At 51.2% G+C, this 55967-nt stretch carries 57 protein-coding genes, 2 tRNA genes and 1 pseudogene (2 of these 60 only partly in view); 25 read left to right on the top strand and 35 right to left on the bottom strand.

Annotated elements, in window-relative coordinates:
* The 8 genes from Q9J79_RS01255 to metF all read right to left on the bottom strand — a co-directional run.
* A protein-coding gene (locus Q9J79_RS01255) for a succinate dehydrogenase iron-sulfur subunit (RefSeq protein WP_301911348.1) crosses the window boundary here: on the bottom strand, window positions 1–612 show its 5' portion. It extends 96 nt beyond the left edge of the window; 612 of the gene's 708 nt are visible here — the first part of the coding sequence; its start codon is at window positions 610–612; the stop codon falls past the left edge of the window.
* A 119-nt stretch (window positions 613–731) separates the two neighbouring features.
* Window positions 732–2495, bottom strand: coding sequence for a succinate dehydrogenase flavoprotein subunit (sdhA, locus tag Q9J79_RS01250; RefSeq protein ID WP_301911349.1), 1764 nt, complete (start codon window positions 2493–2495; stop codon window positions 732–734).
* Between the two features lie 2 nt (window positions 2496–2497).
* The gene (gene sdhD, locus Q9J79_RS01245; RefSeq protein WP_301911350.1) at window positions 2498–2839 is read right to left on the bottom strand and encodes a succinate dehydrogenase, hydrophobic membrane anchor protein; all 342 of its coding nucleotides are present in this window, start codon (window positions 2837–2839) and stop codon (window positions 2498–2500) included.
* The gene (gene sdhC / locus Q9J79_RS01240; protein ID WP_301911351.1) at window positions 2833–3210 is read right to left on the bottom strand and encodes a succinate dehydrogenase, cytochrome b556 subunit; all 378 of its coding nucleotides are present in this window, start codon (window positions 3208–3210) and stop codon (window positions 2833–2835) included. The genes sdhD and sdhC overlap by 7 nt, the downstream gene beginning before the upstream one ends.
* A 285-nt stretch (window positions 3211–3495) precedes the next feature.
* Window positions 3496–4899: a dihydrolipoyl dehydrogenase gene (locus Q9J79_RS01235; protein ID WP_301911352.1), complete on the bottom strand. Its 1404-nt coding sequence runs from the start codon at window positions 4897–4899 to the stop codon at window positions 3496–3498.
* A gap of 251 nt (window positions 4900–5150) precedes the next feature.
* Window positions 5151–5888 carry a redoxin family protein gene (locus tag Q9J79_RS01230; protein ID WP_002221128.1) on the bottom strand — a complete coding sequence of 246 codons (738 nt, stop codon included), beginning with the start codon at window positions 5886–5888 and terminating at the stop codon, window positions 5151–5153.
* Between the two features lie 277 nt (window positions 5889–6165).
* The gene (gene metE / locus Q9J79_RS01225; RefSeq protein ID WP_301911354.1) at window positions 6166–8442 is read right to left on the bottom strand and encodes a 5-methyltetrahydropteroyltriglutamate--homocysteine S-methyltransferase; all 2277 of its coding nucleotides are present in this window, start codon (window positions 8440–8442) and stop codon (window positions 6166–6168) included.
* Window positions 8443–8577: 135 nt separating this feature from the next.
* Window positions 8578–9456, bottom strand: coding sequence for a methylenetetrahydrofolate reductase (gene metF / locus Q9J79_RS01220; protein ID WP_002217399.1), 879 nt, complete (start codon window positions 9454–9456; stop codon window positions 8578–8580).
* A 198-nt stretch (window positions 9457–9654) separates the two neighbouring features.
* Here metF and Q9J79_RS01215 point away from each other — a divergent pair, with 198 nt between their 5' ends.
* Complete coding sequence (locus Q9J79_RS01215; protein WP_002217400.1) at window positions 9655–9930, top strand: type B 50S ribosomal protein L31; 276 nt, start codon at window positions 9655–9657, stop codon at window positions 9928–9930.
* Window positions 9930–10055, top strand: coding sequence for a type B 50S ribosomal protein L36 (ykgO, locus tag Q9J79_RS01210; RefSeq protein ID WP_002213788.1), 126 nt, complete (start codon window positions 9930–9932; stop codon window positions 10053–10055). Before Q9J79_RS01215 ends, ykgO begins: the two co-directional genes overlap by 1 nt.
* A 105-nt stretch (window positions 10056–10160) precedes the next feature.
* Here ykgO and Q9J79_RS01205 read toward each other — a convergent pair whose 3' ends face one another.
* Window positions 10161–10361: a protein MIGRI gene (locus Q9J79_RS01205; protein WP_301911356.1), complete on the bottom strand. Its 201-nt coding sequence runs from the start codon at window positions 10359–10361 to the stop codon at window positions 10161–10163.
* Window positions 10362–10495: 134 nt separating this feature from the next.
* Between Q9J79_RS01205 and metX the strand changes: the two genes are divergently transcribed.
* The 3 genes from metX to Q9J79_RS01190 all read left to right on the top strand — a co-directional run bounded on the left by metX (window position 10496) and on the right by Q9J79_RS01190 (window position 13166).
* Entirely contained in the window at window positions 10496–11635 is a 1140-nt protein-coding gene (gene metX / locus Q9J79_RS01200; RefSeq protein ID WP_301911359.1) for a homoserine O-succinyltransferase MetX, read from the top strand.
* Window positions 11632–12213 carry a methionine biosynthesis protein MetW gene (gene metW / locus Q9J79_RS01195; RefSeq protein ID WP_301911360.1) on the top strand — a complete coding sequence of 194 codons (582 nt, stop codon included), beginning with the start codon at window positions 11632–11634 and terminating at the stop codon, window positions 12211–12213. The genes metX and metW overlap by 4 nt, the downstream gene beginning before the upstream one ends.
* A gap of 116 nt (window positions 12214–12329) precedes the next feature.
* Window positions 12330–13166: an NMB0938 family lipoprotein gene (locus Q9J79_RS01190; protein WP_301911361.1), complete on the top strand. Its 837-nt coding sequence runs from the start codon at window positions 12330–12332 to the stop codon at window positions 13164–13166.
* Window positions 13167–13213: 47 nt separating this feature from the next.
* On the opposite strand, the gene efp is transcribed toward Q9J79_RS01190, so the two are convergent.
* Genes efp through Q9J79_RS01175 form a run of 3 tightly spaced genes read right to left on the bottom strand, consistent with a single transcriptional unit; the run spans window position 13214 to window position 15262 of the window.
* Window positions 13214–13774, bottom strand: coding sequence for an elongation factor P (efp, locus tag Q9J79_RS01185; protein ID WP_002219406.1), 561 nt, complete (start codon window positions 13772–13774; stop codon window positions 13214–13216).
* A 42-nt stretch (window positions 13775–13816) separates the two neighbouring features.
* Entirely contained in the window at window positions 13817–14965 is a 1149-nt protein-coding gene (earP, locus tag Q9J79_RS01180; RefSeq protein ID WP_301911362.1) for an elongation factor P maturation arginine rhamnosyltransferase EarP, read from the bottom strand.
* Window positions 14966–14983: 18 nt separating this feature from the next.
* The gene (locus Q9J79_RS01175) at window positions 14984–15262 is read right to left on the bottom strand and encodes a hypothetical protein (RefSeq protein WP_301911363.1); all 279 of its coding nucleotides are present in this window, start codon (window positions 15260–15262) and stop codon (window positions 14984–14986) included.
* Between the two features lie 455 nt (window positions 15263–15717).
* Here Q9J79_RS01175 and miaA point away from each other — a divergent pair, with 455 nt between their 5' ends.
* From miaA to rlmB, 4 genes are all read left to right on the top strand, one after another.
* Entirely contained in the window at window positions 15718–16659 is a 942-nt protein-coding gene (miaA, locus tag Q9J79_RS01170; protein WP_301911364.1) for a tRNA (adenosine(37)-N6)-dimethylallyltransferase MiaA, read from the top strand.
* A 3-nt stretch (window positions 16660–16662) separates the two neighbouring features.
* Window positions 16663–17382: a tRNA adenosine(34) deaminase TadA gene (tadA, locus tag Q9J79_RS01165; protein ID WP_301911365.1), complete on the top strand. Its 720-nt coding sequence runs from the start codon at window positions 16663–16665 to the stop codon at window positions 17380–17382.
* 4 nt (window positions 17383–17386) lie between these two features.
* Complete coding sequence (locus Q9J79_RS01160; RefSeq protein ID WP_301911366.1) at window positions 17387–17875, top strand: DUF456 domain-containing protein; 489 nt, start codon at window positions 17387–17389, stop codon at window positions 17873–17875.
* A gap of 65 nt (window positions 17876–17940) precedes the next feature.
* Window positions 17941–18693, top strand: coding sequence for a 23S rRNA (guanosine(2251)-2'-O)-methyltransferase RlmB (gene rlmB, locus Q9J79_RS01155; RefSeq protein WP_127254298.1), 753 nt, complete (start codon window positions 17941–17943; stop codon window positions 18691–18693).
* Window positions 18694–18754: 61 nt separating this feature from the next.
* Here rlmB and Q9J79_RS01150 read toward each other — a convergent pair whose 3' ends face one another.
* A complete protein-coding gene (locus Q9J79_RS01150) occupies window positions 18755–20146 on the bottom strand; it encodes a nucleobase:cation symporter-2 family protein (RefSeq protein ID WP_301911367.1) in 1392 nt (463 codons plus the stop codon).
* Window positions 20147–20453: 307 nt separating this feature from the next.
* Here Q9J79_RS01150 and dapA point away from each other — a divergent pair, with 307 nt between their 5' ends.
* Together dapA and Q9J79_RS01140 are read left to right on the top strand one after the other, a co-directional pair.
* Window positions 20454–21329, top strand: a complete 876-nt coding sequence (dapA, locus tag Q9J79_RS01145) for a 4-hydroxy-tetrahydrodipicolinate synthase (protein ID WP_301911368.1) — start codon at window positions 20454–20456, stop codon at window positions 21327–21329.
* 8 nt (window positions 21330–21337) lie between these two features.
* Window positions 21338–22534 carry an NlpB/DapX family lipoprotein gene (locus tag Q9J79_RS01140; protein ID WP_301911369.1) on the top strand — a complete coding sequence of 399 codons (1197 nt, stop codon included), beginning with the start codon at window positions 21338–21340 and terminating at the stop codon, window positions 22532–22534.
* A 56-nt stretch (window positions 22535–22590) separates the two neighbouring features.
* Here the strand turns inward: Q9J79_RS01140 and pip are convergent, their stop codons facing one another.
* A complete protein-coding gene (pip, locus tag Q9J79_RS01135; RefSeq protein ID WP_301911370.1) occupies window positions 22591–23523 on the bottom strand; it encodes a prolyl aminopeptidase in 933 nt (310 codons plus the stop codon).
* Between the two features lie 1090 nt (window positions 23524–24613).
* Between pip and Q9J79_RS01130 the strand changes: the two genes are divergently transcribed.
* A complete protein-coding gene (locus Q9J79_RS01130; protein ID WP_439787027.1) occupies window positions 24614–25252 on the top strand; it encodes an opacity family porin in 639 nt (212 codons plus the stop codon).
* 13 nt (window positions 25253–25265) lie between these two features.
* Window positions 25266–25397: a hypothetical protein gene (locus Q9J79_RS01125; RefSeq protein ID WP_304717616.1), complete on the top strand. Its 132-nt coding sequence runs from the start codon at window positions 25266–25268 to the stop codon at window positions 25395–25397.
* Window positions 25398–25547: 150 nt separating this feature from the next.
* Here Q9J79_RS01125 and Q9J79_RS01120 read toward each other — a convergent pair whose 3' ends face one another.
* Window positions 25548–25781, bottom strand: a complete 234-nt coding sequence (locus Q9J79_RS01120) for a hypothetical protein (RefSeq protein WP_301911442.1) — start codon at window positions 25779–25781, stop codon at window positions 25548–25550.
* A gap of 326 nt (window positions 25782–26107) precedes the next feature.
* Here Q9J79_RS01120 and yciA point away from each other — a divergent pair, with 326 nt between their 5' ends.
* Window positions 26108–26554 (top strand): acyl-CoA thioester hydrolase YciA, encoded by a 447-nt coding sequence (gene yciA / locus Q9J79_RS01115; protein WP_002213811.1) that lies wholly within the window; start codon window positions 26108–26110, stop codon window positions 26552–26554.
* Between the two features lie 50 nt (window positions 26555–26604).
* On the opposite strand, the gene Q9J79_RS01110 is transcribed toward yciA, so the two are convergent.
* Window positions 26605–27426 carry an SDR family oxidoreductase gene (locus tag Q9J79_RS01110; RefSeq protein WP_219296497.1) on the bottom strand — a complete coding sequence of 274 codons (822 nt, stop codon included), beginning with the start codon at window positions 27424–27426 and terminating at the stop codon, window positions 26605–26607.
* Between the two features lie 253 nt (window positions 27427–27679).
* On the opposite strand from Q9J79_RS01110, the gene Q9J79_RS01105 reads away from it, so the two are divergent.
* Window positions 27680–28138 (top strand): c-type cytochrome, encoded by a 459-nt coding sequence (locus Q9J79_RS01105; protein WP_301911443.1) that lies wholly within the window; start codon window positions 27680–27682, stop codon window positions 28136–28138.
* A gap of 163 nt (window positions 28139–28301) precedes the next feature.
* On the opposite strand, the gene lst is transcribed toward Q9J79_RS01105, so the two are convergent.
* Window positions 28302–29417 (bottom strand): N-acetyllactosaminide alpha-2,3-sialyltransferase, encoded by a 1116-nt coding sequence (gene lst / locus Q9J79_RS01100; protein ID WP_301911444.1) that lies wholly within the window; start codon window positions 29415–29417, stop codon window positions 28302–28304.
* Between the two features lie 328 nt (window positions 29418–29745).
* Here lst and Q9J79_RS01095 point away from each other — a divergent pair, with 328 nt between their 5' ends.
* Window positions 29746–31971 carry an NADP-dependent isocitrate dehydrogenase gene (locus tag Q9J79_RS01095; protein ID WP_301911445.1) on the top strand — a complete coding sequence of 742 codons (2226 nt, stop codon included), beginning with the start codon at window positions 29746–29748 and terminating at the stop codon, window positions 31969–31971.
* Window positions 31972–32113: 142 nt separating this feature from the next.
* Window positions 32114–32416, top strand: a complete 303-nt coding sequence (locus Q9J79_RS01090; protein ID WP_300905648.1) for a hypothetical protein — start codon at window positions 32114–32116, stop codon at window positions 32414–32416.
* A 329-nt stretch (window positions 32417–32745) separates the two neighbouring features.
* On the opposite strand, the gene Q9J79_RS01085 is transcribed toward Q9J79_RS01090, so the two are convergent.
* From Q9J79_RS01085 to dut, 5 genes are all read right to left on the bottom strand, one after another.
* Window positions 32746–32835: transfer RNA gene (locus tag Q9J79_RS01085), tRNA-Ser, on the bottom strand.
* Between the two features lie 77 nt (window positions 32836–32912).
* Window positions 32913–33003: transfer RNA gene (locus Q9J79_RS01080), tRNA-Ser, on the bottom strand.
* 82 nt (window positions 33004–33085) lie between these two features.
* Window positions 33086–33865: a peroxide stress protein YaaA gene (gene yaaA / locus Q9J79_RS01075; protein ID WP_118778201.1), complete on the bottom strand. Its 780-nt coding sequence runs from the start codon at window positions 33863–33865 to the stop codon at window positions 33086–33088.
* 163 nt (window positions 33866–34028) lie between these two features.
* Window positions 34029–35216 (bottom strand): succinyldiaminopimelate transaminase, encoded by a 1188-nt coding sequence (gene dapC / locus Q9J79_RS01070; protein ID WP_301911446.1) that lies wholly within the window; start codon window positions 35214–35216, stop codon window positions 34029–34031.
* Window positions 35217–35292: 76 nt separating this feature from the next.
* Entirely contained in the window at window positions 35293–35745 is a 453-nt protein-coding gene (gene dut / locus Q9J79_RS01065; RefSeq protein WP_301911447.1) for a dUTP diphosphatase, read from the bottom strand.
* Window positions 35746–35887: 142 nt separating this feature from the next.
* On the opposite strand from dut, the gene Q9J79_RS01060 reads away from it, so the two are divergent.
* Together Q9J79_RS01060 and Q9J79_RS01055 are read left to right on the top strand one after the other, a co-directional pair.
* Window positions 35888–36598, top strand: a complete 711-nt coding sequence (locus Q9J79_RS01060) for an AzlC family ABC transporter permease (RefSeq protein WP_301911448.1) — start codon at window positions 35888–35890, stop codon at window positions 36596–36598.
* A complete protein-coding gene (locus tag Q9J79_RS01055; RefSeq protein ID WP_003707454.1) occupies window positions 36595–36903 on the top strand; it encodes an AzlD family protein in 309 nt (102 codons plus the stop codon). Before Q9J79_RS01060 ends, Q9J79_RS01055 begins: the two co-directional genes overlap by 4 nt.
* A 69-nt stretch (window positions 36904–36972) precedes the next feature.
* On the opposite strand, the gene Q9J79_RS01050 is transcribed toward Q9J79_RS01055, so the two are convergent.
* From Q9J79_RS01050 to dnaB, 6 genes are all read right to left on the bottom strand, one after another.
* A complete protein-coding gene (locus Q9J79_RS01050) occupies window positions 36973–37446 on the bottom strand; it encodes a PilX family type IV pilin (protein WP_025457170.1) in 474 nt (157 codons plus the stop codon).
* Between the two features lies 1 nt (window position 37447).
* Window positions 37448–38044 (bottom strand): pilus assembly PilX family protein, encoded by a 597-nt coding sequence (locus tag Q9J79_RS01045; protein WP_301911450.1) that lies wholly within the window; start codon window positions 38042–38044, stop codon window positions 37448–37450.
* Entirely contained in the window at window positions 38023–38964 is a 942-nt protein-coding gene (locus Q9J79_RS01040) for a PilW family protein (RefSeq protein ID WP_301911452.1), read from the bottom strand. Before Q9J79_RS01040 ends, Q9J79_RS01045 begins: the two co-directional genes overlap by 22 nt.
* Complete coding sequence (gene pilV, locus Q9J79_RS01035) at window positions 38961–39572, bottom strand: type IV pilus modification protein PilV (protein ID WP_301911453.1); 612 nt, start codon at window positions 39570–39572, stop codon at window positions 38961–38963. The genes Q9J79_RS01040 and pilV overlap by 4 nt, the downstream gene beginning before the upstream one ends.
* A gap of 28 nt (window positions 39573–39600) precedes the next feature.
* Window positions 39601–40266, bottom strand: a complete 666-nt coding sequence (locus Q9J79_RS01030; protein ID WP_301911454.1) for a GspH/FimT family pseudopilin — start codon at window positions 40264–40266, stop codon at window positions 39601–39603.
* Window positions 40267–40420: 154 nt separating this feature from the next.
* Window positions 40421–41827 (bottom strand): replicative DNA helicase, encoded by a 1407-nt coding sequence (dnaB, locus tag Q9J79_RS01025; protein WP_301673644.1) that lies wholly within the window; start codon window positions 41825–41827, stop codon window positions 40421–40423.
* Between the two features lie 162 nt (window positions 41828–41989).
* Here dnaB and Q9J79_RS01020 point away from each other — a divergent pair, with 162 nt between their 5' ends.
* On the top strand, window positions 41990–42571 hold the full coding sequence (locus Q9J79_RS01020) for a superoxide dismutase (protein WP_301667832.1): 582 nt from the start codon (window positions 41990–41992) through the stop codon (window positions 42569–42571).
* 64 nt (window positions 42572–42635) lie between these two features.
* Here the strand turns inward: Q9J79_RS01020 and Q9J79_RS01015 are convergent, their stop codons facing one another.
* Window positions 42636–42968 carry a general secretion pathway protein GspG gene (locus Q9J79_RS01015; protein ID WP_301673643.1) on the bottom strand — a complete coding sequence of 111 codons (333 nt, stop codon included), beginning with the start codon at window positions 42966–42968 and terminating at the stop codon, window positions 42636–42638.
* 337 nt (window positions 42969–43305) lie between these two features.
* On the opposite strand from Q9J79_RS01015, the gene cysT reads away from it, so the two are divergent.
* The 3 genes from cysT to Q9J79_RS01000 all read left to right on the top strand — a co-directional run bounded on the left by cysT (window position 43306) and on the right by Q9J79_RS01000 (window position 46459).
* The gene (cysT, locus tag Q9J79_RS01010; RefSeq protein ID WP_301911455.1) at window positions 43306–44142 is read left to right on the top strand and encodes a sulfate ABC transporter permease subunit CysT; all 837 of its coding nucleotides are present in this window, start codon (window positions 43306–43308) and stop codon (window positions 44140–44142) included.
* Between the two features lie 386 nt (window positions 44143–44528).
* On the top strand, window positions 44529–45389 hold the full coding sequence (gene cysW / locus Q9J79_RS01005; protein WP_301911458.1) for a sulfate ABC transporter permease subunit CysW: 861 nt from the start codon (window positions 44529–44531) through the stop codon (window positions 45387–45389).
* Window positions 45386–46459, top strand: a complete 1074-nt coding sequence (locus Q9J79_RS01000; protein ID WP_301911459.1) for a sulfate/molybdate ABC transporter ATP-binding protein — start codon at window positions 45386–45388, stop codon at window positions 46457–46459. The genes cysW and Q9J79_RS01000 overlap by 4 nt, the downstream gene beginning before the upstream one ends.
* 55 nt (window positions 46460–46514) lie before the next feature.
* On the opposite strand, the gene ilvA is transcribed toward Q9J79_RS01000, so the two are convergent.
* Entirely contained in the window at window positions 46515–48041 is a 1527-nt protein-coding gene (gene ilvA / locus Q9J79_RS00995) for a threonine ammonia-lyase, biosynthetic (protein WP_118837799.1), read from the bottom strand.
* Between the two features lie 147 nt (window positions 48042–48188).
* Here ilvA and Q9J79_RS00990 point away from each other — a divergent pair, with 147 nt between their 5' ends.
* Window positions 48189–49358 (top strand): D-alanyl-D-alanine carboxypeptidase family protein, encoded by a 1170-nt coding sequence (locus tag Q9J79_RS00990; protein WP_301911462.1) that lies wholly within the window; start codon window positions 48189–48191, stop codon window positions 49356–49358.
* Between the two features lie 124 nt (window positions 49359–49482).
* On the opposite strand, the gene Q9J79_RS00985 is transcribed toward Q9J79_RS00990, so the two are convergent.
* A complete protein-coding gene (locus Q9J79_RS00985) occupies window positions 49483–52134 on the bottom strand; it encodes a restriction endonuclease (protein WP_304685250.1) in 2652 nt (883 codons plus the stop codon).
* Between the two features lie 241 nt (window positions 52135–52375).
* The gene (locus Q9J79_RS00980; protein ID WP_301911464.1) at window positions 52376–54025 is read right to left on the bottom strand and encodes a site-specific DNA-methyltransferase; all 1650 of its coding nucleotides are present in this window, start codon (window positions 54023–54025) and stop codon (window positions 52376–52378) included.
* Window positions 54026–54091: 66 nt separating this feature from the next.
* Here Q9J79_RS00980 and Q9J79_RS00975 point away from each other — a divergent pair, with 66 nt between their 5' ends.
* Entirely contained in the window at window positions 54092–54247 is a 156-nt protein-coding gene (locus tag Q9J79_RS00975; protein WP_199904117.1) for a hypothetical protein, read from the top strand.
* 200 nt (window positions 54248–54447) lie between these two features.
* Here the strand turns inward: Q9J79_RS00975 and Q9J79_RS10365 are convergent.
* From Q9J79_RS10365 to Q9J79_RS00965, 3 genes and pseudogenes are all read right to left on the bottom strand, one after another.
* Window positions 54448–54543: pseudogene (locus Q9J79_RS10365) on the bottom strand (phosphatidylinositol kinase); the annotation flags it as partial.
* Window positions 54544–54669: 126 nt separating this feature from the next.
* Entirely contained in the window at window positions 54670–55242 is a 573-nt protein-coding gene (locus tag Q9J79_RS00970; protein WP_002217483.1) for a 50S ribosomal protein L25/general stress protein Ctc, read from the bottom strand.
* 66 nt (window positions 55243–55308) lie between these two features.
* Window positions 55309–55967, bottom strand: partial view of a ribose-phosphate pyrophosphokinase gene (locus tag Q9J79_RS00965; protein ID WP_013449165.1) — the 3' portion only. 325 nt of this gene lie beyond the right edge of the window; 659 of the gene's 984 nt are visible here — the last part of the coding sequence; the start codon falls outside the window, past its right edge — the gene reads right to left on this strand; the stop codon is at window positions 55309–55311.

The following is a 55967-nucleotide window of genomic DNA, read 5'->3' as shown; positions in this document are numbered from 1 at the left end:
GTGGCAGCGGAACAAACGGTACGGATCGTTCAAATTGTCCAAACGCTCATTAGTGATGGTATCTCGGCTGTCCGCAATGAAGCGGTAGGCGTTCAGCAAGCCGGACGGACCGACGAATTTGTCGGGATTCCACCAAAACGACGGGCAGGCGGTCGAACAGCAGGCACACAAAATACATTCGTACAAGCCGTCCAACTCTTTGCGCTCTTCCTGAGTTTGCAGACGCTCTTTGTCCGCATCAATCGGATTGTCGTTAACGACATACGGTTTGATGGAATGGTATTGTTTGAAGAACTGGGTCATATCCACAATCAGGTCGCGGATGACAGGCAGACCGGGCAACGGGCGGATCTTGACAGGCTGTTTCAGGCTGCGTAAATCGGTCAGACACGCCAAGCCGTTTTTGCCGTTGATGTTCATACCGTCCGAACCGCAAATACCTTCGCGGCAGGAACGGCGGAAAGACAGGGTATCGTCTTGCGCTTTCAGGCGCACCAGTGCGTCCAAAAGTTTCACGTCGGTCGATTCCAATTCCAACTCGTAACGCTGCATATAAGGCTTGGCATCAACATCCGGGTTGTAACGGTAAATTTCAAAACTCATTTTTTCCATGAGAAGTGTTCCTTTTCTCATCAACTGCCCAATGATTTTGTATTATGGATTCAAGCAGTTCAATGTGGGTATGGTTAGGTTTCAGACGGCCTTTGAGGCGAAGGCCGTCTGAAAACGCATCAATAAACGCGCTTGGCCGGTTTGATGTATTCCACGCTCAAAGGCTTGGTGTGTACCGGTTTGTAAGACAAGGTGTTGGTATTTGAATGATACAGGGTGTGTTTCATCCAATTTTCGTCATCGCGCTCAGGATGGTCGTCTGAAGCGTGCGCGCCACGGGATTCCTTACGCGCTTCGGCAGACACCAAAGTCGCTTTCGCCACTTCAATCAGGTTGTCCAATTCCAAAGCCTCGATACGCGCGGTATTCCACACTTTGCTCTTGTCTTTGATTTCGGTACGTTTCACGCGCTCGGCAATCGCCATCACCTGTTTCACACCTTCCGCCAAAATCGCATCGGTACGGAACACGCCGGCGTGCAGTTGGACGGAGCGTTGCAGTTCGCGGCGCAGCGCATCGACGTTTTCGCCGCCGGTTTGGTTATCCAAGCGTTCAATACGTTGGCGGGTCAGCTCGCCCGCATTTGCAGGCAGGGGTTTCCAGCCGTTTTGTTCTTTGATGAATTTAATCATACTGTCGCCGGCGGCTTTACCGAACACCACCAAGTCCAGCAGGGAGTTCGTACCCAAACGGTTCGCACCGTGTACGGAAGCACAGGCGCACTCACCTGCGGCATACAAACCTTTTACAGGCACTTCGTACTCGCCGCCTTGCGGCACAACGACTTCGCCGTGGTAATTGGTCGGAATGCCGCCCATCATATAGTGGGTAGTCGGCACAACCGGAATCGGGTCTTTAATCGGATCGATACCGGCAAACTGAATGGAAATCTCGCGGATGCCCGGCAGTTTTTCCATAATTTTTTCTGCGCCGATATGGTCGATTTTCAGCAAGACGTGGTCTTTGTTTTTACCGCAGCCGCGACCTTCATAGATTTCCATTGCCATCGCGCGTGAAACCACGTCGCGAGAAGCCAAGTCTTTCACCGTCGGCGCATAACGTTCCATAAAACGCTCGCCGTCAGCGTTCAACAGAATACCGCCCTCGCCGCGTACGCCTTCGGTAATCAATACGCCCGCACCCGCCACGCCGGTCGGGTGGAATTGCCAGAATTCCATATCTTCCAACGGAATGCCCGCACGGGCACAAATGCCCAAACCGTCACCGGTATTCATATAGGCATTGGTAGAAGAAGCATAAATACGACCGCCACCGCCGGTAGCAAACATCACAGCTTTAGCGTGGAAAATATAAACTTCACCGGTTTCCATTTCCATGGCAGTCACACCGACGACGTCGCCGTTTTCATCACGAATCAAATCTTGCGCCGTCCATTCCACAAAGAATTGTGTATTGGCACGGACGTTTTGTTGGTACAAAGTATGCAACATCGCATGACCGGTACGGTCGGCAACCGCACATGCACGTTCTACCGCACGTTTACCGTGTTCAGCAGTATGACCGCCGAAAGGACGCTGATAAATTTTGCCGCTTTCCACGCGGTCAAAAGGCATGCCCATGTGTTCCAACTCAATCACCGCTTCAGGTGCAGCGCGACACATAAACTCAATCGCATCTTGGTCGCCCAGCCAGTCGGAACCTTTCACGGTATCGTACATATGCCAGTCCCAACGGTCTTCCTGCACATTACCCAGCGAAGCGGAAATACCGCCCTGCGCCGCTACGGTATGCGAACGGGTCGGGAACACTTTAGACAAAACGGCACAATTCAGACCGGATTTGGATAATTGGAGGGCTGCGCGTAAACCTGCACCACCACCGCCGACAATCACGGCATCAAACTTGCGAACAGGAAAACCCATACTTACCCCCAGATTACTTTAACTGAATATACCAAGCAGCCGACCAACCAAACTATGGTGGCAACTTGTAAAAACAAACGCACGCCGAAAGGCTTAATGTAGTCCATCCACAAATCGCGGATACCTACCCATGCATGCAGGAATACGGCCAAAAAGCTCACTTGGGTAAACACTTTCACCCAAGTTTGATTGAAAAACGCCTGCCATGCCGAATATTCTTTAGGCAGGGAAAATAGAACCACTAAAAGTGCAACGGTATAAATCAACATAATAACCGCAGTCGCACGTTGCATTGCCCAATCGCGCAAACCGTAATGGGCACCGGTCAATTTACGTTCTACCATAACAACGCTCCCAAAACGACAGTCAAAACCAATGCAGAAGCAAATACGGCTTTAGCGGTATTGCGCGCAGTATTCAGCTCAAGGCCTTTGTGTGCATCCAAAAATAAAAAGCGGATACCGGCAAGGGAATGGTGCAGATAAGCCCACAATACGCCGATTAAAACCAGCTTGACCAAAGGATGGGAAATAATGGCACGGTAAGTTTCAAATGCAGATTCTTGACTTAGGGTGCCGGACAGGAAATACAGCAGGAAAGGCAGCATAATAAACAGCCCGACCCCGCTGATGCGGTGAAAGATGGAAACTATCCCGGGTATCGGCAGACGGATGTTCGGCAAATCCAGATAAACAGGACGCGGTTTGACAGACATAGTCAATTCCTCTGTAGTTATATATCGACTCAAAAACCGTAAACCCATTGCTACACTGGGTTACATAAACGTTAATTTACCTGTTTTATCTCATTTTGAACAGTGTATTTTAAAAACAAACTGATAGATTTTGACAAACACGCGTGGAAACAGCAGATTAAAAGAAAGATTTTTAGTTTTGCCGCTCCCTTCCCGACACGGTATCAGCATCCGACCTCCAACCCCATCCCCAAAAATAAAATGCCGTCTGAAAAAATTTCAGACGGCATTGTTTTGCCATATCGGTCAGGCTTTCAATTTCGCATCGGCATCGCGCAACGCGGTACGCAGACCTTCCTCGATAACAGGATGGTAGAACGGCATATCCAGCATTTGCGGAACGGTCATCTCCATTTGATGTGCCCAAGCCAACAGGTGCGCCAAATGTTCGGCGGCAGGGCCTACGATTTCCGCACCGATGAAGCGGCCGGTTGCTTTTTCGGCATACAGACGCATATGGCCTTTGTTTACCAGCATCACGCGGCTGCGACCTTGGTTTTTGAACGACACTTCGCCGATGACAAATTCGTCTGGCTGATATTGCGCGGCAACCTGCGCGTATTTCAAACCGACGAAGCCGATTTGCGGACTGGTGAACACCACGCCGATGGTGCTGCGGCGCAAACCGCCGCCGATATTCGGATAGTGGCCCGCGTTGTCGCCGGCAATCTTGCCTTGGTCGGCGGCTTCGTGCAGCAGGGGCAGTTGGTTGGACGCGTCGCCCGCAATAAAGATATGCGGAATGCTGGTTTGCATGGTCAGCGGGTCGGCAACGGGTACGCCGCGCGCATCTTTTTCGATATTGATATTTTCCAAACCGATATTGTCAACGTTCGGACGGCGGCCTACGGCTGCCAGCATATATTCGGCAACAAATACGCCTTTTTCGCCATCCTGCTCCCAATGGACTTCTACATTGCCGTCTGCGTCGAGTTTGACCTCGGTTTTAGCATCCAAATGCAGTTTCAATTCTTCGCCGAACACGGCTTTCGCCTCGTCTGAAACGACGGGGTCGGAAATGCCGCCGATGATGCCGCCCAAGCCGAAAATCTCGACTTTCACGCCCAAACGGTGCAATGCCTGACCCAGTTCCAAACCGATAACGCCCGGCCCGAACACGGCAACGCGCTTAGGCAGCGTATCCCATGAGAAAACGTCGTCGTTGATAATCAAACGGTCGCCCAAAGACTGCCACTGCGGCAGGATGATGGGACGCGAACCGGTAGCAATCACGAAACTTTTTGCCGTGATTTGGGTATGGTCGTCGATTTGGACGGTATGCTCGTCGATAAATTTAGCCGAACCCATGATGCGTTTGTCGGCAGGCCATTCTTCCACATCGGCAACGACAAAGCCGACAAAACGATCGCGCTCGGATTTGACGCGCTGCATGACTTCTTTGCCGTTGACGACGATGCTGTCTTTGTCCAAATGCACGCCGAACGGGTCGGTATGCAGTGCGTGATGGCGCGCCTCTGCGGCGGCAATCAAGAGTTTGGAAGGCATACAGCCCACGCGCGCGCATGTTGTGCCGAACACGTTGTTTTCAATCAGATAAACATTGTCCGAATGTAAACGGGCATTGCGAAACGCACCCATACCGGCAGTACCGCCGCCGATTACGACGACATCTGCTTGAATTTTTTTCATAATCTTTGTCCTTCTTTATTAAGCGTCCGAAGCAGCATCAGCGTGATGCGTATCAGGTTTTCAGACGGCTTTTAATAAACTATCGACAATATAAAACCAATAGCCATTTTAAAAGTTTCGATTTAAAACAATAATCTCAAATTCTACTTGTAAATATAGAGTTATTCAGAACGACCATGTAGCGTATCGTCTGAATAACTCTATTTTTCTGTTCAGACAGCTTCGTTCAAACCGTCTTAAGCATCAGGCAATTAGTTTTTAGCCAAGTAAGCTTCCAAATCTTCGCTGCCGCCGATGTATTTGCCGCCGATGAAAACTTGAGGGGCAGTCATCTTGCCGGTAATGGCGCGAACGGAAGTAACGGTTGCATCTTTGCCCAATACGATTTCTTCGTAAGACAAACCTTTGTCTTGCAAAGCTTGTTTGGCTTTAGCACAGAATTGGCAGCCGGGTTTGGTAAAGATAGCAACAGACTCTTGAGCCTTCCAATCGGGAGCAACGAATTTCAGCATAGTATCTGCATCGGATACTTTGAACGGATCGCCCGGTTCTTCCGGCTCGATGAACATTTTTTCAACCACGCCGTCGTTAACCAGCATGGAGTAACGCCAAGAGCGTTTGCCGAAGCCCAAGTCTTCTTTACCGACCAACATACCCATACCTTCGGTGAATTCGCCGTTACCGTCAGGAATCATGTAGATGTTGTCTGATTCTTCTTCGGCAGCCCAAGCGTTCATCACGAAAGTATCGTTTACAGATACGCAGTAGATTGCGTCAACGCCGTTTTCTTTGAACGCGCCGAACAATTCGTTGTAACGCGGCAGGTGGGAAGAAGAACAAGTCGGGGTAAATGCGCCGGGCAGAGAGAATACGACTACTTTTTTGCCTTTGAACAAATCATCGGTAGACACATCTTTCCAAGTGTCGCCGACGCGGGTACGGAATACTACGGAAGGTACTTTTTGACCGGTACGATCTTGCAAAGCCATTTTGAGCTCCTTAATAGATAGGTTTGAGAAATAATTGTGAATCGCTGGGCATTCTACCCCAAGCAAAATGATTTGTATAATTTATAGTTCAAATAATATAAATTATTTAAAACTATCGAATACAACTCTGGTTTGCTGTTTCCAATATATAAAGTCAAATTGGAGGAATACAAGCTGCAATGAGAAAATTTCCCGGCAACTGCACCCTTGCGCCGCAACTCAGGGCAAAATGCCGTCTGAAGGGCTTTCAGACGGCATTTGTTCATACGGTTCCGGCTTATTTCGCCAATTCGGCACGCAGTTTGCGGGTTACGTTCATCATCACTTGGAGTTGCTCCAGGGTTTCTTTCCAGCCGCGTGTTTTCAGGCCGCAGTCAGGATTCACCCACAGACGCTCAACCGGCACAACTTCGATGGCTTTGCGCAACAGGTGCTCAACTTCGGCTTCAGTCGGTACGCGCGGGCTGTGGATGTCGTAAACGCCCGGGCCGATGTCGTTCGGGTATTTGAACTTGCCGAACGCGGTCAGGAGTTCCATATCGGAACGTGAAGTTTCGATGGTAATCACGTCGGCATCCATAGCTGCGATGGCCGGCAGGATGTCGTTGAACTCGGAGTAGCACATATGGGTGTGGATCTGAGTGCTGTCTTCACAACCGGCAGAGGACAGGCGGAAAGATTCGCCGGCCCAGTTCAGGTAGGCATCCCAATCAGCACGTTTCAAAGGCAGGCCTTCACGGATGGCAGGTTCGTCGATTTGGATGACTTTGATGCCGGCTTTTTCCAGATCCAATACTTCGTCGTTCAGGGCCAGTGCGATTTGTTTGCACACGGTAGAGCGAGGAATGTCGTTGCGGACGAAAGACCATTGCAGAATAGTTACAGGGCCGGTCAACATGCCTTTCATCGGGCGTTTGGTCAGGCTTTGCGCATAAGTGGACCAGGCCACGGTCATGGCTTCAGGACGGCTTACGTCACCGAAGATGATAGGTGGTTTAACGCAGCGTGAGCCGTAGCTTTGTACCCAGCCGTATTGGGTGAATGCAAAACCGCTCAACAGTTCGCCGAAGTATTCGACCATGTCATTACGCTCGGCTTCGCCGTGTACCAGTACGTCCAAGTCCAGTTTTTCCTGCTCTTCAACCACCAAGGCAATTTCTTTTTTCATCGCGGCTTCGTAATCGGCGGCAGACAGTTCGCCTTTTTTGAAGGCTGCGCGTGCTTGACGGATTTCGGTAGTTTGCGGGAAAGAACCGATATTGGTCGTCGGCAGCAGGGGCAGGTTCAACCATGCTTGTTGCGCTTTGATGCGGTCGGCAAACGGTGATTTGCGTTGGTCTGCGTTGGCAGGCAGGTCGGCAAGGCGTTTGGCAACGTCTGCACGGTGGATTTCGCTGCTGTTGGCACGGGAGTCGGCGGCAGCTTGGCTGGCGGCCAGTTCTTCGGCAACAGAATCACGGCCTTCGTTCAATGCGGCTTTCAGAACGCGCAATTCTTGGGTTTTTTGCAGGGTGAATGCCAACCAAGAGTACAGGTCGGGTTTGTTGGCTTTCAGTTTTTCTTCAACTGACAAGTCAAACGGGGTGTGCAGCAGCGAGCAAGAGCTGGAAATCCACAAACGCTCGCCCAGTTTGGCTTGCAGCGGCTCAACGGTTTCCAAAACTTTGTTCAGGTTGGCGCGCCAAATGTTGCGGCCGTCGATAACACCGGCAGACAGGACTTTGTCGTAATCGGCAAATGCGTCCAGTTGCTCGGGCGCGCGTACCAAGTCGATGTGCAGGCCGTCAACAGGCAGGGCTTTCAGCAATGCGGCGTGTTCAGCAACAGAACCGAAGTAAGTGCTCAACAAGATTTTGGCGTTGACTTTGCTCAAAGTAGCGTAAACGTCTTTGTAGGCTTCCACCCATTCTTTAGGCAAATCGACAGTCAAAGCAGGTTCGTCGATTTGAATCCATTCGGCACCGGCTTCAACCAAAGCGTTCAGGATTTCAACGTAAACGGGCAGCAGTTTTTGCAACAGGCTCAGGCGGTTAAATTCGACTGCGCCTTTTTCTTTACCTACCCACAGGAAAGTCAATGGGCCGACGATGGTCGGTTTGGCTTTCAGGCCCAAAGCTTGGGCTTCTTGCAGCTGTTGAACGTAGTGTTTGGCGTTGGCTTTGAATTCGGTATCGGCGTGGAATTCAGGCACCAAGTAGTGGTAGTTGGTGTCGAACCATTTGGTCATTTCGATAGCAAATTGGTCTTTGTTACCACGCGCCAGTTGGAAGAATTGTTCCAAAGACAGGTTTTGGCTGTCGAAGCCGAAACGGGCAGGGATGGCACCGGTGGCAACTTGCAGGTCGAGGATGTGGTCGTAGAAAGTGAAATCGCCTACAGCAACGTAATCAGCGTTGGCAGCAGCTTGGTGTTTCCAGTTTTTCTCGCGCAAGTCTTTAGCAACAGCCAGCAATTCTTGCTCGCTGATTTCTTTGCGCCAGTATTTTTCTTGTGCGAATTTCAATTCGCGGAAGGCACCGACGCGTGGGAAGCCTGAAAAATGTAATGTTGTCATGTTGAACTCTCCAGTTGGATTTTGTAAGGACCGGTTCGATCCGAATCGGCCGGTATTGTAAATCAGAATGGCTAGGATGGGGCGGCGTTTTGCTTTTCAGACGGCCTCGGATGCCGTCTGAAGCCGTTTTCAGCTTTAAGGGCGCACGCCCAAAATATGGCAGATGGCGTAAGTCAGCTCGCTGCGGTTAAGCGTGTAAAAGTGGAAATCTTTCACGCCTTCGCGGGACAGGACTTTGACCATATCGATGGCGATACTGGCGGCGACGAGGTTGCGCGTGCCTTGGTCGTCGTCCAAACCTTCATACATTTGCGACAGCCAGCTTGGGATTTTGACGTTGGTTACTTGCGCCATTTTACCGAGCTGCTTGAAGTTGGTAACAGGCAAAATACCGGGGACGATTTCCACATCGATACCCAACATCACGCAGCGGTCGCGGAAGCGCAGGTAGCGTTCCACATCAAAGAAAAATTGGGTGATGACGTGGTTCGCGCCCGCATCGATTTTGCGTTTCAGATTAATCAGGTCGGCTTGTGCGGATTTGGCTTCGGGATGCACTTCGGGATATGCTGCCACAGAGATGTCGAAGTCGGCGACGGAGCGCAGGAGTTTGACCAAGTCTTCGGCATAAAACGGTTTTTTCTCATAACCGGGCGGCTCGTCGCCGCGCAGGGCGACAATGCGGCGGATACCGCTGTCCCAATAATCTTTGGCGATTTGGCGCAATTCGTCGGGGGATGCGTCGATGCCGGTCAGGTGCGGGGCTGCTTCCAAGCCGGTTTCCTGTTTGATGCGTTTGACGATGCCGTGCGTGCGGTCGCGTTCGCCGGAATTTGCGCCGTAGGTTACGGATACGAACTTGGGATGCAGGGTTTGCAGACGGTGGATGGAATCCCACAGCATCGTTTCCATTTGTTCGTTTTTCGGCGGGAAAAATTCAAACGAAACGTTGATGTCGCCTTTCAAGTCGGAAAGACTGTTGTTTAACGCATTGATTTCTTTTGCGTAATTCATATCTGCATACCTTCGTTATCTTTTATATGATGTTTCAGGCGGTATGATAAGGTTGCACCGAATATGAGTCAATTTCAAAATTTTCAGGTTTATGATGAAAATTTTTAATATTTAGCAAAAACCATACGCTTTCCTTGTGCAAGCCTTCTAAATTATGGTAGAGTTTGTTATGTTATAACAATCCAACTAAGGCAATATATGAAACCGAATATCCATCCCGACAATTACCGAACCGTCCTTTTTTTCGACAGCAGCGCCAATGAAGGCTGGCTGATTCGTTCTTGCGCTGAAACACACGGAAAAACGATGGTTTGGACAGACGGCAAAGAATATCCGCTGTTTTCGCTGGATACTTCTTCCGCATCCCATCCCGTCTATACCGGCAAGCAGCGCAACGTCAACACCGAAGGACGCGCCAGCAAGTTCAACCAACGTTTCCAATCCGTAATGTCATCGTTTAGAAAGGACAAATAATGCAGGTTCTGTCTTCGCTCAAAACCGCCAAACAACGCCACCGCGACTGCCAAATCGTCAGGCGCAGGGGCAAAGTGTACGTCATCTGCAAAAGCAATCCGCGTTTTAAAGCGCGCCAACGCTGACCCCCTGCCCTTCCTGCTTCGGTTGTAAAGCCCCTCCTACCGAAAGCCCTTTTCAAATATGCCGTCTGAAACATAAAAATAGCGTTTCAGACGGCATTTTTTCCGTCAATACGAATCCGGAATGTGTTTGAAATACAGCATAAACAGATACCAAAACAGCGTTGCGGCGGCCGCACCGAGCAGTACCCATGCGCTGATTTTGGCGACTTCGCGCAGGGCGCGTTTCTGCCTGCGGCTGAAGAGGCGGTTGATAATCAGCGCGGCAAGTGCGAAAAAGAAAAAAATACGGAAAAGTCTGCCTATCATATCGGGAAGCGGAAAGTATGGTTCGGGCGCGGCGGTTGGGGGGTCGACGCGTCGGGCCGCCTGCCCGACCGTGTCAAAAAGTCATGCCGTTTGCGATATAATAACGCTTTTCGCCGCATTTGTTGGAACAGGATATGAGTCAAAATGCCTCGGTGGGCATTGTAACGCCCCAAAAAATTCCGTTTGAGGTGCCGCTGGTTTTGGAAAACGGTAAAACTTTGCCGCGTTTCGATCTGATGATTGAAACCTACGGCGAGCTGAATGCCGAAAAAAACAATACGGTTTTAATCTGCCACGCGCTGTCGGGCAACCATCATGTTGCAGGCAGGTATTCGGCAGAGGATAAATATACGGGCTGGTGGGACAATATGGTCGGACCCGGCAAACCGATTGATACGGAACGTTTTTTCGTGGTCGGGTTGAACAATCTGGGTGGCTGCGACGGCAGCAGCGGGCCTTTGTCGATTAATCCTGAAACGGGCAGGGAATACGGCGCGGATTTTCCGGTGGTTACGGTGAAGGACTGGGTAAAATCACAAGCCGCGCTTGCCGATTATCTCGGCATCGGGCAATGGGCGGCGGTTGTCGGCGGCAGCTTGGGCGGTATGCAGGCTTTGCAGTGGGCGATTTCCTATCCCGAACGCGTGCGCCACGCCTTGGTGATTGCCTCCGCGCCGAAACTGTCCACGCAAAATATCGCGTTTAATGATGTAGCACGTCAGGCGATTTTGACCGATCCCGATTTCAACGAAGGACATTACCGCAGCCACAATACCGTTCCTGCACGGGGCTTGCGGATTGCCCGCATGATGGGACACATCACTTATCTTGCCGAAGACGGTTTGGGCAAAAAATTCGGACGCGATTTGCGTTCCAACGGCTATCAATACGGTTATGGCGTTGAATTTGAAGTAGAATCCTATCTGCGCTATCAGGGCGACAAATTCGTCGGGCGGTTTGATGCCAACACCTATTTGCTGATGACCAAAGCTTTGGACTATTTCGATCCTGCGGCGGATTTCGGCAACAGCCTGACCCGCGCCGTGCAGGATGTTCAGGCAAAATTCTTTGTCGCCAGCTTCAGCACCGACTGGCGTTTCGCGCCCGAACGTTCGCACGAACTGGTCAAGGCACTGATTGCCGCCCAAAAATCCGTGCAGTATATCGAAGTCAAATCCGCACACGGGCACGATGCCTTTTTAATGGAAGACGAAGCCTATATGCGTGCGGTCGCCGCCTATATGAACAACGTTTATAAGGAATGTCAGCAATGAACCTGCGCGATGATTTGCAACTGATTTATGACCGGATACCCGAAGGCAGCCGCGTCTTGGACTTGGGCTGCGGCGACGGCGAACTGCTTGCCGCCTTGGTCGAACACAAAAAATGCAGCGGCTACGGCATCGAAATCGACACCGACAGCGTGATTGCCGCGATGTCGCGCGGCGTAAATGTTATCCAAGCCGATTTGGAAGAGGGTTTGACCGCATTCAACGATCAGAGTTTTGATGTGATTGTGTTGAGCCAGACCATCCAAGCGATGCAGAATACCGAAAAAATCCTGCGCTGCCTGATGCGCGTTGCCAAACAGGCGATTGTCAGCTTCCCGAATTTCGGCTACTGGCGCAACCGCGTCCAAATCGCACTCGGTGGACATATGCCGGTTTCCGAACGTATGCCCTACCATTGGTATGACACGCCCAATATCCATTGGTGCACGCTCAAAGACTTTGATTTGTTGTGCGCCAAAAACAACATCCGCGTGCTTGAGCGCGCCGTCATGGCGGGCAACAGACAGGTCAAACATTTCCCCAACCTTTTGGGCAGCCTTGCATTTTACCGCGTCGGGTAAGACAGGTTGAGAACCTTGTCGGCAATAACGGGTTCTTCGGTTCTATTAACAACAGGCCGTCTGAAAAATGAAACGTCAGGTTTTCAGACGGCCTTTTTAATACTGGAAACAATAGAATGAAAAACAAAACCTCATCACTTCTCTTATGGCTTGCCGCAATCATGCTGGTCGCGTGTTCCCCGAGCAAAGAAGATAAAACGAAAGAAACCGGCGCATCCGCCGCTTCGTCCTCCGCGTCATCAGCTCCTTCCCAAACCGATTTGCAACCGACCGCATCCGCCCCTGATAACGTCAAGCAGGCAGAAAGCGCGCTGCCGTCAAATTGCACCGGCCTGCACCCCGCCTCCGGCATTGACGATCTCATGCAGCAAATCGCCGAACACATCGACTCGGACTGTCTGTTTGCCCTTTCCCATCACGAACTGGAAACCCGTTTCGGCTTACCCGACAGTGGCTATAACAACATACAGCGGCTGCTGTTTCCCGACATCCGCCCTGAAGATCCCGACTACCATCAGAAAATCATACTGGCAATTGAAGACTTGCGTTACGGAAAGCGCACCATCAGCCGGCAGGCACAAGATGCCTTGATGGAACAGGAACGCCGCCTCCGAGAAGCGACGCTGTTGCTGACACAGGGCAGCGAAGAAACCCGCGGGCAAGGCGAGGAGCCGAAACGCACGCGTTATTTTGAAGTTTCGGCAACCCCTGCCTATTCGAGCCGGCACAACAACGGACTTGGCGGCAATTTCCAACACATCAGCCAATTGCCCGGCTATCTGAAAATACACGGAGAAATGCTTGAAAACCAATCACTCTTCCGGCTGTCCAACCGTGAACGCAATCCCGACAAACCGTTTTTAGACATCCATTTTGACGAAAATGGCAAAATCACGCGTATTGTCGTTTACGAAAAAAACATCTACTTCAATCCAAACTTGGGGCGAAGATAAAAAAATGCCGTCTGAAACGTTTTCAGACGGCATTTTTCAGCAGGGCATCAGGCGCGTTTGCGGAATTCGCCGGTACGGGTATCGATTTCGACTTTGTCGCCGTTTTCGATGTAAGACATCACTTGGATTTCAGTGCCGCCGACCAGACGCGCGGTTTTCATCACTTTGCCGGAAGTATCGCCTTTAACGGCAGGCTCGGTGTACTCAACTTCGCGTACGATGATGGTAGGCAGTTCTACGGAGATTGGGTTGCCTTCGTAGAAGGTTACTTCGCATTGGTCTTCCATACCGTCAACGATGAATTTCAACGCGTCGCCGATGTTGTCGGCTTCGATTTCGTATTGGTTGAATTCTTCGTCCATAAAGACGTACATCGGGTCGGCAAAATAGCTGTACGTACAGTTTTTGCGGGACAGGATGACCACGTCGAATTTGTCGTCGGCTTTGTAAATGGTTTCGGAAGCCGCGCCGGTCAGCAGGTTTTTCAGTTTCATGCTGACTTTGGCGGAAGAGCGGCCGCCTTTGATGTATTCGGTTTTTTGAACGACCATAGGATCGTTGCCGACCATAAATACATTGCCGGCGCGCAGTTCTTGTGCTGTTTTCATTGTGATTTTCCAATCAAATCGGTTGTCGTAAAACGCGCTATTCTAGCGTATTTTTTGATGCTTTGAAACAAAGGCGGCGAGTTTTTCGGATGCGGAAGGCTGCCCGAAAAGATAACGGCTCCAATCCTCCGTGCCTTGCCGCCAGCCGTTTTGATGTTGTTGCAGGGTTTGCCAACATTCGAGGCGTTGCGTGGCGGATAAAGCCTCTCCGCCGTTGAGGTCGTCTGAAAGGCGGCGGTGTGCCGATGCGGTTTCGGGAGAGTAGAAACCGTGTGCCTTATCCCAAAAGGCGTGGAGTTTGTCGAGATGGACATGCTCGTCTTGCGGGTAGATGTGCCAAAAGAAAGGTTTTCCGGCAAGCTGGGCGCGCACGAAACTGTCTTCGCCGCGGATGACGGCGCAGTCGGCGAGGTGCAGCAGTTGGTCGAAATCCTGTTGTGGCACGAACGGGATTTTGACGAGGCGGACGGATGCCGTCTGAAAAACATCGCCGTCGTTTTGTAGGGCATTTTGCGGAATAACGCCGCTTTGTTTGAGGCTGTCGATAATTTGCGCCCCCGCCAGCAGCAGGGTTAGCGGGCTGTCTGCCTGTTGCCACATGTCCAGCCACTTTGCCCAAATATCGCTCCGATAGCCGAAAAGCAGCCATTCGGGCGCGTTTTTTTCGGGAAGCATCAGCCGCTGACGCAGGGCTTCGGTATTGAAACGGACGGCATCTTGGTAATCACGTTCGCGTATCAACCCGCCGCTTTTTTCGCTGAAACCCATAAACCAAAAATATTTTTGAACGCCCTCCTGCGGCGAAGGCATCAGGTGCAGCCTTTCATTGCTTTCTTCCGCGCTCAAATATTCCCAATTCAGCCAAAGCGGTTTGTGTCGGCGGATGATGTGCAGCACATTTTCAGACAGGTCGCAGGCGAAAGTTTCGATGACGACATCGGGAACAGGCGCGGTATCAATATCTGCCGCATCGGAATGCCAAGTGCGGACATGAATATCCTGATGAACGCAGGGAACATCGGGCAAATCAGGGCAAAGCGTACGCAAGGCGGACACGTTGTCCGTCCACAAATGCACCTGCCAACCGAGTTCACGGTGCAAAACACGGGCGAGCCGCCACGAAACGCCGATGTCGCCGAAATTGTCGATGACCTTGCAAAAAATCCAACAGACAAAAGGAGGAGTATTCATAGAAATAACGGAAACGGGCTAAAACGCGCCAAAATAGTGGAACAAATACACAACCAGCAAAACAATCGGAATAAACAGAAACATAGTTTGACGTTTCAAATCAAACTCTTGCTTCAAATGATGCTTGATGGTGTCGAAAAGGACGAATTTGAACAAAAACGTCGCTTCGCAGGCAAGGATAATGCCGTTGATCAAGTGCTGGGGTTTGTCTTCGGGCGGATTGGCGGCGAACACGGCAAGCGTTATTAAAGGTATCAAGCAGACGACAATCCAGCGGACAAGCAGGTTTCGGGACATTGCAAGGCTTTCAAAAAAGCAAAACGCCATTATCGCCCCAAGCACGCGCCTTGTCTAACGGACGCGCCGGAGATGCCGTCTGAAGCCTTGCCGCCGGAAAACGCCGCACCGCCGAACCTTTAAATATACCCGGGACGGGCGTTCCCCGAGAAATCGGACGCTGCCGCCGATGCCTGCGGACAAGGCGGCATCGGGCACGGGCATATTGAAAACCCGGCGCGTCGGTTTGAACATATTTTATAGTGGATTAACAAAAATCAGGACAAGGCAACGAAGCCGCAGACAGTACAGATAGTACGGCAAGGCGAGGCAACGCTGTACTGGTTTAAATTTAATCCACTATATAAAGGCATACGGTAAACACGCCCCCTTGCCGTCGGCGTGCTTCCTCAAAGCAAAATATAAGGGCGGCGCGCTTTCCGCTATAATCCGTATTTTTCCAAACCCGAAACATTATGCCGACCCCGAAAGCCTTTGCCCTACTCGGGCCGACCGCCTGCGGCAAAACCGCGCTCGCCCTCAAAATTGCCGAAACTCTGCCTGTCGAAATCATCAGCCTCGATTCCGCGCTGGTTTACCGCGATATGGACATCGGCACGGCGAAACCGTCCGCCTCCGAACGCGCCTTTGTCCCGCACCACCTTATCGACATCATTACGCCCGTTCAGACATACAGTGCCGCCCGTTTTGTCGAAGACTGCACGCGTCTGGTCGGCAAAATCACGGCGCGTGGGAAATGTCCGCTGATTGTCGGCGGCACAATGATGTATTTCCGCGCCCTTACCCAAGGTTTGAACGATTTGCCCGAAGCCGATGCCTGCCTGCGTGCCGACTTGGACGAACAAAAACAGATGTACGGCTTGGATTTCCTCTACCGCACCCTGCAACAGGTCGATCCCGAAACCGCATGCCGTCTGAAACCGAACGACAGCCAGCGTATCGGACGCGCTTTGGAAGTTTATTATTTGACCGGCAAACCGATGAGCGAACACCTCGGCAGCCCGACCTCCCATACACTCCCTTTTGATTTGCATACCGCCGCACTGATTCCCGAAAACCGCGCCCGCCTGCATGAAAACATCGCCCTGCGTTTCCACCTGATGCTTGAACAGGGCTTTATCGGCGAAGTAGAAAACCTGCGCCGCCGCTATCCCGAGCTGACTCCGGATTCCCCCGCCATCCGCTGCGTCGGCTACCGTCAGGCGTGGGAACACCTCGACGGCGCAACCGACAGACAAACCTTCATCGAAAAAGGCATTGCCGCCACGCGCCAACTTGCCAAACGCCAACTGACTTGGTTGCGCAAAACACCTTTAGACTGCGTTGCCGACCCGTTTTCAGACGGCACTTCAGGCACGCGCCTGATTGAGGCGGCAAAACGGTTTTTCGGCGCATAAACCATGCTGACCACGCCGCCGCTCGCCCCCAAAACCCTTGCGGCCCTACACCGTCTGGGCATACGCACACTTGCCGACCTGCGTCAGACTGGCGCGGTTCAAACCTTCTTGTTATTGAAGGCATCAGGTTTGACCCTCACTAAAAGCACGCTGTGGCAACTCGAGTCGCTGCTGAACGGCACACTCCCGCAAGAAATCACGCAACACGACAAAACCTGCCTGCTTGCCGAGTTGAAAAACCATCCGCCCGTCGCCGCCTTTCCCCCCCAAGGCGAAATGGCGCATTTCATGGGTTTGGCATTGGAACAGGCGAAACTGTCCGCATTAATGGGCGAAATACCCGTTGGCGCAGTCATCGTTTCAGACGGCAAAATCATCGCATCGGCACACAACACCTGCATTGCCGACTGCAATGTCAGCCGCCATGCCGAAATCAACGCCTTGGCACAGGCAGGCAGCGAAATGCAAAACTACCGCCTTGACGGATGCGACATATATATCACCCTCGAACCCTGCGCCATGTGCGCGTCCGCACTGATACAGGCACGAATCAAGCGCGTGATTTACGGTGCGGCAGAACCCAAAACCGGCGCGGCAGGCAGCATCGTCAACCTGTTTGCCGACAAACGCCTCAATACGCACACCGCCATACGGGGCGGAATCCTGCAAGAAGAATGCCGCGCCGTATTAAGCCGTTTTTTCCAAAACAAAAGAAAAGGTTGAACCTATGACCGTACTGACCGTCATCCTTGCCCTCGCCCTGATAGCCGTCGGCACGGCGGGCATCGTTTACCCCGCCCTGCCCGGATTGGCATTGATGTTTGCCGGAACATGGCTGCTCGCCTACTCCGGCGGCTACCAAATCTACGGCGCGGGCGTTTTGTGGATGGTCGGACTCATCAGCCTTACCGGCATACTGACGGACTATGTGGCAGGCATATGGGGGACAAAATATACCGGAGCGGGCAAGCTCGCCGTTCGCGGCGCATTGGTCGGCAGCATTATCGGTATGTTTTTCTCCCTTCCCGGACTAATACTCGGTCCCTTTATCGGCGCGGCGGCAGGCGAACTGATCGATCGGCGCAATATGCTTCAGGCAGGTAAAGCGGGCTTGGGTACACTGTTGGGACTTGTCGTCGGCACGGCGTTCAAAATCGGCTGCGCCGTCTCCATCCTGTTTATTTTATTGGTGAAATACATCGCCTACCTGTTTTAACCCCTTCAGACGGCATCAGGATAAATTGCTATAATGCCGTCTGAAATTTCCGACAAAGCACCATCATGGCAAACCAAAGACCCATCTACGGCTTCCACGCCGTCAATGCCCGTTTGTGGCAAAACCCCAAATCCATCGTCGAACTCTACATCCAAGAAGGCAAATCAGACGCACGCACGCGCGAAGTGTTGGAAAAGGCGGCAAACGAAAACATCCGCGTATATTTTGCCGATGCCGACCGCCTTAACGCCATCAGCAAAGGCGCGCGCCATCAGGGCGTGGTCGGATTTATCGATGCCTCCAAAAACCACGTCCACCTCGAAGACGTATTGGAAAACCTCAGCGAACCGCCGCTGCTGCTGATACTCGACGGCATCACCGACCCGCACAACCTCGGCGCGTGCCTGCGTACCGCCGACGCGATGGGCGTACATGCCGTCATCGCACCGAAAGACAAAAGCGCGGGGCTGAACGCCACCGTCAGCAAAGTCGCCTGCGGTGCGGCGGAAACCGTCCCCTACATCACCGTAACCAACCTCGCCCGCACCCTGCGCGAGCTGAAAGAATACGGCATCTGGATTATCGGTACCGATATGGGCGGCGAGTCCGACCTTTACCATTGCAATCTGCCCGACAGCGCGGCGTGGGTAATGGGCAACGAAGGCGACGGTATGCGCCGCCTCACGCGCGAACATTGCGACATGCTGGTGTCCATACCCATGTTCGGCACGGTCGAAAGCATGAACGTCTCCGTGTCTGCCGGAATGGTATTAAGTGAAACCCGCCGGCAACGCGTATTAAAAAACGAAAAAGCGTAAGCCTCAAAAACAATGCCGTCTGAAACAGGGATTCCGTTTCAGACAGCATTCGTTTTCAAAATCAGTGTTCCAAGTGGTCGGTATCAAACTTGACCGCCGCCTCGGTTTTATCTTCGGGCAAGACCAAATTCAGCAAGACTGCCGTAATGCCGCCTGCAGAAATAGAGTTTTGGAACAAGACGGGCAGGTTCTTAAACACTTCCGGCTCAAACGCGACACCCAAGCCCAAACCGACCGACGTTGCCGCAATTACCGCCTCGCGCCTGCGGATGCCGTGGCTGACCAAAATCCGCACGCCCGCAATCGCAATCAAGCCGAACATCAAAACCATCGCGCCGCCCAACACCGGACTCGGAATCGTCGTAAACGCACGTCCGACAACGGGAAACAGACCCAGCAGAATCAAAATCGCCGCGATATATTTGCCCACGTGGCGCGAAGCCACGCCGGTCATCTGAATCACGCCGTTGTTTTGCGCAAACGTCGTCAACGGCAAAGAACCGAGCGCGGTTGCGATTACCGATACCAAACCATCCGCCAACACGCCGCCGCGCAGGCGTTTGGTGTATTCCTCACCTTCAATCGGCTGGTCGGACACCATTGCCGTCGCGGTCAAATCGCCGACCGCCTCAAACACGCTCAACAAGAAGATCGCGCCTGCCACAATAAATGCGTGCCAGTCGAAAGCAAAACCGTATTTAAACGGTACGGGCAGCGTAACCAGCGGCAGGTTTTGCAGCGCGGAAAAATCCACCTTACCCAAAAACAGCGCGACGATGTAGCCGGCAATCAGCCCGACCGCGATACCGCTCATACGCAGCAGCGGATTTTTCATGCAGTTGAACACCAGCACAATCAGCAGCACCAGCGAAGCCAGCCCCAAGTTTTCCATCGAGCCGAACGTGCCGTCCGCCTTCGCGCCGAAGCCGCCGCCGAAATCAGTAATGCCGACGTGTACCAAACTCAAGCCAATCAGCATCACGACCACGCCGCTGACCGTCGGCGTAATCACTTTTTTCAAATAAGGCAGCAGCCACGCCGAGAAACACACCAAAAACGCGCCGACAAACGATACGCCCAAGAGCGTCGAAATCATCGCATCCTTAGTCAAACCGCCCTCTTTCATCCCCGCACCGAGCGCAATCATGACGGTAACGAACGAGAAATTCACCGACTGGATGGACAGCATCCCCGAACCGACCGGCCCGAAGCGGTTGACCTGCAAATAAGTGCCGACACCCGACGCAACCATCGCCATCGACACGAGATATGCCGTCATCTCCACCGGCAATTCCAGCGCGCCGCCCACAATCAGCGCGGGCGTAATCATCGGCACGAAAATCGCCAAAAGATGGGTAACCGCGCTCAACAACGCATTGCCGAACGGCGGCCTATCCTCCAAACCGTACACCAAATCAGGCGCATCCGCACCTTTTCCCAACTGACCGCTCATTGTATTTCCTTATTTTAAAGGTTGAAAAATCCAAGCGCGGATTGTAGCGAATCTGCCGCACGGCTTCAATTTGCATTTCAGACGGCATCCGTCTGCCCACACGCCCAACACATTTTAAATCCGGCGGCACCGACATAAACCGGCGAACATAATAAAATGATTTCAAACAGGAAAAATCAATTTCCACCATACCTTTCGGTGCAAACGCCCCACATCCGCAACCCGCCGGATTTCACACCTGCGGTAAAGTAGGCTACAATCGGAAGCATTACCGCCCCCTACACCACAACTGAATAAAAGGTTCCGTATGTTACAAGGTAGCTTGGTTGCCCTGATTACCCCGATGAATCAAGATGGCAGCATCCATTACGAACAACTCCGCGATTTGATCGACTGGCATATCGAAAACGGCACAGACGGCATCGTCGCCGTCGGCACGACAGGCGAATCCGCCACCCTCTCCGTCGAAGAACATTTAAGCGTAATCGAAGAAACGGTCAAACACGTCAACAAGCGCGTCCCCGTCATCGCAGGTACCGGCGCCAACAACACCCTCGAAGCCATCGCACTTTCGCAAGCCGCCGAAAAAGCCGGTGCAGACTTCACCTTATCCGTCGTCCCCTATTACAACAAGCCCTCCCAAGAAGGCATTTACCAACATTTCAAAACCATCGCCGAAGCCACTTCGATTCCGATGATTATCTACAACGTGCCCGGCCGTACCGTCGTCAGCATGAACAACGAAACCATCCTGCGCCTTGCCGAAATCTCCAACATCGTCGGCGTGAAAGAAGCCAGCGGCAACATCGGCAGCAACATCGAACTCATCAACCGCGCGCCCGAAGGCTTCGTCGTCCTTTCCGGCGACGACCACACCGCCCTGCCGTTCATGCTGTGCGGCGGGCACGGCGTTATTACCGTAGCCGCCAACGCCGCCCCGAAACTCTTTGCCGATATGTGCCGTGCCGCGCTGCAAGGCGACATTGCCCTCGCACGCGAACTCAACGACCGGCTGATTCCGATTTACGACACCATGTTCTGCGAACCCAGCCCCGCCGCACCGAAATGGGCGGTATCCGCCTTGGGCAGATGCGAACCGCACGTCCGCCTACCGCTCGTTCCGCTGACGGAAAACGGACAAACAAAAGTCTGCGCCGCCCTGAAAGCCTCAGGACAACTTTAAATATAGCCATGCCGTCTGAACCGTTCAGACGGCATAACGCAACAAACACTTTAATATCCATCACACAGGATGACACGATGACCCATATCAAACCCGTCATTTCCGCACTCGCACTCATCGGGCTTGCCGCCTGCTCCGGCAGCAAAACCGAACAGCCCAGGCTCGACTACCAAAGCCGGTCGCACCGCCTGATCAAACTCGAAGTTCCCCCCGACTTAAACAACCCCGACCAAGGCAACCTCTACCGCCTGCCTGCCGGTTCGGGAGCCGTCCGCGCCAGCGATTTGGAAAAACGCCGCACACCCGCCGTCCAACAGCCTGCCGATGCCGAAGTATTGAAAAGCGTCAAAGGTGTCCGCCTCGAGCGCGACGGCAGCCAACGCTGGCTCGTTGTCGACGGCAAATCACCGGCGGAAATATGGCCGCTCCTGAAAGCCTTCTGGCAGGAAAACGGCTTCGACATCAAATCCGAAGAACCTGCCATCGGACAAATGGAAACCGAGTGGGCGGAAAACCGCGCCAAAATCCCCCAAGACAGCATCCGCCGCCTCTTCGACAAAGTCGGTTTGGGCGGCATCTACTCCACCGGCGAGCGCGACAAATTCATCGTCCGCATCGAACAGGGCAAAAACGGCGTTTCCGACATCTTCTTCACCCACAAAGCGATGAAAGAAGTGTACGGCAGCAAAGACAAAGACACGACCATGTGGCAGCCTTCCGCTTCCGACCCCAACCTCGAAGCGGCTTTCCTGACGCGCTTTATGCAATATTTGGGCGTTGACGGACAGCAGGCGGAAAACGCATTGGCAAAAAAACCGATCCTTCCCGCCGCCAACGAAATGGCGCGTATCGAAGGCAAAAGCCTGATTGTCTTAGGCGACTACGGCAGAAACTGGCGGCGCACCGCACTCGCCCTCGACCGCATCGGTCTGACCGTCGTCGGTCAAAACACCGAACGCCACGCCTTCCTGGTTCAAAAAGCCCCGAACGAAAGCAATGCCGTTACCGAACAAAAACCGGGGCTGTTCAAACGCTTGCTGGGCAAAGGCAAAGCGGAGAAACCTGCCGAACAACTGGAACTGATTGTCTATGCAGAACCCGTTGCCGACGGCTCTCGCATCGTCCTGCTCAACAAAGACGGCAGCGCATATGCCGACAAAGATGCATCCGCATTATTGGGCAAACTCCATTCCGAACTGCGTTAAACCGTTCAAAACAAAAGCAGCTTCCAAACAGAAGCTGCTTTTTTATGCGGAACTTTTTACAACAACCGAGGAAAAATATCCTCAACCGCCTGAACCAGCGCATCCGCCAAAGGCGGATCGAACGCACAATGCCCCGCCTGAACCACCCTCAACTCCGCTTCGGGAAAGGCTTTCGACAACTCCCACGCACTCTGCATCGGCGTACACAAATCATACCGCCCCTGTACGATAATGGTCGGGATATGCCGTATTTTGCCGATATTGTTCAAAATCGCCTTATCGCCCTGCAACCAGCCGCCGTTGACAAAATAATGGTTTTCCAAACGCGCGATTGCCAGTGAGGCATAAGCATCTTCATCCACTTCCTCCGGCTCGAAACGAATCAGATAGCTTTCCCAATCCGCCCAAGCCTTCGCGGCAGACAGGCGCACTTCTTCATCTTGATGAAACAGCATTTCATGATATGCCTGAATCAACATATGGCGGCTGTTTTCAGCAATCGGCGCGACAAATTTTTGCCATTGTTCCGGATAAATCCGGCTCACACCGCCCGCCTCGTTCAGCCACGCCGTTTCAGACGGCCTGCACAAAAATATCCCGCGCAACACCAATCCCTTTACCCGTTCCGGATGGGTTTGGGCATAAGCCAGCGACAACGTGCTGCCCCAAGAACCGCCGAACACCAGCCATTTTTCAATACCCAGCATCTCACGGACTTTTTCAATATCTGCCACCAAATCCCAAGTCGTATTGTCTTCCGCACAAGCATACGGGTGCGAACGTCCGCAACCGCGCTGGTCGATGATGACAATACGGAACACATCGGGATTGAAAAAACCCCGACATTCAGGCGAAGCCCCCGCGCCCGGCCCGCCGTGTAAAAAAATGACCGGCACACCCTCGGGATTGCCCGATTCCTCCCAATAAATTTGATGAATTTCAGACACCTGCAAGTATCCGCTATGAAAAGGCTGTTTTATCTCATACATCATCTTCTCCCATATTGCCTCTGACAATCCGAACATCCCAACACGCGACATCACGCACAAAACACAAGCCGCCCCGAAAGGCAGATGCCGAAAAATCGCGATATAGTGGATTAACAAAAATCAGGACAAGGCGACGAAGCCGCAGACAGTACAAGCAGTACGGAACCGATTCACTTGGTGCTTGGGCACCTTAGAGAATCGTTCTCTTTGAGCTAAGGCGAGACAACACCGTACCGGTTTTTGTTAATCCGCTATATTCCGCCATCTCTAAGATTTACAGCGATACACGGGTGATTTAAGGAATGCCCGAACCGTCATTCCCGCCACTTTTCGTCATTCCCACCACTTTTCGTCATTCCTACGAACCTACATCCCGTCATTCCCACGAAAGTGGGAATCCAGAACGTAAAATCTGAAGAAACCGTTTTATCCGATAAGTTTCCGCACCGACAGACCTAGATTCCCGCCTGCGCGGGAATGACGGCAGTGCTTCCTTGGCTTAGTTTTATTTTAACCAACTACATAGTGGATTAACAAAAATCAGGACAAGGCGACGAAGCCGCAGACAGTACAAATAGTACGGAACCGATTCACTTGGTGCTTCAGCACCTTAGAGAATCGTTCTCTTTGAGCTAAGGCGAGGCAACGCCGTACTGGTTTTTGTTAATCCACTATAAAGAAAATATTGCATAAACAGGCGGAAATATATCATTTAAAAGAAAACCCATACAATGTCTGACAGAAACAAGCCTCTTTGCCATTATTTCCTAACAGTTAAGCCCCACCCTTCAAGGCGGCGGATCGGCCTTATTTCAAAATGGCGCAAGCCCCTGCCCTCAGGTTCAACACGCAGGATTAAACCATAATGGTGGCTTTCTTATTGTTTCTTATTGAAACATCGCCCCAAACCCGATACAATCCGCCCTTGAACCATCAGTAAAAATCGTTCTCTTTTAATCAGTTAAACCGAATACGGAGCCGAAAATGAATCCAGCCCCCAAAAAAACCCTTCTCTTCTCTTCTCTTCTCTTCTCTTCTCTTCTCTTCCGCAGCGCAGGCGGCAAGTGAAGACAATGGCCGCGGCCCGTATGTGCAGGCAGATTTAGCCTATGCCTACGAACACATTACCCACGATTATCCCGGCGACAACGCCAAAGTCTTCGACGACTACCGCAACGTCAAAACCCATTCCACCCACCCCCGCCTTTCCGTCGGCTACGATTTCGGCAACTGGCGCATCGCCCTCGATTACGCCCGTTATAATACTTGGAGACATGGCAAGCATATTCACGCAGAAAATACTAAAAAAGTCAAAAACGGCACTGAAGTTAAAACAATTGCCGACCACACCGACAAAGGCACATTCAAAGCCGAATCCAACTACGGCATCTCCGCCATCTACGATTTCAACACCGGCACCCGCTTCAAACCCTATGCCGGCATACGCGCCGGCTTGGGCAAAGTAAGACACAGCATTGCGGTGGAAGATAAAGCTGAAATAATTATTGCCAATATTTCAGCGACCGGAGGATTGAAAGATGTCCACGCGCCCGTACACCAAAGCCACAGCATCCGCCGCGTGGGCTTCGGTGCGGTGGCAGGCGTAGGCATCGACATCACACCCAACCTGACCTTGGATACCGGATACCGCTACCACTACTGGGGACGCTTGGAAAACACCCGCTTCAAAACCCACGAAGCCTCATTGGGCGTGCGTTACCGCTTCTGATTCCCCGATACCGATGCCGTCTGAACCTTCAGACGGCATTTTTGATGCACCCGCCGTTTACAGGCGCGGGACGGGCGCAGTGAAATACCCGAACCGTCATCCCCGACAACACCGCAATCTTGAAACCCGTCCGACAACACCGTAATCTCGAAACCCGTCATTCCCGACAACACCACAATCTTGAAACCCGTCATTCCCGCGCAGGCGGGAATCCAGACCCCCGACGCGGCGGGAATCTATCGGAAATGACTGAAACCCCGAGATTCTAGATTCCCACTTTCGTGGGAATGACGGTTCAGTTGCGTAGGGCTGGGTTGTCGAAAGGGGCGGATTCGATGGACTCAATGAAAACGGTAGAAATGTTGGATTGATGAAAATGGCGGACTGAAGCCCACTGATTCATCGACTCCAACGCTTCCAACGGTTTCAGACGGCATTTTTTACACAATTCCCACCATTTTCCATCACTCCCGATAACACCGTAATCTTGAAACCCGTCCGACAACACCGCAATCTTGAAACCCGTCATTCCCGCGCAGGCGGGAATCTATCGGAAATGACTGAAACCCCGAGATTCTAGATTCCCACTTTCGTGGGAATGACGGTTCAGTTGCGTAGGGCCGGGTTGTCGAAAGGGGCGGATTCGATGGATTCAATGAAAACGGTAGAAATGTTGGATTGATGGAAATGGCGGGCTGAAGCCCACTCTACAGCCCCTTCCTACAATACGCCTTGCGAATCTGTTCCGTGCCCGCCCTTGTATGTCTCAAATGGGTTAAACTACGCCCTTCCCGACTTCCCGTTTCGGGCAGGGGTGCAGGTCCGATTTATCTTTCAATAAAACAAGGAAACTTTATGCAGCACGAAGAAGGCAACCGCCAACGCCCTCAAGGCGAACTGCTCCTGCGTACCGTCGCTATGCCGCGCGATACCAATCCCAACCAAGACATTTTCGGCGGCTGGATTATGTCGCAGATGGATTTGGGCGGCGGCATATTGGCGGCGGAAATCGCGCGGGGACGCATCGTTACCGTCGCCGTTCAGGAAATGAACTTCATCCGCCCGGTCAAGGTCGGCAACGTCGTCTGCTGCTACGGGCATTGCGTCCGCGTAGGCAATACTTCCCTCCAGCTTAAAGTGGAAGTCTGGGTCAAAACTTTGATGAACGATTGCGTTACCGAAGACCGCCACCTCGTAACCGAAGCCGTGTTCACTTATGTCGCCATCGATGCGGAAGGCAATCCGCGCCCGATACCGAAAGAAGGCAACCCCAAATTGGCGGGCTTATTGCCTACTCCGTAAAAATACCCGTAAAAATGCCGTCTGAAACTGTCTTCAGACGGCATTCCGTATCATTTGAACCAAGACCTGATGCGGGAAAACAGCGACATACTCTGTTTTTCAAAGTCTTCCCGCACTTCCGGCACGGCTTTTTTTATCACCTTCATTCCTGCAAAAGTCTGCGCCACGGGCATGATTTCAATCGTGTTCACATTCATATGCGCCGGCCGGCGGTACAGCCACAATGCGGTTTCCGCAATATCTTCGGGGCGGATAAATTCCACACCCTCATACACGCCCGCCGCCCTCTCGTCATCGCCTTTGAAGCGCACGTTGGAAAACTCCGTATCGCCGCACAAACCCGGCTCGATATTGGTAACGCGGATATTTTTATCCGCCAACTCCGCACGCAGGTTCAGGCTGAACTGGCGCACAAACGCCTTGGTCGCCCCGTAAACGTTGCTGCCGGCATAAGCATAATTGCCTGCAATCGAACCCAAATTCATCACATAGCCGCCGCCGCGCTCCACCATTTGCGGCAAAATCTTGCGCGTCAGAAACGTCAAACCCAAAACATTGGTTTGAATCATCGTTTCCCAATCTTCAAAATCCGCCTTGTCCGCCGTGTCCAGACCCAAAGCCAGCCCGGCATTGTTGATGAGGCAGTCGATATCGGAAAATTCATCGGGGATGCCGTTTAAAGCGTTTTCCACCGACTCACGGCGCGACACGTCCATTTCCAAAGGGTAAAACAAAGCACCCAATTCATCCGCCAAGGCCTGAAGCCTGTCCGCACGGCGCGCCGCACCGATAACGCGGTATCCCGCCCCGACAAACGCGCGGCACATCGCTTCGCCGAAGCCTGCCGAAGCACCGGTAATTAAAACAGCCATCGTTTTTCCTTTCTTTCTCGTTTCCCAGACCTGTTTCAGGTATCATAACGCCCTTCAGCCAGCATCGCGCCGGCTGAAAACGACAACAACCATACCACCACGACAGGACACATTCAATATGTTTCAACACACAGGACGATACATAAAGCGTCGCCCTATGTGCCGTCCTGATTCGGAAGGGGTTGCACCCTTCCCAAATAAAATCTGATTCTACCGCCCTAAAGGGCGGGGTTTCAACCGAAAAGGAAACACGATGAACATTCAAACCCGCCTTGCCGCAACCACCCTCGCCCTATTCCTTTCCGCCTGCGGAAACGGCGGCGCACCCTCACAGCCCAAAGGCGAAATTTCCGAAAACCGCACCGCCGCGTTCAAATCTATGATGCCCGACTTCTCGCGTATGGGCAAAATGGTCAAAGGCGAAGAACCTTACGATGTCGAAAAATTCAAACAGGCTGCCGCGGCGTTTGCCGAAAGCAGCAAAAAACCGTTCACGCTTTTTGAGTCCGACCCCCAAGGCAACGGCCGCGCCCTGCCCGCCGTTTGGTCGGATGGTGCAAAATTTGAAGCCGAAAAAACAAAATTCACTGCCGCCGTCGAAAAACTCAACGCCGCCGCCCAAACCGGCAAACTGGATGAAATCAAAGCCGCCTACGGCGAAACCGGTGCAAGCTGCAAATCCTGCCACGACAGTTTCCGCGCGCCCGAATAACATCCGAAACAGAACAATGCCGTCTGAAGCTTTCAGACGGCATTTTCTTTGTCATTTCAGCACACGCAAAGCAATCGGAAATGATCGTCAATTCAAAAAATACGCCATATCCTGATTTTTGCCTTACTTACTCCGCCGTTTTCTATTTTGATTTGCTATGCGATTAATCTTTATCGTCAAATGTCAAAATCGGAATGCTGGCCTGACGGAACAGCGCATAAACGGGCTTGAGCCAATAATCTTCCGGAAGGGAAGCCGGTTTCAATGCGTAAACGTGCACATTGGGAAAATCCTTCATCGTCAACGCCGCGCCGCTGAAAAAGGTATAAATTTCATACCTCGTATGCGGGTTTTTCTTAATTTCGCGCAAAATATAGTCTTCGATGACATAGGGCGAATTTAACGCGGTTACGCCGGAAAGCCCGTAGGTTTGGCGGGGATGCGGCGCGACATATTGTATGTTGAAATCTTTTGCCGCCTTTTCCGAAATTTCCTTCATCTCCTTGTCGGGCGAACCCAAAAGTATCCGCACCGTGCCGCCCGTTTCATCCCCCGCCTTCAGTTCGGACGCATCGAACAGCGGCAGGTAAGTCATCTTGCGGCGGCCGTCGTCCATAATGTTTTTCAAACCCTTGAATATCGTGTAATGCTCGTCGGAAGCATTGCGGGTTTTGGCGATGCTCCAATCTCCGACCATCATTCGGGCAAAATTACGCTTGATCGTCCCGTTTACAGAAAACTCATCGCCCAAATAGCTGCTCTCCTGTATCAGATTGTTTGTGCCGTCGTCAAAGGTTTTGATTTCCGCATCCGGGTAAGTGCTCAAAAAGGCGGCGATGCTGATTTTTTCCAAACTCGCCAAATAAATCCGCTTGACCTTCGGCAGCAGCATCGACTTTACCTTCAGCTCCGCCATCGTCGGAATAAAATTAAACGATTTGTTCAAACCGTAGGGCAGGTAGAAAAAATACGCCCGCTCCGCCTTATCCTTTATCTGATTGAAATAATAATCGTATTTTTCATTCCTGTTTTCAGACATCAGCACCACATAAAACCGCCCCCCCGGATGCTGCGCCATAATCCTTTCTGCCACCTTCATCTGCAATATGGTATAGCAGAAAATCAGATTGACCGGTTCCCCCTCTTCATTGAAGAGTTTGTCCTTCAGCAGGGAAACCGCATTCCTTTCCCCCTGATTTACCCGGTCAAACGTATAAAATATCCCGAAACAAAAAACAATCAGGCACAACACGGTCAGACAGGCCTTTTTCAACCCCATATCCCTAAAACTCCATTCCGACAAATTGAACATACGCCCCGAGTGTCCGAGGCGGAAAAATGCGGAATTTTAGCAGATAATCCGACAGTTACCGAATATTAAAATCAATTTCACCGAAAATGTGCCGCCGCACATCAGGCACAACCTCACCGGCACCGCCGCCAAAAGCGGGAAAGTCATTTCCCCCTTCTTTTTCCGCCGCCGCGTGCAAACACGCCAAGATCGAACAAAGCGCGAACAAAGCCGCCAAAATATGCCATAATAGCCGCGCACATTCCCCGCGCAATGTGTTTCAAAAGAAAAAACCAACCTACAAGAGAATAATCCTATGACTCAAAAATCCACCATTGTTTATACCCATACCGACGAAGCCCCCGCGCTGGCGACCCAATCGCTGCTGCCGATTGTGCAGGCGTTTTCCCGCCACGCCGGCATCGAAGTCAAAACTGCCGACATTTCCCTGTCCGGCCGCATTTTGGCGGCATTTCCTGAACATCTGACCGAAGCGCAGCGCGTACCTGATGCGCTTGCCGAGTTGGGCGAACTGGTAAAACAGCCCGACGCAAACGTAATCAAACTGCCGAACATCAGCGCATCCGTACCGCAACTGACTGCCGCGATTAAAGAATTGCAGTCTAAAGGCTTTGCCGTTCCCGACTATCCTGCCGACCCTCAAAGCGATAAAGAAAAAGCCGTACGCGAACGCTACGACCGCATCAAAGGCAGCGCGGTCAATCCCGTTTTACGCGAAGGCAACTCCGACCGCCGCGCGCCTAAAGCAGTGAAAAACTTTGCGAAAAAAAATCCGCACAGCATGGGCGCATGGACCAAAGACTCCAAAACCCACGTTGCCACCATGCAAAGTGGCGACTTTTTCCATAACGAACAATCCGTTACCGTACCTGAAGCGACTTCCGTATCCATCGTGTTCACCGACAAACAAGGCAACAAAAAAGAGCTGCGTGAGCCTGTTGCCCTGAAAGCCGGCGAAATCATCGACGCGACCGTAATGAGCAAAAAAGCCCTGCTCGCCTTCCTTGCCGAACAAGTGAAAGACGCAAAAGCAAAAGGCGTATTGTTCTCGCTGCACATGAAAGCCACCATGATGAAAGTGTCCGACCCGATTATCTTCGGACACGCCGTCAAAGTGTTCTTCGCGCCTGTATTTGAAAAATTCGGCGGCAAACTGGCTGCCGCCGGCGTCAACGTCAACAACGGCTTCGGCAACCTGCTGGCCAATCTGGACAAGCTGGATGCGGACACCCGCGCTGCCGTCGAAGCCGAAATCGCCGCCGTTTACGCCGCCAACCCCGATTTGGCGATGGTCGATTCCGACAAAGGCATCACCAACCTGCACGTTCCTAGCGATGTCATCGTCGATGCTTCCATGCCTGCGATGATTCGTAACTCCGGCCGTATGTGGGATAAAGACGGCAAAGCGCAAGACACCAAAGCCGTCATTCCGGACAGCAGCTATGCCGGCGTTTACCAGGCAACCATCGATTTCTGCCGCGAACACGGCGCGTTCGATCCGACAACAATGGGTACTGTGCCCAACGTCGGCCTGATGGCGCAGGCAGCCGAAGAATACGGTTCGCACAATAAAACCTTCGAAATCGAAGCCGACGGTCAGGTTCAAGTCATTGATGCGGCAGGCAAAGTCCTGATGCAGCACGACGTTGAAGCAGGCGACATCTGGCGTATGTGCCAAACCAAAGACGCGCCCGTCAAAGACTGGGTACAACTCGCCGTCAACCGCGCCCGCCTGAGCAACACGCCAGCCGTATTCTGGCTCGACGAAAACCGTCCGCACGACAAGAGCCTGCTCGCCAAGGTTAAAGCCTACCTTGCCGAACTGGATACCGACGGCCTCGACATCCGCGTCCTCGCTCCTGAAGAAGCCGCTAAATTCAGCTTAGGCCGTCTGAAAAACGGCGAAGACACCATCTCCGTAACCGGCAACGTCCTGCGCGACTACCTGACCGACTTGTTCCCAATTTTGGAACTGGGTACCAGCGCAAAAATGCTGTCTATCGTTCCATTGATGAATGGCGGCGGTATGTTTGAAACCGGCGCGGGTGGTTCTGCACCGAAACACGTTCAACAATTCCTCGAAGAAAACCACTTGCGCTGGGACTCTTTGGGCGAATTCCTCGCACTCGCCGTATCGTTTGAACATTTGGCGCAAAAAACCGGCAACGCCAAAGCCCAAGTCCTCGCCGACACTTTGGATGCAGCCACCGAAAAACTGCTGTTGAACGACAAATCGCCTAAACGCAAAGCGGGCGAACTCGACAACCGCGGCAGCCATTTCTACCTCACCCTCTACTGGGCGCAAGAATTGGCAGCGCAAGACAAAGATGCCGAACTGAAAGCCGCATTTGCTCCATTGGCAGCCGCTTTGACTGCCGACGAAGCCAAAATCGTTGAAGAACTCTCTGCCGTACAAGGTAAAGCGGTCGACATCGGCGGCTACTACGCAGCCAATCCTGAAAAAGCCGCACAAGCGATGCGTCCGAGCGCAACCTTTAATCAGGCACTAAACGCCTTATAAGCACAAAGGCAAAAATGCCGTCTGAACATTCGTCGTTCAGACGGCATTAGTTATCCCTATCTGCCTGATTATGATTAAACGCCGCACCCATTGGATATAAATCATATAATCTTTAGTTTTGACCCTACGGAAAGACAATAATATGAAAACTGTTCCAACCATCCTGATTAGCATCCTTTTGGCAACCGCCTTTCCCGCATCCGCACACGGTATGCATAAGAGCAAGCCCCTGACTATGGACGAGCTGCCGCCGATTTGCCAACAATATTTCAAACGCGCCGAAACCTGTTACAACAAAGCCGGAAACAAGGCAAATTTTGCACGCAACAACACTAAATTCCTATTCCAAGCCCTGCCTGCCGCCGATTTGGGACAGCGCAAGCAAATGTGCCAAATCGCTATGGATTCGTTTGCAGAAAAAACCCGCAATCTGAATTGCGAATAAAGCCGCATCAGCAATAACAATGCCGTCTGAAACAATGATTTCAGACGGCATTCTCACATCAAAACGCGCGGCTTGATAAAACCCGCCTTCCCCGCATCCCTGACCCAAACAGGATTAAACGGAGTAACGGCTTTAACCATTATGGTAAGTTCCCATTCCAAAAAATGACCATACAAATTAATACCATAAAACATTAATAAAAAGCGTCTGCCGATTGCGGTTTGTTGCAGGGCGTTACGAAAAATCAGGGTAAATCGATGATTTTTATATAGTAATTGACACAACTTGAACAAAAAAGAACCGCCCTGATTCAGGGCGGTTATGTTTTCTGGCGGAAACGGTGGGATTCGAACCCACGGAGGATTTGCACCCTCAGCGGATTTCGAGTCCGCTGCATTCAGCCTCTCTGCCACGTTTCCGATAATGAAGTAAAACCAAATAAAAATGCCGATGCTTTATGCTACTTCATTTTTATTTGGTTTTTGACCTCAAGGATTGGCGGAAGCGGTGAGATTCGAACTCACGGAGGGCTATCAACCCTCGACGGTTTTCAAGACCGTTGCATTAAACCGCTCTGCCACGCTTCCGTCTTCTTGAAGAAGACGAATAATAATGAAGTTTATACATTTTGCCAAGCACTTTTTTCGGAAAATACTTAATTTATTGTTTTCACTTTATTTGTTCCGAACGCATAAACACCCATTCACTTTCATTGGAAGCCGCGTCATTGAATGCGTAGCCTTCGTAATTAAAATTTTTCAGCATTTCAGGATCGGTAATATTGTGTTCTGCCGCATAGCGCACCATTAATCCGCGCGCGCGCTTGGCGTAAAAACTGATGATTTTATATTTGCCGTTTTTTTCGTCTTTAAATATCGGGGTAATCAGCCGCGCCCGAAGTTTTTTCGTGTTGACGGACTTGAAATATTCCTGTGAGGCAAGGTTGACAAGCGTATTGCTGCCTGCTTGGGCAAGCGTATCATTTAAAAGGTTGGTAATGATGTCGCCCCAAAACTCATACAAATTCTTGCCGCGCAAATTGGCAAATGCCGTCCCCATTTCCAAACGGTAAGGCTGCATCAGGTCCAGTGGACGCAGAAGACCGTACAGACCGGACAGCAGGCGGACATGGTTTTGCAGATAGCGTATCTGTCCAATATCCAATGTGTTTGCATCCATACCTTCGTAAACATCGCCGTTGAACATAAAGACCGCCTGTTTGGCGTTTTCCGGCGTAAACGGCGTGTGCCACGCTGCATTTCGTTCGGCGTTTAAGAGTGCGATTTTGTCGGAAACGTGCATCAGTTCGGCGATCTGTTGCGGAGCAAGCTCGCGCAACTGCTGCATTAGAATTTCGGACTCTGCCAGCAGGTCGGGTTGGGTAAACTCGCTGACAGGGGCAGGGTCTTTTTCGTTAAGGTTTTTCGCAGGGGAAAGGACAAAAAACATAATCCGCTCGGTATTGTGTCAAACACGGGGATTTTAAATTTAAACGTGTTTGCGGGCAAGCCGATTAGATTAAAAGTGAAGTAAATACCGTTACAGCAAATTCAACCGTAAAATATTGAAAAATGCCGTCTGAACAAAAGTTCAGACGGCATTTTTTTATTCTTTACCGATATAGGGAAACAATGGTTTCCGCAGCTTTGACACAAGTTGCGACATCGGCAACCAAAGCGATACGGACATAACCTTCCCCGGGATTGCCCTGTTCGGTATCCCGCGCCAAAAAGCGTCCGGGCAATACTTGGATAGCGGCTTTTTGCCATAAATTGCGTGCAAATGCCAAATCGTCGCCATCGGGGACTTTCAACCAGATGTAAAACGAGGCATCCGGTAATTTAACATCAAATACCTGTTGCAAAATGGGAATAACGCGCTCAAATTTTTCCTGATACAGGCGGCGGTTGTCGATAACGTGCTGTTCGTCATCCCAAGCGGCAATGCTTGCGCGCTGCACGGGAATGCTCATTGCACTGCCGTGATAGGTTCTGTAAAGCAGAAAGTTTTTAAGCAGTTCGGCATCGCCGGCGACAAAACCGGAACGCAGGCCCGGAACGTTGGAACGCTTGGACAAACTGGTGAACATAAGCAGTTTTTGCCTGCTTCGACCCAACTGTGCAGCGGCCTGCAGGCAGCCTAAAGGTTTGTTGCCGTCGAAATAGATTTCGGAATAGCATTCATCCGAGGCAATAATGAAACCATATTTATCCTGTAAATCAAAAACTTCTTTCCAGCCGTCCAAATCCAGCACGCTGCCGCTGGGGTTGTTGGGCGAGCAGACGAACACCAGTTTGGTGCGTTTCCAAACCTCTTCGGAAATACTACGCCAATCGGGGTTGAAAGACGGCGCAGGGCAATTGGCAAAATGGATTTCACCGCCGCCCAAAAGTGTCGCACCTTCGTAAATCTGATAAAAGGGATTCGGGCTGACAATTGCGGGTTTGATGCCGTCTGAAACAGGGTTCAACACGGTTTGAACAAAAGAAAACAACGCCTCCCTACTGCCTAAAACCGGCAGAATTTCATTATCCGGATTAACCGTCAAGCCGTCATAACGGCGTTTTAACCAGTTCGCACACGCCTGACGCAGTTCAGGCAAACCGGCCGTCAGCGGATATTTTTCCAACTCGTGCAATGAGGCGGTCAGCGCATCTGTAATGACTTTCGGTGTCGGGTGTTTGGGCTCGCCGATGTGAAGGGGGACGGCTTCCAGACCTTCGGGGGCGGAAATGCCATGCATCGCTTCACGCAGTCGGGCAAAGGGATAGGGTTTGAGTTGGTTGAGTAAGGTATTCATAATGTTCTCCGATTACCGGCATATTGGGAAGATATGCCGTCTGAACCTGCCGTGCCCTTCAGACGGCATTTTATATTCAATGCAAACCCGTACTGCCGAAGCCGCCCTCACCCCGGCTGCTTCTGACAAACTCCTCGACACGTTTGAAGCCCGCCTGTACGACCGGAACGATAACCATCTGCGCGATACGCTCGAACGGCTTGACAGTAAACGGTTCGCTGCTTCTGTTCCATAACGACACCTTCAATTCCCCTTGATAATCGGAGTCGATCAAACCGACCAAATTGCCCAAAACAATGCCGTGTTTATGCCCCAAGCCGGAACGGGGTAGCAAAACGGCGGCATATGAAGGATCGGCCAAATAAATTGCCAAACCGGTCGGCACAAGCAACGTTTCGCCCGGCTGCAAGACGACTTCCTCATCCAAACAGGCACGCAAATCTAAACCTGCAGAACCCTCCGTTGCATAGGCAGGGATAAAATCCGCCATCCTCTCGTCCAACACTTTCATTTCTACTTCAATATTCATCGTCTTGCTCCTGCATACGGCCGGTTTCAAAGATGGGAGATTATACACAAGCCGTGTTTACGCTGAAACACGGCAAATAGGTTTTGTTCTGAAATACACCGTCTGTGTATAATGCCCGACCTTCTTACATATCAATATTAACATGACACATACAAGTTCACCCCGTAACGAATTTATACGCGGCATCAAAGAAAGTTCGCCCATGCTGATTGGGCTTTTGCCTTGGGCATTAATACTCGGTATGCAGGGCGGACAAAAAGGCATGAGCTGGCTGGAGATGTTGCTGATGACCGGTATGAACTTCGCCGGCGGCTCCGAATTTGCCACGGTCAACCTGTGGGCGGAACCTCTGCCGATACTGCTTATCGCCACCGTAACCTTTATGATTAATTCGCGGCATATCCTGATGGGGGCGGCACTTGCCCCGCACCTGAAAGAAATACCGCTGAAAAAAGCCGTGCCCGCACTGTTTTTTATGTGTGATGAAAGCTGGGCAATGGCATTCTCCGAAATCCAAAAACGGAAAGCAGCCGGTTTGCCCGCATTCAATATGCCTTTTTATATGGGCGTATGCTTTATCCTCTACATTACTTGGATAGGGTTTGCCACTTTCGGCGCGGCAGTAGGACCCATGTTCGGCAATGTGGCCGCTTGGGGATTCGGCATGGCGTTTCCTGCCGTATTTCTGGTTTTATTGAGGGGGATGTGGAAAAGTTTTTCCGCATCAAGACCATGGTTTGTCAGCCTGATTGTTGCATCCGCCGTTTACCTGACCGTTGACGGCGCGTGGTATGTTCCTGCCGGCGCACTGTCCGGTCTGTTATCGGCTTATCTCTGGGGAGAACAAAAATGAAAGGTTTATTGTCGCTCCAATCATTCCTGTTGTTTGCCTCTATGCTTGCCGTTACCTACTCTACCCGGTTGATCGGCTTTTTCGCACTGCGTAACCGAACCTTAAGCCGCCGTGCCCAAACCATTATGGAAGCCGCGCCGGGCTGCGTCCTGATTTCCGTCATTGCCCCCTATTTCGTATCCGACAAGCCGCACGAACTTATCGCCATCGCGTTAACCGCCTTGGCAGCCTGCCGCTTTTCTATGTTGCCTACCGTATTGATAGGGGTCGGCTCGTCAGGCATCTTGGGATGGTTGATGACATAATTCATTTCAAAATGTCCGTAAAAAATGCCGTCTGAACATTGATTTTCAGACGGCATTGGCAAAACAGCCCTATTTTTTACGATTAGAGAAAGCTTCACAGCCGGCATCCGCGGACAAAGTCTCCGAATAGGCTCGGGCAGAAGCGGCATCACGGCATTTGTATCCGTCGCCCACGCTGTTCATCCATACCGACAAAGTATAACCCGTCCCCGCCTTCGGAACGCCGACCAACCTGTATGCCCTTGATTTTGCCGCATCGACAAATTCCCCCGAAACACTATATTTTTCGGCAATTTTCGGGTTCATCCTATAAGCCGGCGCAAACTTCTTCAGTTCCGTTTCAAGGTTCTGATTACTTTCCCCGGGATTTTTCAAAATAATCTGTTTGAAAGCATTGTTGATACTGACCATCTCCGTATAAAGCTGGGACTGATAGCCTTTTTCAATATAACTTTGATAAGAAGGTATGGCAATGACGCTGATGATGCCGAGTATCGCGACGACTATCATTACCTCAACCAATGTAAACCCTTTTTGCTCCATTTTATTGCTCATCATTATTGCTTACATAAGATTGAAGGACAACCACGGTATTGGCATTCTTACCCCAAGCCTTGGCAGTAACCCTGTAAATATTTTGGTTATTCTTCACACCCAAATATTCGATAATATAACGCGGCATTTTGCTGACGCTTCCCGTACCTTTCCCATATACCATCCCTTTATTGTCAATACACAGGTTGGTAGAATTTACAGGGCAAAAACGCTTCACCGCCTCAACGGTAGGCTTGCCTTGCACCACAATATTGTCAAAAGCCTCTTCATTATCATTATTTGTCCGCACATTCACTGCGGTACACAGGCCGTTTTCACAGTTTTCGCTAAATGTAACCTCACTGTCCGTAGTATATTCCAAATCCAAAACCTGAAATTCGCCGTCCCGCAAAGCCGCCTCGGCTAAAGACAAAGCCAATTTCCTGTCTGATTCGTTGGCACTGATCCTCTGCTCGGTATTGTAAGACTGCGCGGCAGTTACAACCAAAAAGGCCACGACAATCATAACCATCAGCACGATAAACAGTGCAAACCCTTTCTGTCCGTCAGAAGTCGGGATTCCCGTCAAAGTGTTCTGTTTGCGCATACATTTCCCCCGCGTATTGTCGCATCGATACGGTAAGCATAAATATTATTGTCTGAAGAAGCGGCAATCTTGGTATCAGTACCGCTATTCAATAAAACTTCCACCCCGGCAGGCGTAACAGCACCTTTGGAACTGTCGAATTTATCCGTATATTTGAATTTTTCCTCTTTGCCGGCATCTTCATCTTCAGGACAGTCGGAAACATAGACATACCGCACATTCATATGGGTAATTTTTTTCACGAGCAACTGAGGATTACCCCATCCGCCATCAGCATTCAATTGGAAGCGGAACAAACCTTCCTCATCGGCAATCTTGCCGACCGCATAGGCATTGACCTCATGCCTTTGACGCGCAATATTGCCATTTTGCCTGTTATCCGTATCCGGAATATTCAATTCTTTTTTTACATTTTCTAAAGTAAGGATTTGCTTGCCCGGTTTCGATATTGCGGCACAGCTGCTGACGACGGTAGTCGCGGCGCTTGCATTAGCATCATCGATACCGTATTGGAAAATCAATGCCTTACCGGATTGGGTAAAACCCAGATATCCGATATTTGCAGATTCCGCTACGGGGATAAGTTTATCTATGCCTTTGCTTTTTAAGGAAAAAGGAGAATTTTGTTGCGTCGTATCGGAAACAACATCAGTTGCAGGATGCTCGGACATATTGAAACAACCGAAGCCCCCTGCCATTCTCGCATCGCGGACAATCAATGTTGCCGCATTCCGTAAATCCTGTTGTGCGGAAAGACGCTCGTTTGCCGCATCATTTAATTTCCGGGATGTAAAGTAACTCGATCCGACCGCCATCAGGACAATCATACTGAGCAGGCCCGCAACCAAAAATTCAACAATGGTAAAACCCTTCATACCATCATAACTGCCTTTTGGTCCGTTTAGCATTTTATGTTTCATTCCCGACCTCCGACCCTTGCCTGATAGGTATATACGATATTGTCGCCGTTCGCTTCAAGATTCGTACGGGCAATATCCGAATCCCCTGCCGAATCATTTACCCACAATACTTTAATCAAAGTATCCCCATTTGCCTTATTGTCGCAATTTGAAGAAAAAGTACCGCTGTCGGACAATGTCGGCGCGTTACCCGACGAATCCTTGCAGACGGCATAATGGATACTGGCTGCATCCGGCAAGGCATTTTTCAATTCATAACCGAACCTGTCCAACTGGGCTTTTGCCAAATCCTTCTTGGTTTTCAAATTATTAAGCGTGAAATCGCCGTCGGAGGAAGAAGGGGTGTACGACCCTGTGTAAAGATTATAGTTTTTCTTGTTGCTGTCCGAATCAATGGTCGGATTCATCAACATTCCTTCCATCAGGTTTTGCGTGATTTGGCTGACGATGGTTTGTGTCTCCGCCTCCCTGACGGAAGCGACTGTCCGCAACTGCACGGACAATAGTGCCAAAATACCGATGGTCAGAACGAGCATAGCAACCAAGACTTCTATCAGTGCCATACCGGACTGGGGATCTTTCAGGCGGAAGCAATCATTATTCTTCATTTTTTATTTCCCAAACCAACTAAAACAGTCATTGATGTTGGCATACGGCACGCGTATCGTTTCTAGGGCAAACCTCAACCCTGCCGCTGCTGTCAATCAAAACCACCGCCGAACGGAATTTCTTTTCATCGGCAGAAACCGCCTTCGCATCTGTCAGCACGATTTGGATATAACCGTCGGAGTAAACAAATCTGGAAGTACGCGCGAGATTCTGATCGGGAGAATAGCCGAATGCCCCGTTTTGGTTGAAAGTCCAAACAACACGGTCGGCAGTCGGTTGAGACTGACCGAAAGCGATATGGTTGAAGGCATAATTAATCCGGCTGTCGGCGGCATCATTCAACACCACACTGCGGAGGAAAACATCCGCCGCATCGCCGTCATATGCCTTATTGCCGTTTTTGTCGCCGAAAGCCAACACCCCCTGCCCCTTCTTACTGAAGTCGCACTGATTGTTGACCGTACCGTCTTTTTTAACTTGAACAGGACAGATATAGACAGGGAGATTGAGCCGGACGGCTTCGCCCCTGGAGAAACGCAAAAGGTTGGCAACCTGCTCCGCGTGACTGGCAATGCGGCGGGATGCAATCCACCGGCTCATACTGGGGAGGGCTATCATCGCCATAATGGCTGCGATGACCATCACGATGAGCAGCTCTATTAGCGTGAAACCTTGTTGTTTTCGTGTACACATAAGCAATAGGACGTTAACTGGTAATGTATTTTCAATTATATGCCGTCTGAATGCAAAAATGCCTCAAGACCGCATTTTATTTTTTAGGGCAATCTCTAAGCATGATTTTAAACGATTTTGCCTGATTTCGCCTAATAAATTTTTATATAACCATTTAATCTTCTATCTTTGCCTCCTCGGGAACATAGGCAGCATTGTCGAATTTGGTAAACTGCCCCATCCATGTCAGGACAACTTTTCCGACCGGACCGTTGCGGTGTTTGCCGATAATACATTCGGCAAGGCCTTTCATGGGTGAGTCTTGGTTGTAGTATTCGTCGCGGTACATGAACATAATCAGGTCGGCATCTTGCTCGATTGCGCCAGACTCGCGAAGGTCGGACATCATCGGGCGTTTGTCGGTACGCGATTCGACCGTCCTGCTCAACTGAGACAAAGCGATGATAGGAACCTGCAATTCTTTCGCCAAGGCTTTGAGGGAACGGGAAATTTCGCCAAGCTCCGAAGCGCGGTTGTCGGAACGGCCGGATCCCGCCATCAATTGCAGGTAGTCAATGACGATCAATCCAAGCTTATTGTTAAATTGACGGGCGAGACGGCGGGCACGGGCGCGCAGCTCGAGGGCGGTCAGATTCGGGGTTTCGTCAATAAACATAGGTGCGTCGGAAAGTTTGACGACTGCTTCGTTCAGACGACCCCAGTGTTCGTCTTCCAACCTGCCTGTTTTCAAGACGCTTTGATCCAACCGTCCGACCGAGCCGAGCATACGCATGACCAGTTGCGCACCGCCCATCTCCATCGAGAAGACGGCAACGGGCAGCTTGCCCTCTACGGCAACGTGTTCGGCGATATTGATAGAAAAGGCGGTTTTACCCATAGACGGGCGGCCGGCGACGATAATCAGGTCTCCGGGCTGAAGGCCCGAGGTTTTTTTGTCGAGGTCGATGAACCCCGTCGGCACTCCGGTTACTTCATCGGGATTGTCGCGCGAGTAGAGCATATCGATGCGCTGTACGACTTCTTTCAGCAAATCGGGCATCTCCAAAAAGCCCTGTTTGGATTTGGCGGTGCTTTCGGCGATTTGGAATACTTTGTTTTCCGCCTCGTCCAAAAGCTGCCCCGCGTCCCTGCCTTGCGGATTGTATGCGCTGCGGGCGATTTCCGTCCCCACTTCGGCGAGTTGGCGCATAATGGAACGCTCGCGCACGATTTCGGCATAACGGCGGATGTTGGCGGCGGACGGGGTGTTTTGCGCCAGCGTAATCAGGTATTCAAATCCGCCTGCCGCTTCCAATTCTTCGTTCCGCTGCAAATCTTCCTGAACCGTAATCACATCGGCGGGACGGCTTTCGTTGATCAGCTTGGCAATGGATCGGAAAATCAGGCGGTGTTCGTGGCGGTAGAAATCCTCTCCCGAAACCACATCGGCAATCCTGTCCCATGCCGGATTTTCCAGCATCAAACCGCCCAAAACAGACTGCTCCGCCTCCATCGAATGGGGGGGCAGCGACAATGCGCCGACCTCGCGGTCTTCAGACGGCATAGCTGCGTAATCGTTCATGGTGCATCCTATCTATTGTGCCGAAATTGCATTTTTTTATTATAGCGTAAAGCAGGTTCAATTAGTTTCCATCCCTCAAAACAGGTAGAATGCGTGAGCTGCCGATTCGTTTGCAGCAACACTGCCAAAATACAACATTTAAAACAATATTAGGAGTACAAAATGGAACATAAGCTGCCGCAACTGCCTTATGAACTGGACGCATTGTCCCCGCATCTGAGCAAAGAGACTTTGGAATTCCACTACGGCAAACACCATCAAACCTACATCACCAACCTGAACAATCAAATCAAAGGCACCGAATTTGAAAACCTGCCTTTGGAAGAGATTGTGAAAAAATCTTCGGGCGGCGTGTTCAACAACGCGGCGCAAACTTGGAACCACACCTTCTACTGGCTGGGTTTCACGCCCAAAGGTCAAGGCAAGCCTGCCGGCGAACTGGCAGCCGCCATCGACGCGAAATGGGGCAGCTTCGAAAAATTCCAAGAAGCGTTCAATGCCTGCGCGGCCGGTACTTTCGGCTCCGGTTGGGCGTGGCTGGTGAAAACCCCTGCCGGCGGATTGGATTTGGTTTCCACTTCCAACGCCGCTACGCCGCTGACCACTGAAAACACGCCGCTCTTGACTTGCGACGTGTGGGAACACGCCTATTACATCGACTACCGCAACAGCCGTCCCAACTACCTGAAAGGTTTTTGGGAAATCGTCAACTGGGACGAGGTTGCCAAACGTTTTGCCGCATAAGCCGCAAACCGGCAAAATGCCGTCTGAACACATTTCAGACGGCATTTTTTACGGGAAGTCCGAATCAATGTCCGCAGGCGCAAGCATCGCCGCGGTGTCCGCAACCTTTAGCCGCTTCGAGCCACGCGTCATCATCGCCTTCAAACTCTTCCACTTCGTCAAACTCGCCGCGTTCCACCATGGCGCACAACTCTTCAAGGCTTTCCGCGCCCTCTACCCAAAAACAGGGAATGCCCGGCGGCGTATCGGGCGCAAGCAGTGCCGCCACGCCTTCATGCCACGCAATCCAATAGCCGTTGTCCGTGCGGACGAATTGTGCGTTTTCGTTGACCGACTCGCCTTCCGTGCCTTCCAGCATACGTTCCGCAATGTCCGCCTGAAAAGATAAAATCTGCATAAGTGTTCCTTTATATGATAGTTTTCCGTCAAAACAAGGCGTTATAGTGGATTAACAAAAACCAGTACGGCGTTGCCTCGCCTTAGCTCAAAGAGAACGATTCTCTAAGGTGCTGAAGCACCAAGTGAATCGGTTCCGTACTATTTGTACTGTCTGCGGCTTCGTCGCCTTGTCCTGATTTTTGTTAATCCACTATATTTTAAAACATCACGCCCGCTTGAGAAACTGCCAACCGCTTTATAACAAATTCGTCTTTGCACCAAACTTTCCATTCTTTCCGTTTTTCAGACGGCATCGTTAAAGTAGCCCTTCCCTTTTCTATTTTCAGCATTATTTCATGTTATTACTCAAAACACCCAGCGTACTGCCCGGCTTCAAAATCAGCCTCGGCCTGACCGTATTGTGCCTGTCGCTTCTGGTGATTTTACCGTTTGCGATGATGGCGGCGAAGGCGGCGGAAATCGGCTGGGGCGGTTTTTGGAACACGATTGCCGAGCCGAACGTATTGGCGGCGGTGTGGCTGAGTTTGCGGATGTCGTTTTATGCGATGCTGACCAATGTCGTGTTCGGCACGCTGGTTGCCTGGGTATTGGTGCGCTATGAATTTCCGGGCAAGGGCTTGGCGAACGCGCTGGTCGATTTGCCGTTTGCGCTGCCGACGGCGGTTACCGGTATCGCGTTGGCGACCCTGTATGCGCCCAACGGTTGGATAGGCCGTTTTTTCGAGCCTTTGGGCATCAAAATCGCGTTTACGCCCGTCGGCATTTGGATTGCGCTGGTCGTCGTCAGCCTGCCCTTTATCGTCCGCGCCGTGCAGCCGGTATTGGAGGAATTGTCGGGCGAATATGAGGAAGCGGCGGCGACTTTGGGCGCAAACCGCTTTACGACGTTCCGCCGCGTGCTGCTGCCGGAAATCACGCCGGCACTCCTGACAGGCGCGGGAATGATGTTCGCGCGGGCAACGGGGGAATACGGTTCGGTGATTTTTATCGCGGGCAACATTCCGATGGTTTCCGAAATCCTGCCGCTGATTATTACGGGCAAGCTGGAACAGTTCGACGTACAGGGCGCGTCGGCAGTAGCGTTGTTTATGCTGATGATTTCGTTTGTCATCCTGTTTGCGCTGAACGTGATGCAGTGGGCGTTGGGCAGGCGTTCGGGCGCGAAGGGTTGATAGGCCGTCTGAAAAACGTAGGTCGGATTCTTAAATCTGATGTTTTGACACCTGGAACTGAAACACCGGAACACCGGATATTTTGTCGGATTCAAGAATCCGACCTGCCTTCTAAAAAGGTCGTCTGAAAACCTGAACTACGCTGTTGCCGTCATTCCCGCGCAGGCGGGAATCCGCCACAAGGCAACAGGAAAACAGAAAATCAATAAGGCAGCCGAAATTCACTAATGGATTCCCGCCTGCGCGGGAATGACGGCAGCTAGACTTTTTTATTTCTCTTTTAACATAAAAGATAAAAGGTCGTCTGAAAACGAATCCGCTCCCCAAAACACAGTTTTTCAGACGACCTCCAAACATTTTCAAACCAACCGGGGAACACCACCGCTATGAAACCCTATTCCGCCAATCCCAACCTGACCGAACCGCGTTGGCTGCGCGTGTTGCTGATTACCGCCGCCTTGGGCTTTCTGCTGCTGATGCTGGTCGTACCGTTGGTTGCCGTATTCTACGAAGCCTTAAAAGGCGGTTGGGATTTGTACCTGAAATCCTTAAGCGATCCCGAAGCGTGGTCTGCCATCAAATTGACGCTGATTACCGCGCTGATTGTCGTCCCCGTCAATGCCGTCTTGGGCGTGGCGATGGCGTGGCTGCTGACCCGTTTTGACTTTCGCGGCAAGCAGTTGCTGACCACCCTGCTCGATTTGCCGTTTTCCGTATCACCCGTGGTGGCCGGTTTGATGTTCGTCTTATTGTTCGGCGCACACACGGCATTGGACGGCTGGCTGGAAGCGCAAGGCATACAGATTATCTTCGCCATCCCCGGCATTATTTTGGCGACGCTGTTCGTTACCTTCCCCTTTGTCGCACGCGAAATTATTCCTTTAATGCAGGCGCAGGGCGACAGCGAAGAACAGGCCGCGCTGATACTCGGTGCAAGCGGCTGGCAGATGTTTTGGCGCGTTACCCTGCCCAACATCAAATGGGCGCTGCTTTACGGCATCATCCTCACCAACGCCCGCGCAATGGGCGAATTCGGCGCGGTCAGCGTGGTATCGGGACACATACGCGGCGAAACCAACACCGTCCCGCTTTTGGTCGAAATCTTCTACAACGAATACAACTTCACCGGCGCATTCGCCCTCTCCGGCGTATTGGCACTTTTAGCACTGGCGACGCTGGCGGTGCAGAACATCATTACCAAATTACAAGATAAAAAACTCGCCGCCGCCGAAAGGAAAGCAGTATGAGCATCACCATTCAAAACTTAAACAAACACTTCGGCAATTTTCACGCGCTGAAAAACATCAACCTCAACGTCCCCACCGGCAAACTCGTTTCCCTGCTCGGCCCGTCCGGCTGCGGCAAAACCACGCTTTTACGCATTATCGCCGGACTGGAAAACGCCGACGGCGGCAAGATTCTGTTTGACGGGCAAGACGTAACCGCCAAACATGTGCGCGAACGCAAAGTCGGCTTCGTGTTCCAACACTACGCCCTCTTCCGCCACATGAACGTGTTTGACAACGTCGCCTTCGGTTTGACCGTATTGCCCAAGTCCAAACGCCCGTCCAAAGGACAAATCCGCGCCAAAGTCGAAGAATTGCTCAAGCTCGTACAACTCTCGCATTTGGCAAAATCCTATCCGCACCAACTCTCCGGCGGGCAACGCCAGCGCATCGCCCTCGCCCGCGCCCTCGCGGTCGAACCGAAACTCCTGCTTTTGGACGAACCCTTCGGCGCGTTGGATGCCAAAGTACGCAAAGAATTACGCACCTGGTTGCGCGACATTCATCACAACCTCGGTGTAACCAGCATTCTGGTGACGCACGACCAAGAAGAAGCCCTCGAAGTTTCCGACGAAATCGTCGTCATGAACCACGGCAAAATCGAACAAACGGGCAGCGCCGAAGCCATTTACCGTAAACCCGAAAACGCCTTCGTTACCGAGTTCTTAGGCGAAACCGACGCCTTCGAAGGCAGAATCGAAAAAGGCATCTGGCACTACAACGGCTTCGCATGGAAATTGGACGCGCACTACAAATGGCAGGAACAAACCGCTATCGGCTATATCCGCCCACACGAATGGCAGATCGCCGCCGAAAACGAAACGCCGATGATTCGTGCCAAAATCGAAAAAATCCACGCCGTCGGCGCATTGACGCACGTTTTGGTGAAACACGGCAAACAGGACGTGCATATCACGCTGGCTGGCAGCGATGCCGCGCGTTACCCAATCGCCGAAGGCAAAGAATTAAACTTAATTCCGAAACAGGTTTATGTCTTCTCTCAAAACGAGCTGATTGAATATTCGATTTAACCCTGAAAGCACAATGCCGTCTGAAAGGCTTTCAGACGGCATTGCGTGTCAAGCGTCAGGCAAGAAACAGCTTGTACGCGGCATTTTGCGTTTCCTCGTGATAGCTGTATCCCAAACTTTCCAAGAAACCGTCAAATGCGGCGGCATCGTGCGGCGGCACATCGATACCGACCAAAATCCGCCCGTAATCCGCACCGTGATTACGGTAATGGAAGAGCGTAATATTCCAACCGCCCTGCATATGGTTCAAAAAGCGCGCCAACGCTCCCGGACGCTCCGGAAACTCAAAACTGACCAAACGCTCGTTTTCTACTTTGTCCGTCCGCCCTCCGACCATATAGCGGATATGGATTTTGGCAATCTCATCATCGGTCAAATCGACATTGGGCAATCCTGCCTCATCCAACCGGCTGCCGATAACCGCCAAATCCTGCGGGCCTGCCGCTTGAAGTCCGACAAAGATATGCGCTTTTTCATCGTCCCCGTAGCGGTAGTTGAACTCGGTAATATTCCTATTTCCCAATATATTGACAAACTTAAGGAAGCTGCCGCGTTCTTCAGGGATGGTAACGGCAAAAATACCTTCGTTGCCCTCACCCAATTCGCTCCGTTCCGAAACGTGGCGCAAACGGTGAAAATTCATATTCGCGCCGCTGGTAACGGCAATCAGGGTTTGGTTTTCCGCGCCTTCTCGGGCAATATAGGCTTTCAGACCCGCCAACGCCAATGCACCCGCCGGCTCGGTAATGCTGCGCGTATCATCAAAAATATCCTTGACCGCACCGCAAACCGCATCGGTATCGACTGTAATGATTTCATCCAAAAGTTCTTTGCAGAGGCGAAAGGTTTCGTCTCCGACAACTTTGACCGCAGTGCCGTCTGAAAACAGCCCGACATCTTTCAAATGAACGATTTGACCCGCTTCGACCGATTGCTTCATACAGCAGGAATCATGTGTCTGAACGCCGATAACTTTGATTTCGGGACGGACCTGCTTGATAAATGCCGCCACGCCCGCTGCCAAACCGCCCCCCCCTATCGGTACGAATACGGCGCGGATTGGATCGGGATGCTGGCTGACAATTTCCATCCCCACCGTCCCCTGTCCCGCAATCACATCGGGATCGTCAAACGGCGCGATATAGGTCAGCCCTTCCTGTTCCGCCAGCTCCATCGCATAATCGTAGGCATCGTTGTATGAAACACCACGCAAAACCACCTCGCCACCACGGCTTTTGACCGCATCCACTTTGATTTTCGGCGTAGTCTCCGGCATAACGATAACGGCACGGCAGCCCAAACGCTGTGCGGACAATGCCACGCCTTGGGCGTGATTGCCCGCGCTTGCCGCAATCACGCCGCAAGCGAGCGCATCTTTCGGCAACTTGGACATTTTGTTGTACGCACCGCGTATTTTGAACGAAAAAACCGGCTGCAAATCTTCGCGTTTCAAAAGGATGTTGTTTTTCAAACGTACAGAAAGGCTGCGTGCCGGTTCCAAAGGCGTTTCGACCGCGACATCATAGACAGATGCCGTCAGGATGCGGATGAGGTAATCGGAATAAGGAAGGGGCGTGTTCATAATTCAATATGGGATAATCGGTTTATTAAAATCGCAAAACCCAAAACCATACGCCCAAGACGGCGCGAAAGCAAGAAAAATCCGCCCGATCAGACACCCTAAGCGTATAATCGGCAGGCTGAAACACTCACACAATTAGAATATTTCATGACAGTACATAAAATCCTGCCCGTCCTGCTTTCCATCATCTTAGGCGTTTCTCACGCAACAGCTGCATCGCCCGCGCCCAACAGACCGACGGCACACGCCGCCCCCACGCTCCAAACACCCGAAACCCTCACAGCGGCACACATCGTTATCGACCTTCAAAGCAGACAGACTTTATCCGCCAAAAACATCAATACCCCTGTCGAACCGGCGGCACTAACCCAACTGATGACCGCATATCTGGTTTTCAAAAACATGAAATCGGGAAATATCCAATCTGAAGAAAACTTAAAAATACCCGAATCCGCATGGGCTTCAGAAGGGAGCAGAATGTTTGTACGTCCCGGCGATACGGTCAGCACCGACAAACTCTTAAAAGGCATGATTGCCCTATCCGCAAACGATGCCGCCCTAACCCTTGCCGGCCGGCTGGGCAACGGCTCGATTGAAAATTTTGTGCAACAAATGAACAAAGAAGCCCGACGCCTGGGCATGAAAAACACCGTATTCAAAAACCCGACAGGCTTGAGTAGAGAAGGACAGGTTTCCACCGCCAAAGACCTCGCCCTGCTGTCTGAAGCATTGATGCGCGACTTTCCGGAATATTACCCGCTGTTTTCCATCAAATCTTTCAAATTCAAAAATATAGAACAAAACAACCGCAATATCCTTTTATATAGGGACAACAATGTAAACGGTCTGAAAGCCGGACACACAGAAAGCGGCGGCTACAACCTTGCCGTGTCATACTCCGGCAACGGCAGGCACATCCTTGTCATCACATTGGGTTCGGAATCGGCGGAAACACGCGCATCGGACAACAGCAAGCTGCTGAACTGGGCATTGCAATCCTTTGACACTCCGAAAATCCATTCGGCAGGCGAAATTGTTACCAAAATACAAGTCTTGGGCGGAAGCAAAAAAAACGTCCATGCGGGTTTTCCGAAAGGAGTCTATATCACCCTACCGCATACCCAAGCAAAAACGGCCGAACAAATTCTGGAAACCATACAGCCGCTCCGTGCACCAGTAAGAAAAGGGCAGATTTTAGGAAAAATCAAAATCAGACAAAACGGATACACCATTGCCGAAAAAGAAATCGCCGCGCTGGAGGATGTAGAAAAGAAAAACTGGTGGAAAAAACTCTGGGCACGCCTGACGGGACAATAAGCTTGAGACCTTTGCAAAATTCCTTTTCCTCCCGACAGCCGAAACCCAAACACAGGTTTTCAGAAGAAACCTCCCCAAAAGGCGCGGCGGAAACGTCAACGGAAAACAAAGCGGACAGCATATTTCATGCCTGCTCCTCTTTTTCTAACTTTAAGTCCCCCACTTTTTCCACAACACGGTATGCCAAACCGCCCAGTGCTTCAAAATGCCGTTCACCGCATTCGATTTTCAACCGTTCGTTTTCACGCAGCTTACCCGCATCTACTCCTATCTGAATGCCTTTGCCGGTATTTTTGGTTTCAGCAACGAAATACACTTTGTCCTGAACCTGTTTCACCACCGCCCAATCGGGATTGTAGTTGCCCAGCGGGGTTGGGATTTTGAACCAGCCGGGCAGTTTGAAGTAAAACGCCACGCCGCCTTCATTTTCGGCATCATAATCCTCGCAATTTCGGGCAAAGGCTTGTTCCGTGCCGGAATCCAATGGAATATAGTTTTCGCAAATGGTTTTTTGCGGATTACTTACTGCAAATGTAAAGTTGTTTTCATAAAACTCGATGCCTTCGCGCGCCATATCTTCCAACAGCTTTTGGTCGTACACTTCGCCGGTTCGCTCATACTCGATTCCTGCCGCCATCAACGCGTGCAGGCTGCGGTTTACCGCTTCGGCTGCAAGGTCGATGAAGCGTTGCGGGTTGCCCGGCACATCTTTCAGACGGCCTGACTGTATGATGATTTCGTACACCGTGCGCCGCGTCAGCCCCGTTTTTCTTTGAATCTCGCCGAGTATGTCCGGAATCTCCCATTGAACGTCCATCTCGCGGCTGCGGCCGGCAATTTCAACTGTTTCAATACCATAGGTTTGTGATTGTTTTAATTGCGCCTTGCGGACGCGGATTTTCGGCTTTTGGATTTCCGGCAGGTTTGCCACCGCCGCCGAAGCCTGTTCGATCAATTCTTCCGTATCGAAGCGCACACGGTAGCGCGTTTTGTATTTCAACTTGTCCCAAATTGCCTGAAATTCGGGATCGAGCGGAAAATCTTTGCGGAACAGCTGTTTTTTCTTCTTATTGCCGTTTTTGATGTTTTCGGCGGCAAATTTGATGCCGCATTCGTCTTCGTATTCCTTTTGCAGATTTGCGGCAAATAATTCGTAGCTTTCGTTCGGCACAACGGTCAGTATGTTCACGTTTTCATCGCGCACGCGCCGTCCTTCCTGATTGACGGCGATACGCAGCCCGCGCCCGATTTCCTGCCGCTTTTTCAGCGGCGAGCGGGTTTCGTTGAGCGTGCAGATTTGGAATACATTGGGGTTGTCCCAGCCTTCTTTCAGTGCGGAATGGGAAAAGATAAAGCGCAGCGGGCTGTCAAAGGAAAGCAGGGTTTCCTTGTCGCGCATAATCAGGCGGTAGGTATCGTTATCCGCCTGCGTCGTGCCGTCGGTGTTTTTCAGATGGCCTTTCCTGTCTTGCGAGAAATAGCCGTCGTGTACGCCCGCCGTATCGGTATTGCCTGCAAGCTCCCGATAGATTTCTTCAAACCAAAGGGCAAACTTGCCTGCCGTTCCATCTGCTGTGCGGTAATTCTCTACGCGGTCGATGAAGAACAGCGACAACACCTTAATCCCCAGCGGATTCAGCCGTTTCTCCTTCGCCAAATGCTCCCTTACCGTTTCGCGGATTTGGTTTTTCATAATTTCATCGCGCACCGCGTCGCCGTCTCCGCCGCGCATAATGGTTTTACCGCTTGAGAACGCCAATTCCTGATTCTCAAAATCCAGGCCGTCGATGATGAAACCGTGGCGGTAGGCTTCGTTGCCGCCCGATTTTTCAAACAAATCGTCTCCCGATTTGACGGATACCTTTTTCTTCTTGGTCTCCTTTTTATCCTGATAATGAATGTTCAAATCGGCTTTCAGACGGCCTCTGGCCGCCTGTTTCACTTCCAACAGCTCCGCAAATGCGCCGTTCACATCGTTTTCCGCCAATACCGGCAAAACTTCGATTTGCTTGACCAGCTTCAAATTGTATGCCTGCACGGGATTCAGGCTGTAAACCTTGTGGTACGGTTTTTTATGCGTTGCCGAATAGCGCAGGGTAAAGAGCGGATTGAGCGATGCCAAAGCGTTCAGACGGCCTTCCGTTTCCATATTTTGCGGCTCGTCGATGATAACGATGGGACACGTTTCCTGAATAAACTTAATCGGCGCGTCCCCGCTTTCGTTTACCTTATTGATCACGTTTCCGTCTTTTTCAAACGACTGAATGTTGATCACCAAAATCTCGATGTGGTCGTTTACCGCAAAAGCGCGCAAGTCCGACAGCCGGCCGCTTGAATATTCCGCATAACGCATCACGGGCCTGCCAAACACCCCGTCAAAATGCGCATTCGTAATTTCCAGGCTTTTCAACACGCCTTCGCGTATCGGCACGCCCGGCACGACAATCACAAACTTCTTCCAGCCGTAGCGGCGGTTTAATTCGTAAACCGTACGCAGATAGACATAGGTTTTGCCCGTCCCCGTTTCCATTTCCAGAGAAAAATTCAGCCCGTGCGCGCCGATTTCCGTTTCAGGCTGTCCGTTTTGCTTTTGCACCGCATTCAGATTCCGGCCCAGCGTTTCCCAATCCAAATCCAAGCCGTTGCCGACAAACCGCCCCGTCCCCTGACTGGTCAAATCAAATGTCCGAGTATGGTCCGGCTGCCCTGCAAAAAGATTCGCAACGGCATTTACCGCATCAAGCTGATAGGGCAGTTCTTCAAATTTCAATTCCATTTTTATTTCCTTCTATCCGCTGTCGCGCAGAAAATCCACCTCTTTGCCGTCATTCCCGCGCAGGCGGAAATCCAGACCTGTCGGAGCAGAAACTGATATATCGTCATTCCCGCGAAAGTGGGAATCTAGGTTCGTTGGGTTTCAGTCATTTCCGATAAATTCTTGCAACTTTGAGTTTCTGGATTCCCGCCTGCGCGGGAATGACGGCAGACGGCACTTCCGGTTTCCCGCTTTCGGCTGACTACACGCACTCGAACATCACGCCCGCATCCTTCATCTGCAATACGGTATTGCCTTTGAGCGCGTCGTCTCCCTCGAACAGCCTGTCCAAAACCACCGCCTTGACGGGATGCTTCGCCAGCACGGCATCAATCAAACCCTGATCCACGCGTTCCAGCAGGAAGGCGTACAGTCCGCCCGTATCCTCGTCTTCCACAAAATACACGCCGTCTGAAAGCGAAACCTTGCAAGTCAGCTTCAAACCTAAACGCAGCATCAATTCGCAGAGCAGGTTTTCAGACGGCATTTCAGAGAGTACGGAATCAATGTTCAAGGACAATTCGCCTTGCAGGGCTTCCGTATCGGCTTGTCCGGGCTGCCGCCATTGTTTGAAACCGCTTTCGGCAAGTTTGAAAACTTTAAAACCCGTATCTATTTCCGATCCGTCTTGAAGGCCGTCTGAAATCTGCCTGCCCGCGCGGCGGATACGCTCTTTGGCAATTTCGGCAATCGTGTCGAAACCCGCCTTGCGCGCTTCGGATTTTTCGTCGGTTTCTTCGGGAAGCTGGACACAGATGAAACGGCGGCTGCCGCCGTCTTCGGCGTTAAGCTGCATCACAGCATGGGCGGTGGTGCCGCTGCCGGAGAAGAAGTCTAAGATTAATTCATCTTTCCCAGAACAAATAATTTGAGATAAATTGGAAATTAAAGAAGGCGGTTTAGGAAACTCAAATACTGGTACTTCAAAAAGCTTTGAAAGTGCCTGCGTTCCTTGTTTGGTAGTTAAATCAGAAATAATGGTTTTAGGATGGATTGTTCCCTTTTCTTTTTCATATTGCAAAACACCATTAGACTTAAAAAAGAATCTTTTTATCTTTTGTCCTTTTTGATCAAATACCTCCTCTCCAGCTAACCAACTCATAATCATACTTTTCATAGTCCATGCTGCTTCAATGGTTACATTCTGTGCTAGCTTCCCATTTTTACATTCGAGAATTCCTGATACAACTTTAATAGGCTCTTTTCCACCAAACTCATTTGGGAAGACCTTGTCTTCCGATTCAAAATCTATTCCTGCAGAAAATGTTATTAAAGATGAAGGGTTTTTTATACTAGGCTTTTTAATTGTTCTATCAGAAACATCTTCTTCCCCATCATATTTAAAAAGTGGTAATACTTCTTTATTTCGTGAGTAACAAAAAATGTATTCATGCTCATGGGTAAAATATGCTGATGATGTTCTGCCACTACGCCAAATCAACTGTCCGACAAAATTCTCCGCCCCAAACACTTCATCACATAACAATTTCAACTGCGCCTGTTCGTTGTCGTCAATGCTGATAAAAATCACGCCGTCTTCGCGCAGCAGGGTTTTCGCCAGATGCAGGCGCGGCAGCATCATGGAGAGCCAGTTGCTGTGGTAATGGCCGCTGTCTTTGCCGTTTTTGCGCCACGCGCCCTGGAATACGCCGTCGCGCTTCAGGTAGCCCGCGTCGTCGGTATCGCCCACGCGGCGGGCGTATTCTTCGCGGCTTTCGGAGAATTTGTCAGGATAGACGAAGGAATCGTTGCCGGTATTGTAGGGCGGGTCGATGTAAATCATCTTCACGCTGCCGGCGTAGGATTTTTGCAGGATTTTCAGTGCTTCGAGGTTTTCGGCTTCGATAAACACGTTTTGCGTACCGTCGAAATCTGCGGATTCTTCTTTGCAGGGAACAAGGGTGCGGGAAGTGGGGCTTTGCAGGTTGAGATAGGCGGCGGTTTTACCCGCCCAATCGAGTTGGTAACGTTCGCCCGCGCTGGCAAGGTTTTCCGCGCCGAGGACGAGTTTGAGCTTCTCAAAATCGATTTGGTCTTCGCAAAAGACTTCGGGAAAGAGTTGTTTGAATTTTAATATATTGTTTTGTTTGAAATTATTTTCTAAATCGTGTATAATTTCGGTTCGGTTCGGTTCGGTTCGGTTGCCATAACTATGTCCATCAAGAGCGGGTTGCGAAATATCCTTTTATCGGGATGTTTCAGAAGTTGAAAGAAAAGTGATTTCTAGGGTAAAAGTTGACCGACTATCTCTGATAGCCGGTTCGAGCCGGACAGCTACCGGAATGTGAACGACATATCTTCTTCATTTTCATCCGGTACGAAATGCTGTTTTTGAGCCAACCATCCGTTATCGCGCAATACATCCGGATAGATTTCCACCCAAACGGAAATAAGCGGTTTTCCCTTATAAACGGATGAAATCAACCAAATATTGAAACACAGCCCAAAACAATAAGGCGGTACGCATCATATACGTACCGCCTGCTTTTCAAGCAATTAGCGTTTTTTACCGGTAACGGTGGCAACAGCCAGATTTTCGTTACGTTTCAAGGAAACGCTTTCTACACCTTCAGGCAGTTTGATGTCTGACAAGTGCAAAATGTCGCCGGCAACCACTTCAGCACAATCCAAATCCAAGAAAGCAGGGATATTGGCAGGCAATGCAAGCACTTCAACAGTCGTGTTCAGCAGGGATACGCGGCCGCCTTGCAATTTAACGGCTTGAGAGTTTTCAGCGTTAACGATGTGCAGGGGAACACGGATGCGTACAAGCTGATCGGCTTTCACAGCTTGGAAGTCGATGTGTTGGACTTCGCGGCGGAACGGGTGCATTTGGAAATCGCGGACGATAACGTCTTTGGTTTCGCCGTTCAGAGACAATTTAATCAACGCGGTATGAAAAGATTCTTTTTCCAATGCGTAGAATACGGTTTTGTGATCCACGGCAATGGCAACGGGCTCTTGACCTTCGCCGTACAAAATACCGGGGATTTGACCTTCGCGACGCAGGCGGCGGCTCGCACCAGTGCCTTGTGCTTCACGAACAGAGGCTTGAATTTCATAAGTCATGTTAAATACTCCAAGTTAGGTAAAATCGCCGTCATCGGCCGCGACCAGCTTAAGACGGCTTCGGGCTTATGGCAGCAACATACTGCCTGTCATCACTTCTTCATTGAAAAGATATGAGACGGATTCTTCATTGCTGATGCGGCGGACGGTTTCGGCCAACAGACCGGCAATCGTTACCTGACGGATACGGTCGCATTGTTTGGCCGCATCAGACAAAGGAATGGTATCTGTTACAACAACTTGATCGATTTCGGACGAGGCAATCCGGCTGACTGCCTCTCCGGAGAATACGGCGTGGCTGGCATAGGCCAGAACACGTTCCGCCCCCCGCTCTTTCAGGGCGACGGCAGCTTTACACAAGGTATTCGCGGTGTCAATCATATCGTCCACAATCAGACAGGTTCTGCCTTGAATATCGCCGATGATGTTCATGACTTCCGCCACATTGGCTTTCGGGCGGCGTTTGTCGATAATCGCCAAATCGGCATTTAATGATTTTGCCACGGCACGGGCGCGGACGACACCGCCGATATCCGGGCTGACGACGGTCAGGTTTTCAATCCGCTGCTGCTTGATATCGTTCAACAGAATCGGGGTGGCATAAATATTATCCACAGGAATATCGAAGAAGCCTTGAATCTGGTCGGCATGCAAATCGACAGTCAAAACACGGTCGATCCCTGCCGAATACAGCATATTTGCCACCAGTTTGGCAGAAATCGGAA

The sequence above is a fragment of the Neisseria viridiae genome, assembly GCF_962747995.1.
Classification (GTDB): Bacteria; Pseudomonadota; Gammaproteobacteria; order Burkholderiales; family Neisseriaceae; genus Neisseria; species Neisseria viridiae.
Note: the sequence above shows the minus strand (reverse complement) of the source record. Positions and strands in the feature narration are given on the sequence as shown.

Excerpts from the sequence above, each read along its gene's own strand:
- Q9J79_RS00990 (WP_301911462.1), top strand. The coding sequence starts at position 48,189 with ATGACAGTACATAAAATCCTGCCCGTCCTGCTTTCCATCATCTTAGGC.
- Q9J79_RS00985 (WP_304685250.1), bottom strand. The coding sequence starts at position 52,134 with ATGGAATTGAAATTTGAAGAACTGCCCTATCAGCTTGATGCGGTAAAT.
- Q9J79_RS01040 (WP_301911452.1), bottom strand. The coding sequence starts at position 38,964 with ATGAAACATAAAATGCTAAACGGACCAAAAGGCAGTTATGATGGTATG.
- yciA (WP_002213811.1), top strand. The coding sequence starts at position 26,108 with ATGCAGCACGAAGAAGGCAACCGCCAACGCCCTCAAGGCGAACTGCTC.
- Q9J79_RS01120 (WP_301911442.1), bottom strand. The coding sequence starts at position 25,781 with ATGACGGGTTTCAAGATTGCGGTGTTGTCGGACGGGTTTCAAGATTAC.
- Q9J79_RS01105 (WP_301911443.1), top strand. The coding sequence starts at position 27,680 with ATGAACATTCAAACCCGCCTTGCCGCAACCACCCTCGCCCTATTCCTT.
- ykgO (WP_002213788.1), top strand. The coding sequence starts at position 9,930 with ATGCAGGTTCTGTCTTCGCTCAAAACCGCCAAACAACGCCACCGCGAC.
- tadA (WP_301911365.1), top strand. The coding sequence starts at position 16,663 with ATGCTGACCACGCCGCCGCTCGCCCCCAAAACCCTTGCGGCCCTACAC.
- pilV (WP_301911453.1), bottom strand. The coding sequence starts at position 39,572 with ATGAAGAATAATGATTGCTTCCGCCTGAAAGATCCCCAGTCCGGTATG.
- Q9J79_RS01055 (WP_003707454.1), top strand. The coding sequence starts at position 36,595 with ATGAAAGGTTTATTGTCGCTCCAATCATTCCTGTTGTTTGCCTCTATG.
- dapC (WP_301911446.1), bottom strand. The coding sequence starts at position 35,216 with ATGAATACCTTACTCAACCAACTCAAACCCTATCCCTTTGCCCGACTG.
- sdhC (WP_301911351.1), bottom strand. The coding sequence starts at position 3,210 with ATGTCTGTCAAACCGCGTCCTGTTTATCTGGATTTGCCGAACATCCGT.
- pip (WP_301911370.1), bottom strand. The coding sequence starts at position 23,523 with ATGTATGAGATAAAACAGCCTTTTCATAGCGGATACTTGCAGGTGTCT.
- metX (WP_301911359.1), top strand. The coding sequence starts at position 10,496 with ATGAGTCAAAATGCCTCGGTGGGCATTGTAACGCCCCAAAAAATTCCG.
- Q9J79_RS00970 (WP_002217483.1), bottom strand. The coding sequence starts at position 55,242 with ATGACTTATGAAATTCAAGCCTCTGTTCGTGAAGCACAAGGCACTGGT.
- sdhD (WP_301911350.1), bottom strand. The coding sequence starts at position 2,839 with ATGGTAGAACGTAAATTGACCGGTGCCCATTACGGTTTGCGCGATTGG.
- earP (WP_301911362.1), bottom strand. The coding sequence starts at position 14,965 with ATGAATACTCCTCCTTTTGTCTGTTGGATTTTTTGCAAGGTCATCGAC.
- dnaB (WP_301673644.1), bottom strand. The coding sequence starts at position 41,827 with ATGAACGATTACGCAGCTATGCCGTCTGAAGACCGCGAGGTCGGCGCA.
- Q9J79_RS01110 (WP_219296497.1), bottom strand. The coding sequence starts at position 27,426 with ATGGCTGTTTTAATTACCGGTGCTTCGGCAGGCTTCGGCGAAGCGATG.
- Q9J79_RS01205 (WP_301911356.1), bottom strand. The coding sequence starts at position 10,361 with ATGATAGGCAGACTTTTCCGTATTTTTTTCTTTTTCGCACTTGCCGCG.
- Q9J79_RS01015 (WP_301673643.1), bottom strand. The coding sequence starts at position 42,968 with ATGCAGATTTTATCTTTTCAGGCGGACATTGCGGAACGTATGCTGGAA.
- metW (WP_301911360.1), top strand. The coding sequence starts at position 11,632 with ATGAACCTGCGCGATGATTTGCAACTGATTTATGACCGGATACCCGAA.
- rlmB (WP_127254298.1), top strand. The coding sequence starts at position 17,941 with ATGGCAAACCAAAGACCCATCTACGGCTTCCACGCCGTCAATGCCCGT.
- Q9J79_RS01230 (WP_002221128.1), bottom strand. The coding sequence starts at position 5,888 with ATGGCTTTGCAAGATCGTACCGGTCAAAAAGTACCTTCCGTAGTATTC.
- cysT (WP_301911455.1), top strand. The coding sequence starts at position 43,306 with ATGTTATTACTCAAAACACCCAGCGTACTGCCCGGCTTCAAAATCAGC.
- ilvA (WP_118837799.1), bottom strand. The coding sequence starts at position 48,041 with ATGAACACGCCCCTTCCTTATTCCGATTACCTCATCCGCATCCTGACG.
- Q9J79_RS01095 (WP_301911445.1), top strand. The coding sequence starts at position 29,746 with ATGACTCAAAAATCCACCATTGTTTATACCCATACCGACGAAGCCCCC.
- sdhA (WP_301911349.1), bottom strand. The coding sequence starts at position 2,495 with ATGGGTTTTCCTGTTCGCAAGTTTGATGCCGTGATTGTCGGCGGTGGT.
- Q9J79_RS01020 (WP_301667832.1), top strand. The coding sequence starts at position 41,990 with ATGGAACATAAGCTGCCGCAACTGCCTTATGAACTGGACGCATTGTCC.
- Q9J79_RS01160 (WP_301911366.1), top strand. The coding sequence starts at position 17,387 with ATGACCGTACTGACCGTCATCCTTGCCCTCGCCCTGATAGCCGTCGGC.
- metF (WP_002217399.1), bottom strand. The coding sequence starts at position 9,456 with ATGAATTACGCAAAAGAAATCAATGCGTTAAACAACAGTCTTTCCGAC.
- Q9J79_RS01125 (WP_304717616.1), top strand. The coding sequence starts at position 25,266 with ATGCCGTCTGAACCTTCAGACGGCATTTTTGATGCACCCGCCGTTTAC.
- Q9J79_RS01190 (WP_301911361.1), top strand. The coding sequence starts at position 12,330 with ATGAAAAACAAAACCTCATCACTTCTCTTATGGCTTGCCGCAATCATG.
- Q9J79_RS01235 (WP_301911352.1), bottom strand. The coding sequence starts at position 4,899 with ATGAAAAAAATTCAAGCAGATGTCGTCGTAATCGGCGGCGGTACTGCC.
- Q9J79_RS01140 (WP_301911369.1), top strand. The coding sequence starts at position 21,338 with ATGCCGTCTGAACCGTTCAGACGGCATAACGCAACAAACACTTTAATA.
- lst (WP_301911444.1), bottom strand. The coding sequence starts at position 29,417 with ATGGGGTTGAAAAAGGCCTGTCTGACCGTGTTGTGCCTGATTGTTTTT.
- miaA (WP_301911364.1), top strand. The coding sequence starts at position 15,718 with ATGCCGACCCCGAAAGCCTTTGCCCTACTCGGGCCGACCGCCTGCGGC.
- Q9J79_RS01000 (WP_301911459.1), top strand. The coding sequence starts at position 45,386 with ATGAGCATCACCATTCAAAACTTAAACAAACACTTCGGCAATTTTCAC.
- Q9J79_RS01215 (WP_002217400.1), top strand. The coding sequence starts at position 9,655 with ATGAAACCGAATATCCATCCCGACAATTACCGAACCGTCCTTTTTTTC.
- Q9J79_RS01030 (WP_301911454.1), bottom strand. The coding sequence starts at position 40,266 with ATGTGTACACGAAAACAACAAGGTTTCACGCTAATAGAGCTGCTCATC.
- Q9J79_RS01050 (WP_025457170.1), bottom strand. The coding sequence starts at position 37,446 with ATGGAGCAAAAAGGGTTTACATTGGTTGAGGTAATGATAGTCGTCGCG.
- yaaA (WP_118778201.1), bottom strand. The coding sequence starts at position 33,865 with ATGTTTTTTGTCCTTTCCCCTGCGAAAAACCTTAACGAAAAAGACCCT.
- Q9J79_RS01060 (WP_301911448.1), top strand. The coding sequence starts at position 35,888 with ATGACACATACAAGTTCACCCCGTAACGAATTTATACGCGGCATCAAA.
- Q9J79_RS01090 (WP_300905648.1), top strand. The coding sequence starts at position 32,114 with ATGAAAACTGTTCCAACCATCCTGATTAGCATCCTTTTGGCAACCGCC.
- Q9J79_RS01175 (WP_301911363.1), bottom strand. The coding sequence starts at position 15,262 with ATGTCCCGAAACCTGCTTGTCCGCTGGATTGTCGTCTGCTTGATACCT.
- Q9J79_RS01045 (WP_301911450.1), bottom strand. The coding sequence starts at position 38,044 with ATGCGCAAACAGAACACTTTGACGGGAATCCCGACTTCTGACGGACAG.
- metE (WP_301911354.1), bottom strand. The coding sequence starts at position 8,442 with ATGACAACATTACATTTTTCAGGCTTCCCACGCGTCGGTGCCTTCCGC.
- dut (WP_301911447.1), bottom strand. The coding sequence starts at position 35,745 with ATGAATATTGAAGTAGAAATGAAAGTGTTGGACGAGAGGATGGCGGAT.
- dapA (WP_301911368.1), top strand. The coding sequence starts at position 20,454 with ATGTTACAAGGTAGCTTGGTTGCCCTGATTACCCCGATGAATCAAGAT.
- efp (WP_002219406.1), bottom strand. The coding sequence starts at position 13,774 with ATGAAAACAGCACAAGAACTGCGCGCCGGCAATGTATTTATGGTCGGC.
- cysW (WP_301911458.1), top strand. The coding sequence starts at position 44,529 with ATGAAACCCTATTCCGCCAATCCCAACCTGACCGAACCGCGTTGGCTG.
- Q9J79_RS01150 (WP_301911367.1), bottom strand. The coding sequence starts at position 20,146 with ATGAGCGGTCAGTTGGGAAAAGGTGCGGATGCGCCTGATTTGGTGTAC.